Source organism: Neisseria sp. P0020.S005 (genome assembly GCF_051957055.1).
Lineage (GTDB): Bacteria > Pseudomonadota > Gammaproteobacteria > Burkholderiales > Neisseriaceae > Neisseria > Neisseria subflava_A.
Window position 1 is genome coordinate 57672 of record NZ_JBQCWV010000003.1, and the last position, 57671, is coordinate 115342.

The window sequence follows — 57671 nt, forward strand, 5'->3', positions numbered from 1 at the left end:
ACCAACAAATGGCCGGGTGAAACCGACCGCGAATGGGGGCGTGTGATCAAAAAAGACCCTGCCGTTACGGCCAAAATCGATGAGATTTGGGAGCGTTTGGGTTTGTAGATGTCGGATTTATTGGAATTTCTACTGCAAATATTGATGGAAATGATTTGGTCTATGTTTGAGGGTACGGTAGAAATATTGAGGCTCGATTGGAGAAAAAGAAAACTCTCCAAAAAAGGCTTGATAATGTTGGCGATATGGTTTGCCATCATTGTTGCACTGATTGTGTATATGGTCATTCCTAAGTGAACATTTTATTCTGATAATGTATCTGTTAAAAGGCCGTCTGAAACTTTTTGGGTTTCAGACGGCCTTTGATTTGAAAACCTAGCGCGGTTTGAGCCACTTCCATTGTTCTTGTATGGTTTTTTGAAGGGCTTTTTGTTTTTCTGCAGGTGTGTTCATGCCATTGGTCAAGCGGCTGTAATCAAGGGTAATGGAAGGGTTTTGTACAGTTCCGCCGATTTTGAGGGGAATCGGTTTGTTTTTGGGTTGCAGTACGTTGCTGATAAGCAGGTTTTCGGACAGCTTTTGGGTATTCAAATCGGTATAGCCGCTGCTGACAACGTGCAGGCTGTCGGAAAACAGTTCGGTGTTGATATGATGGCTGATGCCTTTCTCGATTTCGCTATTGAGAATGAAATGATGGAAAGGGGTTTTGAGGTTGCTGTTGTCGATTTTTTCCGAAGAGATGCCGTTTTTCAGAATGCTGTCCATATCAATGCCGTGCCATGCACCGTTGGTGATATCGAGGAGCAGGCTGCCGTTTAGGGCTTGTATCATTTGGGCGCGGTCGTTGCCGGTGGTTTTAATGTCGATAACGGCGTCGCCGCTGCCGCTGAAGCTGTGGAAACCGAACAAGTCTTGCAGCAGCGGCTGAATTTGTATGCCTTTTGCGTTTTGCTGAAGGTGGTAGGAGGCAGGTTGGGTCGCCGCAATACTCAGGCCGCCTTCGGTTTTGCCACCATAAAGCCCGGCTTTGAAACGGTGCAGGGCGATATGTTCTTTATCTGCGGTAAGCAGGGATTCGATGTTTTCTAATTGCAGGCCGGCAGTTTGAATGCTGCCGATTTGGAGGTTGGCCTCAATGTCAGGCAACCATGATTTAGCCAGCAGGGAAGGAAGATTCAGTGATGGCTGGGTTTTCAGGTCTTCCAAGTAAGGGGTCAGATTGAGTTTTTGTAAGGCGATACCGGCGTCAAGGTGCGGGCGCGGTTGGGTATCGCGTTGGTATTTAAAGGCCAAGGCGAGGGCTTGTCTATCAAATGCGCCTTTCAGACGGCCTTCCCATGTATTGAGGCTGAAATTGGCCTGTCCTTCAAGTGTACTGATGAATCGGGGGCGGGGAAGGCGGTTGATGGTGTCTTGCAGGGTGCTGAGGTGCAGTTTGGGCGCATCGATGCCTTTGCCTTTTTGCCAAACCAAAGGGCTAGAAAAGGTAAAGTTGGTTTGGAGGCGGTCGTTTTTATGGCTGCCTTTGAGTTCAAAATTGGCGGCAGTCAAAACGGTTGGATAGAGGTTGGTTTTGTCCAGTTTGAATGAACCGTCCCATTGGTTGTTTTCACTGCCGGCGGTCAATGCGCCGTTGAGTGTGTTGAGGTGCAAATAGCCATTTTTGAATTGCAAGAGGGGCGAACGTGCATTGATATGCAAGTTTTGATAGTCGCTTTCGGCTTGCAGATTGAAGTCGCGGAGTAGGACGGTTTGGTTTTGCCAATTAAGGCTGCCTGCGATTTGGGCATCCAGCTTGTTTTTGAGTAATACGGTTTGCAGGTTTAATTTGAGGGCGGGAACGCTCCAGCCGGCATCATCTTGTACAAGATGGCCGGCGCCTTGCCAACTGATGGGGTTGCCTATGTTTTGCAGTGTGCCGCTGATATCGAATGGACGGCCGTCTGAATCGGCTCTGCGCAGGGAAAATTGCAGATCGTTTAAGGCAACATCCTGCTCTTTATTGTGATAGCGGATGCTGCCGCTATTGATGACGACGCGGTTGAGCTGGAAGCTTTCTTTTGATGCATGGTTTTGTTGCAGGCAGGCAGGCAGGTGGTTTTTGGGACCCAGCGTCAGCGACGGATTGGAAAGAATCCATTTTTCAATAACGGGGGCGTCTGACCATAGGCTGCTCCAGCCAAAGCCCATTTTGGACTCGGCAATGTTCAGCGTCGGCATGTCTGGCTCGGAAGATGAAAGGCTGAGGTCTTTTAAAATAAGCGTAGGGCGCGGCAGCCATTTTCTGCTGATATTGGCATTGTATTTGACTTGGCAGCCATGGGCGGAAAAGTTTTTCTGTATGAATACGTCGATGTTTTCTGTATTGAATATGCGGAACATTAAGGCACTCAATACCGCCGCGAGGCATAAAAGCACGGCAATGCTGAAAACCAGGGTTTTCAGCCAAAATTTTCCTGAGTGCAACATGGAATGAACAGACAATTCAGATTCTCGCTTTGATGGGAGCTTTAAGGAGTGATTGGAAGTTTAAGCCTTGCTGCTTAAGCGTGTGGAAGTATAACACAGAGCGTGGGCCTGTGTTTCAGACGGCATCGGTATGTTAATAAAAAACACCGCCCGAAGGCGGTGTTGATTTAAGCATAAATTATTTACGCAGACCCAGGCGGGTAATCAGTGTACGGTAAGTATCAGGCTGAGTACGACGCAGGTAAGACAACAGACGACGACGTTGGCTAACCATTTTCAACAGGCCGCGACGGCTGTGGTGGTCTTTAGGGTTGGCTTTGAAGTGAGGAGTCAGGTCGTTGATGCGGAAAGTCAACAGAGCGACTTGTACTTCAGAAGAGCCGGTATCGCCTTCTTTGCGTTGGAAATCTTTAACAATTTGTGCTTTTTGTTCTACGGTCAATGCCATGATGGATAACTCCGAAAATAAAAGAACCTTTTCAGGTTCGGACAAGTTTGCCAAGCCGAACGACCTAAGCAAACTCCTAAGTGCCTTTTTATAAGGACGGGCGGATTATGCCACAATTTGTCTTGGTATGCCACATCTTTTCAGACGGCCAAAAAAAGCGGCGATACCTTTCAGTACCGCCAAAGCTGCTTTGGTGATAAAAACTAAACTTTATTTGCTCGCACAGCGGAAGCCCAAGTTATTTAAAACATATTTGGACTGCAGGCTGGTGCGGATGCCGTAGCGTAAGAATGCCGCATAGTTGGACGGATCGCTTGAGCCTACGGATGCGCCGCTACAGAACATTTGTGTGTTGGACGAGCCGGCAGAGAGTTGGCTGCTGTTGAAGTCTTCAGTCCATTCCCAAATCAGGCCGTGCATATCATATACGCCCCAGTAGTTGGGTTTGTTTTTACCGATGTCATGCAGGCCGTTGCGGCCGCCGTCTGCATACCAATCCAAGATGGTGCGGTTATAGCCAGGCTCGGCAGAGCCGTCTTTTTGAGTGGCAGAAGCCAAGCCTGCAAATTCCCACTCGTCAATAGTCGGCAGACGTTTGCCTTTGGAGACGCAGTAAGCATTTGCGGCAAACCACGAAACATTGGTTACCGGATGTTTGAGTTCGCTGGCTTTAGGCGCAAAACTGTTGCTGCCATTTTTTACCCAATGTTTCAGGTAAGCTTTTTCAGCATGTTTGGAATTGATTTTTCCTTTTTGCCATTGCGGATGTGTGTTCACAAATTCGGCAAATTCGGCATTGGTTACCGGATATTTGTCAAGCTGGAAAGGTTTGACTTTAATAAGGGAAGTTTCTTTTTTGAGATAGAGAGGACGGTAGCTGCCTCCTTCGATTTTTACCATTTCGGCAGCAAATGTATTGCCGCAGATTAAGGCACTGCCTAAGAGGAGGAGTCGTATGAGTTTCATGGTACGCCCTTATTATCGATTGAAACAGGAAATTTATTTTTCAGATAGCCTAATCATAACAAGGCCGTCTGAAAAATCAATCTGTCTGATTTGAACAGGAAGATTAATCGTGATGGAAGCCACTGCGGCTCTAAAGAGTAGGGCAGCAGTGGCTTGGCGTATTAAACCGAGAGATTATTTAGCGGCTTCAGAAGCACCAGACGCAGCTGCTGGAGCAGAAGCGGCAGCACCGGCAGGTTGGTAAACGGTGTCGCTCAGTTTTTTGGTCATGATTTCAGGGTTTTCATCACCCTCAACTTTTAATTGACCCAAAGCACCTTTGTTGAACGCACGGAAGATAGAGTGGTCAACCAAAGTGTAGCTGCCTGGAATGTCGACTTTGAATTCAACGATAGCGGCACCACCGGCAGGAACAATTGTGCTTTGTACGTTTTCGTTAATCAGTTTACCACCTTCAACATATACTTTGTCGAAGATTTCGCCGATAACGTGGAAAGAAGATACCAAGTTAGGACCACCGTTACCAACGTACATACGAACAGTTTCACCAGCTTTAGCTTTCAGAGCGTTGTCGCCGGCGATAGAGCCTACGTGACCGTTGAATACAACGTATTCAGGTTGTTCAGCAATCGCTTTATCCATATCGAAAGGTTGCAGGCCTTGAGCACCTTTTTTACCTTTAGTATAGAAGTCACCTTGTACGATGTAGAACTCTTTGTCCACTTTAGGCAGACCTTCTTTAGGTTCAACCAAGATCAAACCGTACATACCGTTGGCGATGTGCATACCTACAGGAGCAACGGCACAGTGGTAGATGTACAAACCAGCTTGCAGTGCTTTGAAGCTGAAGGTAGAAGTGTGGCCTGGGGCAGTAAAGGTAGCTTCTGCACCACCGCCTTGACCGGTAGCAGCGTGGAAGTCAACGTTATGAGGAACGGTAGAAGAAGGATTGTTAGAGAATTCTACTTCTACGGTATCGCCTTCGCGTACACGGATCATTTGGCCCGGAACGTCGCCGTTGAATGTCCAGTAATGGTATTCAACACCGTCTTCCATGGTCATGGTTTTTTCGATGGTTTCCATTTTAACGCGTACTTTAGCCGGATGATCGCGATCAGTTGGAGGTGGAACTTCCGGAGCGTGAGTTACGATAGCATCGATTACAGGCAGTTCTGAAGAAGGAGTCTCTGCAGCAGCTTGTGAGTTGGAAGCGGCAGGAGCTTCAGCAGAAGCGGTAGCAGCTGGAGTTTCAGCAGGTTTAGCAGCTTGCTCGCCGCATGCGGCCAGTGCAAATACAGAAGCGATAAGTGCGGCTAAGGTTTGGCGTTTCATGTTTAAAGTTTCCTTATAGTAAGAAAAGTTAAGAATCCTGATAGGATGGTTCGAAGTTTTGTATGATTATGTAGGCGCTTGTTTGGTCATATTTTGATGTAAATCAAATTGTTCAGGGAATATGAATCTTTTAATCCCTAAATACTCCTTTAGAAGTATAAAAAAATACATCGAAAAGTTTAATTTTGTGTGAAAATGTTAGCGAGAACTTAACACAAAATACGATAAAGGAGGGTCTGTATAGGCAAATGGGAATCAATATCATATAAGTTAATGGTTTTAAAGGAATATTATTGACAAAATATTTCTTTACTTATTAAACCGTGATACAATCTTTAACATTCATATTTGATGAATTAATACCCAACCACTTTTTACCAAAATCAAGGAGTACTTAAAATGGGACAGTACAAGAAGCTTTGGTACTTGCTGTTTGCCGTGCTGGCAGTATGCTTTACCATTCTTGGTTATATGGGTAGCGAAGTCTATAAAAAGGCTCCGCCATACCCTGAACAAGTCGTTTCTGCATCCGGCAAAGTCCTGATGACCAAAGACGATATTTTGGCAGGTCAATCTGCATGGCAAACTACCGGCGGTATGGAAGTTGGCTCTGTATTGGGTCACGGTGCATACCAAGCTCCGGACTGGACTGCCGACTGGCTGCACCGCGAGCTGGTTGCATGGTTGGATCTGACTGCGCAAGAAACTTACGGCAAAAAATTTGACGAAGTTTCTCCTGAGGAACAAGCTGTTCTGAAAACCCGTTTGGCTGACGAATACCGCAACCAAAGCCGTATTAAGGAAGACGGTTCTGTCGTTATCAGCGATACCCGCGTGAAAGCGATCGAAAGTATTCTGCCTTACTACCACGGTGTGTACAGCGACGATCCTAAGTTCCAAACCACTCGCGAACACTTTGCAATGAAAAACAACACATTGCCAAGCCAAGAAGCGCGTGAAAAACTGTTCAATTTCTTCTTCTGGACTTCTTGGTCTGCTTCGGCCAACCGTCCTGACGAGAACTTCACTTACACCAACAACTGGCCGCACGAGCCTTTGATCAACAACGTACCGACTACTGAAAACTACATGTGGTCTTTCACCAGCGTGGTATTGTTGCTGATGGGTATCGGCTTGCTGATGTGGGGTTACTCTTTCTTGACCAAACATGAAGAGGTTGAAGTACCTACTGAGGATCCTATTTCCAAAGTACAACTGACTCCTTCTCAAAAAGCGTTGGGCAAATATGTATTCCTGACTGTTGCGCTGTTTGTCGTACAAGTACTGTTGGGTGGTTTGACCGCTCACTATACTGTCGAAGGTCAAGGCTTCTACGGTATCGATACTGCACTGGGCTTTGAAATGGCCGACTGGTTCCCATATGCATTGACCCGTACTTGGCACATCCAATCCGCTATTTTCTGGATTGCAACCGGCTTCCTGACAGCAGGTCTGTTCTTGGCTCCGATTGTGAACGGCGGTAAAGATCCTAAATTCCAACGTGCCGGTGTGAACTTCCTGTACATCGCCCTGTTCATCGTAGTCGGTGGTTCTTACGCAGGTAACTTCTTTGCTTTGACTCATATCATTCCACCTGAGCTGAACTTCTGGTTCGGTCACCAAGGTTACGAATACTTGGATTTGGGTCGCTTCTGGCAACTTCTGCTGATGGTCGGCTTGCTGTTGTGGCTGTTCCTGATGTTGCGTTGTACTATCTCTGCCTTTAAAGAAAAAGGTACAGACAAAAACCTGTTGGCTATCTTCGTAGCTTCTATGGTTGGTGTGGGTGTGTTCTACGCTCCTGGCCTGTTCTACGGTGAAAAATCTCCAATCGCTGTGATGGAATACTGGCGTTGGTGGGTGGTGCACCTGTGGGTAGAAGGCTTCTTCGAAGTGTTCGCTACTGCTGCCTTCGCATTCATCTTCTACAACATGGGCTTTGTCCGCCGTAGTACTGCTACTGCTTCTACTCTGGCCGCTGCCGCCATCTTCATGTTGGGCGGTATTCCAGGTACATTGCACCACTTGTACTTCTCCGGCTCTACCTCTGCTTCTATGGCAATCGGTGCATGTTTCTCCGCTTTGGAAGTTGTACCTTTGATTCTGCTGGGCCGTGAAGCTTACGAGCACTGGTCTTACCAACACCTGTCCGACTGGGCGAAACGTCTGCGTTGGCCTCTGATGTGCTTCGTAGCAGTTGCCTTCTGGAACATGATTGGTGCCGGCGTATTCGGCTTCCTGATTAACCCACCGATTTCCCTGTTCTACATCCAAGGTCTGAACACTACTGCAGTTCACGCTCACGCGGCTCTGTTCGGTGTATATGGTTTCTTGGCTCTGGGTTTTGTATTGCTGGTTGCACGCTACCTGAAACCTAATGTTCAATTTGATGACAAACTGATGACTTGGGGCTTCTGGCTGCTGAACGGCGGTCTGGTCGGTATGATTGCCATCAGCCTGTTGCCGGTCGGCGTGATCCAAGCTTACGCTTCTATCACTCATGGTCTGTGGTATGCACGTAGCGAAGAATTCCTGCAAATGGAAATCCTGGATACCCTGCGTTGGGTTCGTACCGCTGCTGACTTGATCTTCATCGGTGGTGCTGTCTGCGTTGCTATCCAAGCTACCAAAATCGTATTCAGCCGCGATAAATAATCTTAAGCTAAATTAAATCGAAGGCCGTCTGAAAAGTTTTCAGACGGCCTTTCTGTTATAATTTCAACATTCTTAAATTGACAAGACAAAATATTATGTTCAACCAAGCTGCTCAAGAGCTGACCACTGTTCGCGATTTGTTGCGTTTCGCAGTCAGCCGTTTTAATGATGCCGGACTGTTTTTCGGACACGGAAGTGATAATGCCCATGACGAGGCAGCCTATCTGATTTTGCATACTTTGAACCTGCCTTTGGATATGTTGGAGCCTTATTTGGATGCCAAATTGTTGCAAAGTGAGAAGGAGGAAGTGCTGTCGATTATCGAACGTCGCGCAGTTGAGCATATTCCTGCCGCGTATCTGACGCATCAGGCATGGCAGGGTGAGTTTGATTTTTATGTCGATGAGCGCGTTATTGTGCCTCGTTCTTTCATTTACGAATTACTGGGCGACGGTATCCGTCCTTGGATTGAACATGATGAGTTGGTGCATCGAGCTTTGGATTTGTGTACCGGTAGCGGCTGTTTGGCCATTCAAATGGCGCATCACTATCCCGATGCACAAATCGATGCCGTTGATTTGAGCTTGGATGCGCTGGAAGTGGCCGCCATCAATATCGAAGATTATGGTTTGGAAGACCGTATCAGCTTGGTGCATACCGATTTGTTTGAAGGTTTGGATGAAACCTATGATTTAATTGTTTCCAATCCGCCTTATGTCGATGCGGAATCTGTGGAAGCGTTGCCTGATGAATACCTGTACGAGCCGGAATTGGCTTTGGGCAGTGGTGAAGATGGTTTGGATGCTACACGTCAAATCATTCTGCAAGCGGCGAAGTATCTGAATCCGAAAGGTGTATTGTTGGTTGAAATCGGTCACAACCGTGAGGTATTGGAAGCGGCTTATCCCGAATTACCGTTTACTTGGTTGGAAACCAGCGGTGGCGATGGGTTTGTATTCCTGTTGACCCGCGAGCAATTATTGGGTGAAGAGTAGTTTATTTTGATATAAATAAAACAAAGGCCGTCTGAAAAAGTTTCAGACGGCCTTTGTTTTATAAAATTTTTAATATTTTAAGAAAATACAAATGCCTATGGTATGCCGAATATGAAATCCAAGCAGGCTTTGAAACTATGGCTTATAATATTTGTCATAGTTTCTAATGTCAGTAGATTTTTATTACTGACTTTTTGTAGAACATATACTGCCAAACTCCATATTATGAATAATTATTTAAAATCAGGCCTGTTGGCTACTGCCTTGTTCAGTATGCCCGTTGCCGCCTTTGCCCAGCAACATACCGTTTATTTCAATCAAAACGGTAAACTGACGGCGACCATGCCTTCGGTTGCTTACGTCCGCCAATACAAGATTGAGGCAGGCAAGGCGCAGGTGCAGGATTTTTACTATCCATCGATGAAAAAATATTCTGATCCTTATGAAGTACCTGCCGGTCAGATTAAGGTTTTTGTGCCGGCGTTGGATAATGGTACGTTAACCCTGTGGCATTTCAACGGTCAGAAAAAGATGGTTGGCAGCTATCGTAACGGCAAACCGCATGGCGAATGGGTCAACTGGTATCCAAACGGCAAAAAATCTGCGGTGATGCCCTATCAAAATGGACTGAGTGAGGGTGTGGGTTCCCGCTATTACCGAAATGGTGTGAAAGAAAGCGAAATTCAGTTTAAGCACGATAAAGCCAATGGTCATTGGAAACAATGGTATTCAGACGGCAGCCCGAAAACCGAAATGATGATGAGCAATGACAAACCAACGGAGATCATAAGTTGGGATGAAAATGGCCGCATCGTGTCTGAATTGAGTATTCGCAATGGTAAACGCAGTGGCATTATTTTGGATTGGTATGATGATGGTGCGAAGAAATCTGAGCTAGTTTATAAAGACGACCAGTTGGTGAAAAAAACTTTTTGGGATACGGACGGATACGTCCTCGAATAATTTTGATTATAAAAAACCGCAGGCTGATTAGCTTGCGGTTTTTTTATATTACATGCAGCCTTTGTTTTGGCATAGGGTAAATAACGGAGCGCCGCTTTCGCGGATTTTTTTGCCGCCGTCCAAGTCGGTAAACTCCAAAATGGCAGCCGCTTCGATTACTTCGCCGCCAAGTTTGCGGATCAGCTCGACACCTGCCAGCATTGTGCCGCCGGTTGCCACTAAATCATCTACCAACAAAACGCGTGCGCCCGGCTTGATGGCATCGGTATGGATTTCTACCGTTGCTTCGCCATATTCCAAAGCGTAACTTTGAGAAACCGTATCAAACGGCAGTTTGCCTTTTTTGCGGATGGGGACAAAGCCGACGTTCAGCTGATAGGCCAAAGCTGCGCCAATGATGAAGCCGCGCGCATCCAAGCCCGCAACGATATCAACTTTCTGCCCCATATAGCGGTAAACCAGTAAATCAACCAGTAGGCGGAAATATTCCGCGCTTTGCAAGACGGGAGTAATGTCATGAAACAAAATCCCTTTTTGCGGCCAGTTTTCAATTTTACGGATTTTGTCCGCCAAAGCTTCTACGCCCATTACTTCAGGATGAATCAACATCTCGACATTCCGAAATCAAAAAGTTTTTAACGCGATATTGTAACGGTCATATGCGGACTTGCCAAATTAATCGATACAATAGCCAAATTTTGCAACATGCCGTCTGAAATTCCGAGAAACATTGTGTTGTGTTATAATTTACAGGTACATACCATCGGCTGAACAACCATGCAAAATCATAAAAAAGGCAATATTTACATCATTTCTGCCGCTTCCGGCACAGGTAAAACGACCTTGGTGTCACGCCTGTTGAAAAATCATGACGACATCCGTGTTTCCATTTCTCATACCACGCGCCAGCCACGTGAGGGTGAGACACATGGTGTGCATTACCACTTTGTTCCCAAAGAAGAATTTGAATCACTGATTGAGCAAAGAGCCTTTTTGGAACACGCCAATGTGTTCGGCAACTATTACGGCACCAGCATTGCCGGCGTGAATTCGTTGAGCGAAGAGGGCTATGACGTAATTTTGGAAATTGATGTGCAAGGTGCGGCGCAAGTGCGTAAATCGTTGCCTGAAGCCAGCAGTATTTTTATCCTGCCACCTTCCTTTGAAGTATTGGCGCAACGTTTGATCGGCCGTGGTACAGACAGCGAAGAAGTTATTCAAACACGCCTTTCAAAAGCCCGTCATGAGATTGAGCAATCCGTTTTGTTCGATTACGTTGTCGTGAATGACGATTTGGATCGTGCCGAAGCCGATTTGTTCCACATTATTAAAGCAGGCCGTCTGAAAAAATCCTCTCAACAGGGATTTATTTCAAACCTGTTGGAAAATTCGTAAAAAACAGCGAAAATAACCGTTTATTTGAAACATAGAAAGAAAGCAAGCAAACATGGCCCGTATTACTACTGAAGATTGCACAGGTAAAATCCCTAACCACTTCGACCTTACCCTCGTTGCCGCTCGTCGCGCACGCCAGCTCGAAAACGGCAATACGCCTTTGGTTGATGATATCCGCAACAACAAACCAACCGTAACCGCCCTGCGCGAAATCGCAGCCGGACAAATCGGAACCGAGCTGCTGACCCGCAATAAATAAACCAACCGGCAAACCGATAAAACCGCCGCGCGGACTGTATCGGTGCAATATAACAACCGATACAGTCTGACGGCTTAAAAATAGCCATAAAAGGCCGTCTGAAAATGCCAGCTCCACTGCCTACCGCCCCTTATGATCCGTTGACAGCAGAAGCGCGCGAGCTTCTGTTTCGCACCGCATCCTATCTCAATACCAATGAGCAGGCCGAGCTTGAAAGAGCCGTTGCCTACGCTTTCCACGCCCATGACGGACAAACCCGTAAAAGCGGCGAACCCTACATCACCCATCCCCTTGCCGTTGCCACGCAGCTTGCGATTTGGCACATGGATGTTCAAGGCCTCTGTGCGGGCGTTATGCACGATGTATTGGAAGATACGGGTGTAACCAAAGTCGAAATGGCGGCAGAATTCGGCGATACCATTGCTGAAATGGTAGACGGCCTCTCCAAGCTGGAAAAACTCAAATTTGAAGATCATGCCGAGCATCAGGCGGAAAGTTTCCGCAAGCTTATCCTCGCCATGACTAAAGACGTGCGCGTTATCGTCGTCAAACTTGCAGACCGATTGCACAATATGCGCACCCTTGGCTCTATGCGTCCGGAAAAACGCCGCCGCATCGCCAAAGAAACCCTCGAAATCTATGCTCAAATCGCCAACCGCATTGGCCTTAACAATGCTTATCAAGAGCTTCAAGACTTATCGTTCCAAAACCTCCACCCAAGACGCTACGAAACCCTGAAAAAAGCCATGGACAACAGCCGCAAAAATCGCCGCGATGTTGTCGGCAAAGTGTTGCGTGCATTCGGTCAACGTTTGGTCGGTGTCAATATTGAAGCCAAAATCAAAGGCCGCGAGAAAAACTTGTACAGCATCCATCAAAAAATGCTGGCTAAAAAGCTGCGTTTTGCCGAAGTAATGGATATCTACGGCTTTCGGGTCATTGTAAACAATATTCCTGCCTGTTATGCCGCGTTGGGTGCATTGCATAATTTATACCACCCCAAGCCCGGCCGTTTCAAAGACTATATCGCCATTCCGAAAATTAACGGCTACCAAAGTTTGCACACGACTTTGGTCGGCCCTTATGGTTTGCCGATCGAAGTGCAAATCCGTACGCGTGAAATGGATGCAGTGGCTGAGGGCGGTATTGCCGGTCATTGGATTTATAAATCCGGTGAAAACACTCCGGACCAAGCCGTCCTCCATATGAACCGATGGATGAAAAATATTCTTGACCTGCAGGCCAGCAGCTCAAATGCCATCGAGTTTCTGGAGCATGTCAAAGTCGATTTGTTCCCCAACGAAGTCTATATCGTTACCCCGAAAGGCGATATCCTTACCTTGCCTAAGGGTGCAACGCCGATTGACTTTGCCTATGCCGTGCATACCAACATCGGCCATAAAACCGTTGCCGCGCGTATCAATAACGTCATGATGCCGTTGCGTACCAAGCTGAAAACCGGTGATACGGTCGAAATCATTACTTCCGAACATGCCAAGCCTAATGTGGCATGGTTGAATTTTGCCGTTTCCAGCCGTGCGCGCAGTGCCATCCGCCAATACATTAAAAATCTGAATCGTCACGATGCCGTTGTTTTGGGTGAGAACCTGCTGCAAAAAGCTTTATCCAGCCTGTTGCCTAAAGATATCCTGCTTTCAGACGACCTCAAAGAAAAATACCTTGCCGATTTGAATACCAAACAAACTTCGTTTGAAGAGGTCCTCTACAATGTCGGTATGGGGCATACTTTGCCGGTACACGTTGCCATGCACATTGCCGAGTTGGCAGGCCAACATTTTGGCAGTGCGGTCAAACTCAGCCCGATCAAAGTCAACGATCAGGAAACCGGCCGGATTCATTTTGCCGAATGTTGCCATCCGATTCCAGGCGATGCGATCTGCGCCTTATTAGTTAAAGACAAGGGTATGATTATCCACCGTGATACCTGCCAAACTTTGGTTAAAGCCGATCCGGAAGAGCAACTTGATGCGGGCTGGGACAGTTTGCGCAATCAAACGTACCGCACCATCCTTAACGTCAAATCCGAAGATGCGCATGGTTTGTTGGCTTCAATGGCGCAAGCAATTTCCAATTCCGGTGCGGATATCGAATCTGTTGATACGCCGACCAAAGCGCAAGCAGGAACGGAAGGTTTTGTAGAATTTAAATTCACGATTAAAGTCAAAGATTTGGATCAGGTTAATCAGATTATTCATGCAATGCATGCCAATCCGAATATCCGCAAAGTAATCCGAGGATAATCTGTGATCAGCATGATAAGAAAAGGCCGTCTGAAAGTGTGTTCAGACGGCCTTTTGAGTATGTACAAACAAACTCTGTTAGTTTGTTTTGAAGAAAAATAATGCTTCAGGTTGGATTTAACTTAACCAAAAACGGAAAACCAAGAAGAAAACCAAGGCCAAAACGCCGGCCCAAACCAGCAACATGAATCCGGCTACTGCCTGACCCAAGCGGTAAACAGGATTTTTGCGTTCGTCTTCGAGTAGGGGATTAGGTGTATCGTGCGGTTTGTCGGACATGATGAAGCTCTGATTGAATTATTGAATAAAAGCGTAAGGGTACGCCGATAGAAGCAAAGATTCAAGTGGGAATGATTATTGATAGAAGTCTTCGTCTTCATTCCACGCGGTTTTTAAGGCCGTCTGAATGGTGTCGGCACCAAAGCCGCGATAGGCAAGGAAACGCGCTTGTTTTTGTTTTTCTTTAAAATCTTGGGCTTCTTGCTTGAATTTTTTACGCAAGACCGAAATGGCGGTTTGCAACTCGTCCTCCCTGTCGGGTAGGAACTCCCGACAGTCGTCTGCATCGATACCTTGTTGCGCCAAGGCTTGCTTGAGGCGGAGCGTGCCGTAACGGTTGCTCTTACTGTGAATATAGGCTTCTGCGTAACGTTGGTCGGATTGCCAATTCCGTTCGGCAAATTCGTCCAAAACCTTTTCCAATTCTTCTTCGCTTTCAGCGTGCGGAGCCAGTTTGCGTTTCAAGCCGACACGGCTGACTTCCTGACGAGAAAGAATATCCAAGGCGCGGGCGCGTAAGGTTTTGGGAGGTTTCATGGGGATATGGAAGAGGAGGGAGTTTAACTACATTGAATTACATTTCAGACGGCCTGATTAGGTGAAAGCACCGAAAAGGCCGTCTGAAAATAAAGCCGAACTATTCTTCGTCTTTGTTCTTTTGTGGTTGTAGATTTTCGTAGATTTCAGGCAGGGCTCGAATCAACAAATCAGGTTTGGTCGCTTTGTCTTGAGAGAGTAAGGTCATGTCGCCGTAGCCGAATGTTACGCCGACACTGAAGCAACCGGCCGCTTTGGCGGCAATAATGTCATTTTTAGAATCGCCCACCATCAGCATATTGGCAACGTCGATGCCCAAAACTTCGGCCGCATGTTGAAGCGGCAATGGGCTGGGTTTTTTCTCAGTCAGGCTGTCGCCGCCGAGAACCAGGCTGAAATAGTCGTCGAGATTAAGTTGTTTCAGTAACTCAGCAGCCAGAATTTCATTTTTATTGGTAATGACAACCAATGGAATACCCAAGGACTTGAGCAGGCCGAGACCGGCTTCGGTTTCAGGGTAGGGGCGGGTAAAGTCGCTCAAATGCTCGCGATAATATTTCATAAAGAACACAAAGCCTTTTTCCCAGATTTCAGGATCGGCTTCTTTTTCACGATCATGGGTAATGACGCGATGAACCAACTTGCTGATGCCGTCGCCGACATAACTTTCAACCGTTTGGGTGGGCAAAACAGGTAAACCCAAGTGCGCACACATGGCTTGGGCTGCTGCGGCCAAATCGGGAACGGAATCACATAAGGTACCGTCCAAATCAAAGGCAACGGCTTGAACGTGTTCTAAAGCAGCAGTAGTCATTGAGTAGCTTTCTGTCATATTATTTAAGCGCTTATTTTAACATTGTTTGCCTGATTTGCCGATGTTTTGCTGATTCTTTAAAGGGATATTTGTTTAAATTGTTAACAATTTTTGCTGGTGTAAGGCTGTTAGCCTATTTGGAATATGGAAGGGATTTTGTCAACAAAAAGGGTAGTTTGGTAGGCATTAAAAAACAAAGGGTTTGTGTGTTTTTTTGAATGGTTTGATGAGCATTTATACTAGGCCGTCTGAAAATTTTTTGGTCGGCATGCCGATATTTTCAGACGGCCTCAAACTAAATTCATATATAAATGAATGGATTTGCTTTTTATCGACTACATGCTATTACATTTTTTCCTGTTTTTGTATATAGTAACAAGTATGGCTCTCGTCTAATCATGTGTATGAAAAGGAAAAATACATGTCCGCATCTGCTGTTAAAGAAACACTGAATCCGTTTGAAATTGCACAAAAACAAGTGAAAATTGCCTGCGATCGCCTGAATGCCGACCCAGCAGTATTTGAAATCTTGAAAAAGCCGCAACGTGTTTTGGAAGTCAACTTCCCTGTCAAACTCGACAACGGTACAGTAGAAAATTTCACCGGCTACCGTTCACAACACAATAATGCCGTCGGCCCTTACAAAGGCGGCGTGCGCTTCCATCCCAATGTAAATCTGGACGAAGTCAAAGCACTGTCTATTTGGATGACCATCAAATGCTGCGTGGCCGGTATTCCTTACGGCGGCGGTAAAGGCGGTATTACTTTGGATCCGCGTAACTATTCCGAAGCGGAATTGGAACGCATTGCTCGCGCTTATTCCGAAGCCATTTCTCCGCTGATCGGCGAGAAAATCGATATTCCTGCCCCTGATGTGAACACCAACGGCAAAATCATGTCTTGGATGGTTGATGCCTATGAAAACGTGGTGAAACATTCCGCACCGGGCGTATTTACCGGCAAACCGGTTGAGTTTGGCGGCTCCTTGGCGCGTACTGAGGCCACCGGTTACGGCGTAAACTTCGCCGCCGTCCAAGCTTTGGAAAAACTGGGCAAAGACGTGAAGGGTGCTACTTACGCCATTCAAGGTTTCGGTAATGTGGGCTACCACACCGGTTACTATGCACACAAAGCCGGTGCGAAAATCGTTGCCGTATCTACTGTTGACGTTGCCATTTACAACGAAAACGGCTTGGATATGGAAGCAATCATCAAAGAATTCCAAACCAAAGGTTTCATCACCAATGAAGCAGGCTACGGCAAAGAAATCAGCAATGCCGAACTTTTGGCTCTGGATGTGGACGTCCTCGCTCCTTGCGCACTGGAAAACCAACTGACTTCTGAAAATGCCGGTAAAGTCCGCGCGAAAATCGTGGTTGAAGGTGCAAACGGTCCGACTACTCCTGAAGCCGACGTTATCCTGCGTCAAAACGGCGTATTGGTTGTTCCTGATATTTTGGCAAACTGCGGCGGCGTGGTTGTATCCTATTTTGAATGGGTACAAAACCTGCAAGGCTACTACTGGGAGTTTGACGAAGTTCAAGAGAAAGAAACCGTTGTCCTGCGCCGTGCGTTCCGCGATATTTGGAACTTGGCTCAAGAATACGATGTTGACCTGCGTACCGCTTCTTACATGATGAGTATCCGTCGTGTTGAAAAGGCAATGAAACTGCGCGGCTGGTATTAATCGTTTGACCGATAGTTAAGAGTAGGCCGTCTGAAACTTGTTTTCAGACGGCCTTAATGTTTTTGATAAGAGCCTTTACAAATTTTAATCCACCTTGATTCCATTTCAATCAAACTCAGCTATAATCCCCTTTTTTGACCTTTCCGGAAAAGACATAATCATGAACAAAACTTTCAAATTCAGCGCATTGGCTTTGTCTGCTTTGTTGGCACTGACTGCTTGCAACCAAAAAGACACTGCCGCCAAAGATGCTCCTGCTGCTTCTGCAGCTTCAAATGCGACTGCAGATGCTTCCGCCATCGGTTCTACTGCCCAACAAGCCAGCTACGCAATGGGTGTGGACATCGGCCGTTCATTGAAACAAATGAAAGACCAAGGCACAGAAATCGATTTGAAAGTCTTCACCGAAGCCATGGAAGCCATGTTTGAAGGCAAAGAAGTTAAAATGACTGAAGCCCAAGCTCAGGAAGTGATGATGAAGTTCCTGCAAGAGCAACAAGAAAAAGCTACTGCCAAACGTGCTGAAGATGCCAAAGTAAACTTGGAAAAAGGCGAAGCGTTCTTGAAAGAAAACGCGACTAAAGAAGGCGTGAAAACCAGTGCTTCCGGTCTGCAATACAAAATCACCAAAGAAGGCGAAGGTAAAAAACCGACTAAAGACGACATGGTTACCGTTGAATACGAAGGCCGTCTGATTGATGGTACCGTATTTGACAGCAGCAAAGCCAACGGCGGCCCAGTAAGCTTCCCTGTAAGCCAAGTGATTCCAGGTTGGACTGAAGGTATCCAACTCTTGAAAGAAGGCGGCGAAGCAACATTCTACATCCCTGCCAAATTGGCTTACCGCGAAGTGGGTGCCGGTGATAAAATCGGCCCGAACGCTACTTTGGTATTTGACGTGAAACTGGTTAAAGTCGGCGCGCCTGATGCTGCTGCGCAACAACCTGTACAAGTTGACGTACAAAAAGTTCAATAATCCGAATCAAGGCTTACGCCCTTAAACAACGGATAAAAGGCCGTCTGAAAAAATTCCGTTTCAGACGGCCTTTGTTCCAAACAAACAAGGAATTATGATGAAAAATATCGTCATCCTTATTTCCGGACGCGGCAGCAATATGCAGGCGATTGTGAATGCCGATATTCCCAATGCCAACATTGCAGCCGTATTGAGTAACAACGAGACCGCAGCCGGATTAGAATGGGCGGCAGAGCGCGGTATTGCCACCGACAGTTTGAACCATAAAAACTTCGATTCGCGTCTGGCATTTGATCAGGCCATGATGGAGAAAATCGATGCCTATCAGCCAGATTTGGTTGTATTGGCGGGCTTTATGCGCATTTTGACTCCGGAATTTTGCGCGCATTATGAAAACCGCCTGATCAATATCCATCCGTCTATTCTGCCTTCTTTCACCGGTCTGCACACCCACGAACGCGCATTGGAAGCAGGTTGCCGAGTAGCTGGCTGCACCATCCATTTCGTAACGCCCGAGCTGGATTGCGGCCCGATTATTTCACAAGGCATTGTTCCTATTTTGGACGGTGATACTGCTGACGACGTTGCCGCACGCGTGCTGACGGTTGAACACCAGCTTTTCCCGCAAGCCGTTGCCGACTTTGTTGCAGGCCATCTGAAAATCGAAGGCAACCGCGTTTTGAATGCACAACGTAATGCCGCCGGTCAAAGCATGTTGGCTTAATTAAAACACTATACACACAAGGAAAACATCATGAATCCGATTAAAACAACCTTATTGACACTTTCCCTACTTACAGCCTCCATCGGTGCACAAGCCGCTGAATTGCCGCAATCTGCCGTTTTGCAATACTCAGGCAGCTACGGTATTCCTGCGACCATGACCTTCACACGCAGCGGCAACCAATACAAAATCGTCTCTACCATCAAAGTACCGCTTTACAATATCCGCTTTGAATCAGGCGGCAGCATCAACGGCACGACCCTGCATCCGTCTTACTACAAAGATGTACGCGGCGGTAAATTGTATGCCGAGGCCAAATTCTCCGGCGGCAACATCACTTACGGCAAAGCAGGTGATTTGAAAACCGAAAAATCCGGCCCGGCTATGGACTTGTTCACTTTGGCATGGCAACTGGCCGCCAATGACGTGCGCCTGCCGTCAGATTTGAAAATTACCAACGGTAAAAAACTTTATACCGTTGGCAGCATGAACAAAATCGGCAGCGAAAGCTATAAGCTGAACGGCGGTACAACGCCTGTGAGTAAATATCGCGTCCGTCGCGGCGACGATACCGTGACTTACTCGTTTGCTTCCGATATCGACAATATCCCTGCGCAAATCAGTTATACCGATGACGGCAAAACCTACAACTTGAAACTGACTTCCGTCAAAATTAACGGTAAAGTAGTGAAACCGTAATCTTTATTTGCTCAAACAAGAAGGCCGTCTGAAAAGTTTTCAGACGGCCTTTTATTTTTACAGCAACACAATATCGTATTGTTCCTGCGTGTAGGCGGTTTCGACTGCCAGCGAAATCGGTTTGCCGATAAAGTCTATCAACATCGCCAGCGATTGTGATTCTTCGTCTAGGAACAAGTCGATGACATTCGGAGCGGCCAAAATGCGGAAGGCTTGGACATCGTAGCGGCGCGCTTCGCGGACGATTTCGCGTTGGATTTCGTAGCACACGGTTTGCGGCGTTTTCAGACGGCCCCGGCCTTGGCAGGAAGGGCAGGGTTCGCAGAGGATTTGGCTTAAGTTTTCACGCGAGCGTTTACGGGTCAGTTCGACAAGGCCCAGACTGGTAAAGCCGTTGAGGGTGACGCGGGTGCGGTCGAAACTGAGGGCTTTGGCAAGCTCTTGCAGGACGGCTTCGCGGTGGACTTCCTGCGCCATATCGATGAAGTCGATGATGATGATGCCGCCGAGATTGCGCAGGCGAAGTTCGCGGGCGATGGTGTGGCAGGCTTCGAGGTTGGTGCGAAAGATGGTTTCATCAAAATTGCGCGCGCCGACAAAGCCGCCGGTGTTGACATCGATGGTGGTCATGGCTTCGGTGGACTCGATGATGAGGTAGCTGCCGAAGTTGAGGTTGACGCGCGGTTGGAGGGCGCGGGCGATTTCCTGCTCGATGTTGTGGGTTTCAAATAGAGGGCGTTCGCCTTTGAACAGCTCGATTCTGCCCAATGCACCTTGAACGTATTGTTCGGCAAACTGGGTCATGCGGCGGTGGTTTTCAGTCGAGTCGACCAGGATTTTGTGCGTATCGAGGCTGAACATATCGCGCAAAACGCGCAGGCTCAAAGGTAAATCTTGATACAGCAGGGTTTCGGGCGGCTGAATTTTCGCTTGTTTTTGAATGTGTTCCCACACTTTGGTCAGATAGTTGATGTCTGATTGCAGTTGGTCATCGGAGGCGTTTTCAGCGTTGGTGCGAATGATGTAGCCGTGGCAGGCGTTTTCGGGCAGCAGGTTGTTGAGGCGCTCCCTCAGGCTGTTGCGTTCGGCATCGTCTTCAATGCGTTGGGAAATGCCGATGTGGTCTTCTTGCGGAAGATGGACGAGGAAACGGCCGGCCAGTGAGATTTGGGTGGAAAGGCGCGCGCCTTTGGTGTTGATGGGGTCTTTAATGACCTGAACCAAGACAGACTGGCCTTCAAAGAGCATGTGTTCGATGCGTTGGGTTTCGTCCGGATTGCGGCGTTGTTCGAGGACGTCGACGATATGCAGAAACGCGGCGCGCTCCAAGCCGATATCGATGAACGCGCTTTGCATGCCGGGAAGGACGCGTTTGACGACGCCTAAATAAATATTGCCGACCAAGCTATGGCCGCTGTTGCGCTCGATGTGCAGCTCGCAGATATTGTTCTCTTCCAAAACAGCCACACGCGTTTCTTGCGGAGTGATGTTGACGAGGACGGTTTCGAACGGACGCACGGCGTCCTTGGGGATGGGAATTCCTGAAAGCATGGGGATACCTGATTTTGAATAGAAAAACTTTTGCGATGTGTTCTTCTCCAAAAAACAAATGGCAAAAGTCATTCTGCGAAAGCGCTTATCATACTTTAATTATGGTTTTTCCGCATCTGCACAAATGTTTATGGCCAAGAGGCCGTCTGAATGTTTTTTACAACCGTACGGCGGGAACACTTGTAAAATAGCACCTATGCCCATATAGTCATGAACATTGGTATTTTGGAAGAAATCATGCAAACCGTTACTGTTTATACCGGTCCGTATTGTCCGTACTGCACCATGGCGAAAAGGCTGTTGCAGGCGGTGGGTGTGAAAGAAATCAACGAAATCCGCATCGACGGCAATCCGGAAGTTTTTGCCGAAATGCAGCAGCTTTCCGGCCAGCGCAGCGTGCCGCAGATTTTTATCGGCGACACCCATGTCGGTGGCTTTACCGATTTGTACCGCTTGCAGCAGGAAGGCAAGTTGGACGAATTACTGAATCCTTAACCCTTAACTTAGGAAAATAAAATGAGCGAAGAATTGCAACCCGTATTCAGCGTTGAGCGTCTGTATGTAAAAGACTTGTCTTTGGAAGTGCCTCACGCACCACAAATCTTCTTGGAACAAGGCGAGCCTGAAGTGGATATGCGCGTTTCTACCGGCAACACTAAACTGGAAGACGGCTTCTACAGCGTTGACGTTACCGTGACCGTAACTGCCAAACTGAACGAAGAGCGCACCATGTTCTTGAACGAAGTTACCCAAAGCGGCATCTTCCGTCTGGAAAACATTCCTGAAGAAGACGTACAACTGCTGTTGGGCGTTGCTTGTCCAAACATCCTGTTCCCTTACGCACGCGAAGCCATTTCCAACAGCGTAACCCGCGCTGGCTTCCCACCTGTACTGCTTGCTCCGATCAACTTCGAAGCAATCTACCAAGAGCAACAGGGAGCTAACGCTTAATCGCGTTATACCTAAATTAAGGCCGTCTGAAACATTGTGTTCAGACGGCCTTTTTTTATTTGAAAATTAGGACATAAGAAAAATCTATAATAAAAAGTTCATATATTAATGTAATAAGTATATAATGATATTGTTTATCATTACGATAATATTTTTAATTTTTATAGGTTTATATACCATTTAAAATCAATGAATTAGAATTTTATCCAGTAAGTAGATTCTATTAATTAAGGAAATAGTTGTGAAACCTGATTTTCAAATGAAAACAATTTGTTTGTTATTGGTGCTGCCTTGCCAAACTGTTTTTGCAGATACAGGACATCAAGAAGTGGAACATGTAGACATGGATACGGTCAAGGTCAGTGGCAAACGGCAGGCACAAAGTAATACCGAGCGCAGTCAGTCTTATACAATCGGAACGATGGCAACGGCGACTGGCTTGCGTATTTCAGGCAAGGATACACCGCAGTCGGTGAGCGTAATGACGCGTCGGCAGCTAGATGATAAAGCAATATATTCTTTAGAAGATGCAATGAAAAATACTACGGGAATCAACGTGGTTCGCGATTCGGGCCTACAAACTCGTTTTTTGTCTCGTGGTTTCTATGTTGATCAGATTGGTGAAGATGGTATTACCACTAATGTGTCTGGACGTTCGGGCTATACGGCAAAAATCGATGTCTCACCCAGTACAGACCTTGCTGTTTATGATCACATTGAGGTTGTTAGAGGTGCAACCGGTCTTACTCAGTCCAATTCCGAACCGGGTGGAACCATTAATTTAATCCGTAAGCGGCCAACAGCTCTGTTTAAGCATACAGGTGAAATCAGCACTGACCATAGGGGCAGCAAGCGTTTGGCTTTGGATGTATCTGGAAGCTTGAATAATGAACATACGGTACGCGGTAGGCTGGTTGGTGTTCATGAGGACCACCGCTCTTTTAAAGAGGGTGTATGGAACAAGAAAGACATGCTTTATGGCGTGATTGATACGGATTTGAGTGATAACAGTATGCTGACTTTGGGTGGTACTTATCAGAAAAATAAAGATATTCCCGATTTTGCCGGCGTGATTTTACCTTGTGAGGATCAAAAAACTGCGGCCTTTAGCTCCAGTCCTGCCTGTAACAATCCTTTGAAATTGCAACGTAATACTTATTTGGGTGAAACCTCATGGTCACGCCTGAATGCTGATAAATACAATATTTTTTCCGGTTTCAAACATGTCTTTGACAATGGATGGCAACTCAATGCCGAAATTTCTTATACGCATAATGATTCAGATGCCAAAGTCGGACAATTTTTTCTGAAAAACGAACACGCGGCAGGTATTTCAGCATCTGCGGCAACGGGTTTCCTAACTGAAAAGGGAGAGGTTATCCCTTTTGAGCCTAAAGACAAGGCGTTGGCAAAATTAAAAGAATATCGTGATGGCGTCACTAAAACATATGAAGAGAAAAAAGCAGATTACGTTGCCCATCATTTCGATGCATCTGCTTTTGAACAATATCGCTCTCAAAGGGCGGCAGCACGTCGGGCAGGTTTTGATCAATGTATGCAGGACATTGGTTTGGATTTCCTGTGCAACGACTGGCAGGATCCGGGTGTAGAAGTAGATAAAAAAGAGTTTGTTGATAAGGAGCTTGCAAAGCAAGGCATTATTAACAATGCAGCAGGCCTGTTTCCCAACCGTCTATACGACTCAGCATACAATCTTCGCCACACATACAACCGCCGTTACAACTTCATGCCGTTGCACTATACCAAACACGATGTGCAATGGGGCTTTAAGCTGGATCTGACAGGTAACTACCGCCTGCTTGGACGTGAACATGATTTCTTTGTCGGCTATGCGTATAACAATGAAAAAATCCGTTCTGCTTATACAGAAATATATCAAAACCGTTATTTTGTCCGTCCTCAAGGTTATGCAGGTGCAGGCAGTTGTGGCATTCATCCCGATGGTCCGGAGCGTAATCCTTTAGAAAAAGGCATTGTCGAACCAGATTGGCATATTTATAACGAAAAAGGTAATAACAAAATCTATGTGCCGGAATGCAGTGGCGCGCATGTGACCAAATATACTCCCCGTTTGGATGCGGAGGGCAAGCCTGTCTGGACAGTCAACGACAATGGTGAGCGCGTAATGGTGCAAGATCCTGTTTACGAATTGGATGCAAATGGAAACAAAATACAGGAGCGGGATGAAGAGGGAAATTTGAAATGGGCAAACCAATATCTGAAAACGCCGCTGTGGAAAACTGTTCAGGTTGCAGATGATCATGTTCCGGCGTTATACAATTATTCGAAATATCTTAACACGAATAAAACACATTCTTTGACTTTCAGTACCCGCTTTAATGCAACCAACCGTCTGCATCTCTTGGGTGGTATGCACTATACGCGCTATGAAACCACACAAGCCAAAGAAATGCCTGTACGCTACGGCCAGCCTGCTACGGCATTTCAAACTGAGAGTAGTAACAAAATCGACAAAGAACACTACACCTCAAAAATGCAAAGTCATCGGTTTACGCCATATGCAGGCATTACCTACGACCTGACACCGCAACAAAGCTTGTATGCCAGCTATACTAAGATTTTTAAACAACAGGATAACGTTGATGTAACCAGCAAATCCGTTCTTCCACCACTCATCGGGACTAACTATGAAATAGGTTGGAAAGGGTCGTTCTTGCAAGGCCGTCTGAATGCTTCGCTTGCCTTATTTGTTTTACAGCAGAAAAACCGAACCGTTGTCGATTTCGGATTTGTTCCCGATACTAGTCGTAACGGAGGTTCATTCCAAACCATCGCTAAACCTGTGGGTAAGGTTAAGAGCAGCGGCGCAGAACTTGAATTGGCTGGCGAATTGTCGGAAAACTGGCGTATTTTTGTTGGCTACACATATAACAAAAGTAAGTATAAAAATGCTGCAGAAGTCAATGCGGAGCGGTTGGAGAAAAACACGACTGCCGATCCGTATAACTTCAGTAACTTCACGCCGGTACATATGTTCCGCCTCGGTACAAGCTACCGCTTGCCTCAAACTAAATTGACCTTGGGTGGCGGAATATCCGCGCAAAGTCGCACAAGTAGCCTTTACAATATTCGTCAAGGAGGCTACGGACTTATAGATGGCTTTGTTCAATATGACTTTCACAAACACGGCAGAATCAGCCTGATAGGAACGAACCTGGCTGACAGGACGTATTTTGAAAATAACTACAACCGTACGCGAGGTCAAAACAATTTCTATGGCGAACCGCGGACAGTTAAACTGAAATTGGATTGGCATTTCTAGAGAGAATGGATAATGATTGGGTATGTAAACATTATTGGCTAAATTCATAAAAGTATGGGTTGAATATCCTTCTTTTTTGAAAGCTGTTTCCTAACAATGGCTGAAGTTGATTCGATAGCCGGCGTATTTTCAAATATTAATTCGTTTCAAGTATTCAGCTTTGAAGGCCGTCTGAAACATTGCGTTCAGACGGCCTTTTTGTTTTCGGATAAAATACAGCAAACTTTCAATCAGCTGCCTTTTAAGATGACACCCGAAACCCAAAAACAGCTCAAAATCACCGATGTTTCCGCCAAGAAACTCGACAAACTCAACCTCCATACCGCATGGGATTTGGTGTTGCACCTGCCGTTGCGTTATGAGGACGAGACGCACATTATGCCGATTAAGGATGCACCGATCGGGGTGCCGTGTCAGGTCGAGGGCGAAGTCATTCATCAGGAAGTGACATTTAAACCGCGCAAGCAGCTGATTGTCCAAATCGCCGATGGTTCCGGCAGCGTTCTTTTTCTGCGCTTCATCCACTTTTATGCCAGCAACCAGAAACAGATGGCGGTCGGCAAACGCATCCGCGCCGTGGGCGAAATCAAACACGGGTTTCATGGCGACGAGATGATTCACCCTAAAATCCGTGATGCCGAGAGCAGTGGTTTGGCGGAAAGCCTTACGCCGATTTATCCGACCGTAAACGGTTTAAATCAACCCACTTTGCGCCGTATTATTCAGACGGCGTTGGATGTTACGCCGCTGCACGACACGCTGTCCGATGCCTTATTGGGTCGTCTGAAACTGCCACACCTCGCCGAAAGCCTGCGCCTTTTGCATTCGCCGCCGCCGAGCTTCACCATCCACCAGCTTTCCGACGGCGCGCTTCCTGCATGGCAGCGGCTCAAATTCGACGAACTTTTGGCGCAACAGCTTTCCATGCGCTTGGCGCGGCAGAAGCGCGTCAGCGGCACGGCGGCGGCATTGGGCGGCGACGGCACGTTGACCCAAGCCCTGCGCCACGCTTTGCCGTTTGCCCTGACCGATGCACAAGAAAAAGTCGTATCCGAAATTTGCCGCGATATGGCGCAAACCCACCCCATGCACCGCCTGTTACAAGGCGATGTCGGTAGCGGCAAAACCATTGTGGCTGCTTTGTCTGCTTTGACAGCTATCGAATCTGGTGCGCAGGTGGCTGTAATGGCGCCGACCGAAATCCTTGCCGAACAGCACTTCATCAAGTTCAAACAATGGCTTGAGCCGTTAGGGCTTGAAGTTGTTTGGCTCTCCGGCAGCCAGCGCAAAAAAGCCAAAGATGAGGCCAAAGCCAAACTGGCCGACGGCACAGTCAAAATCGCCGTCGGCACGCACGCCCTGTTTTCAGACGACGTCGAGTTCCAAAATCTGGGCTTGGTGATTGTGGACGAACAACACCGGTTCGGCGTTGCCCAACGTCTCGCCCTCAAAAACAAAGGGCGCGACGTCCACCAGTTGATGATGTCCGCCACCCCCATCCCGCGCACGCTCGCCATGAGTTTCTTCGCCGACTTGGACGTATCCGTCATCGACGAATTACCGCCCGGGCGCACCCCGATTAAAACCCGCCTCGTCAACAACGTCCGCCGCGCCGAAGTCGAAGGCTTCGTCCTCAACATCTGTCGCAAAGGGCAGCAGGCATACTGGGTCTGTCCTCTGATTGAAGAAAGCGAAACCCTGCAACTGCAAACCGCCACCGAAACCCTCGAGCAGCTTCAGGCGGCCTTACCCGAACTAAGCATCGGCTTGGTACACGGGCGCATGAAAGCCACCGAAAAAGCCGAAGTCATGGCGGAATTTGCCGCAGGCCGTCTGAACGTCTTGGTCGCCACCACCGTCATCGAAGTCGGCGTAGATGTGCCCAACGCCGCCCTGATGGTGATCGAACACGCCGAGCGCATGGGCTTGGCGCAGCTTCACCAATTACGCGGGCGGGTAGGGCGTGGCGCGGCAGAAAGCGTGTGCGTCCTCCTGTTTGCCGAACCTTTGAGCGAACTTGCCAAAGCGCGGTTGAAAGTCATCTACGAACACACCGACGGCTTTGAAATCGCCCGACAAGACCTCAACATCCGTGGCCCCGGCGAATTTCTCGGCGCGCGGCAAAGCGGTGTTCCCATGCTGCGCTTTGCCAACCTTGAAGAAGACTTACACCTCTTGGAACAAGCGCGCGAAATCGCCCCTTTGCTGATTGAACAAAACCCTGAAATCGTCGAAGCGCATTTGGCAAGATGGCTTTCCAGTAGGGAAGGTTATTTGGGCGTATAAAATTTGTTTGAAAAGAAAAAGGCCGTCTGAAATCTTTCAGACGGCCTTTTGATTTGGCTGGATAGGGGTTTAGAAACCTTGCGCCAACATGGCATCGGCAACTTTGACGAAACCGGCAATGTTCGCACCATTGACGTAGTTCACTTTGTCGCCGACTTTGCCGTATTTCAGGCAGGATTCGTGGATGTTGTGCATGATGTCAAACAGGCGGCTGTCCACTTCTTCGCGTGTCCAAGACAGACGGATGGCGTTTTGACTCATTTCCAAACCTGAAGTCGCTACGCCGCCGGCGTTGGAGGCTTTGCCCGGAGCGTAGAGGATGCCGGCTTTGACGAATTGTTCGACTGCGCCCAAAGTTGACGGCATGTTCGCACCTTCGGCAACCACATAGCAACCGTTTGCCAGCAGGATTTTGGCAGCGTCTGCATCCAATTCATTTTGGGTGGCGCAAGGCAGGGCGACTTCGGCTGCGATATTCCACGGTTTTTGGTTTTCAAAGTATTGCAGGCCTTGTTCTTTGGCGTAAGTGGCGACGCGTTCGCGGCGTACTTCTTTCAGCTCGATCAAAGCGGCCAGTTGCGCTTCGGTCATACCGCTGTCAGGGAAGAGGACAAAGCCGTTGGAGTCGGAAACGGTCAATACTTTTGCACCCAGTTGGATGGCTTTTTCGGCAGCGTATTGCGCCACGTTGCCGGAGCCGGAAATTAACACGCGTTTGCCTTCGATGCTGTCGTTGCGGGTTTCCAACATGGCTTGGGCAAAATACACGCAGCCGTAGCCGGTGGCTTCAGGGCGAATCAGGCTGCCGCCCCATTCGAGACCTTTGCCGGTCAGGACGGAAGCAAATTCGTTGCGGATTTTTTTGTATTGGCCGAACAGATAGCCGATTTCGCGGCCGCCTACGCCGATGTCGCCGGCAGGAACGTCGGTGTCGGCGCCGATGTGGCGGTAGAGTTCGGTCATAAAGGCTTGGCAGAAACGCATTACTTCGGCATCTGATTTGCCTTTAGGATCAAAGTCGGAACCGCCCTTGCCGCCGCCCATAGGCAGGGTGGTCAACGCATTTTTGAACACTTGTTCAAAGGCGAGGAATTTCAACACGCCCAAATCGACGGTCGGGTGGAAACGTAAACCGCCTTTGTAAGGGCCGATGGCGGAACTCATTTGAATGCGGTAGCCGCGGTTGACTTGAACTTGGCCTTTGTCGTCCATCCAAGTGACGCGGAACATAATCACGCGCTCCGGTTCAACAATACGCTCAAGCAGGCTTTGTTGGGTGTATTTCGGGTTTTTCGCCAAAAACGGGTCGAGGCTCATGAACACTTCTTCAACAGCTTGGTGGAAGGGTTCTTGGTTGGGGTTGCGTTGTTTAAGATTGGTAAACAGGGTGTTCAGGTCAGTCATTTTTCAACTCCTATTGAGTGAGATGTTTCAATATTTATGTTTTGAAATATAGCTGTAAAAATTTTACTTGCCAAGGAAAATTTTGCCTAGATTGTTGACATTATTTTTTTACCAATTTGTAAAAATGGAATTATATTTCAAATTTAATTAAAAATATTTAAATATATTTTCTTAAATATATTTTCTTAAAAATAAAATGCTTAGTAATTAAACTAGAAAATGTTGAAAATTTTTTTGTAAAAATTTAATTAAGCTCAAAAATTTGTGTAAATTAGCGCTAAATTGTCAACATTGTTAATGAGTGTACTACGCGAATATGGGGAAGATTGCCCCATTGAAGACAGAGAGGCAGGCCGTCTGAAAATTCGGTACAATACGCATCAAACTCCCACAACACATACATTAAGGAAACCCATGAAAGCCTATCACGACCTTATGCGCCATGTTCTCGACAATGGTATCGACAAATCCGACCGTACCGGCACCGGCACGCGTTCTGTATTCGGCTACCAAATGCGTTTTGATTTGAGTGAAGGCTTTCCGCTATTGACCACCAAAAAACTGCATCTGCGCTCGATTATTCATGAGCTGCTTTGGTTTCTTAAAGGCGATACCAACATCAAATACCTGAAAGACAACAACGTTTCCATTTGGGACGAATGGGCGGACGAAAACGGCGATTTAGGCCCGGTTTACGGCTACCAATGGCGCAGCTGGCCCGCGCCCGACGGCCGCCATATCGACCAAATTGCCAATGTGGTGGAACAAATCAAAAAAAATCCCGACTCGCGCCGTCTGATTGTATCGGCATGGAATCCGGCTTTGGTCGATGAAATGGCTTTGCCGCCTTGCCACGCTCTGTTTCAGTTTTACGTTGCCAACGGCAAACTGTCTTGCCAGCTTTACCAACGCAGCGCCGATATTTTCCTTGGCGTACCGTTCAACATCGCCAGCTACGCATTGTTGACCATGATGATGGCACAAGTGTGCGGCCTGGAAGCCGGTGAGTTTATCCATACGTTTGGCGATGCGCATTTGTATAGCAACCATATCGAGCAGGCCCAACTGCAATTAAGCCGCGATTTCCGAAAACTGCCGACCATGAAAATCAACCCTGAAGTCAAAGACTTGTTTGCCTTCAAATTTGAAGACTTTGAATTGGAAGGCTACGATCCGCATCCGCACATCAAAGCAGCCGTATCGGTGTAATTCAAGTTAAAAAACAAAAGGCCGTCTGAAAATTCAGACGGCCTTTTGTTTAGGCAGGTTTATTGACGTTTCGCGCCATAGCCACCGATTAAGTGTTCGGTTGCATCTTTGTTTTTCAAGCCGTAAGTGCCGCCAATTTCTGCAGCATTGGGGCCGTAGAATTTGCCGTTCAGGTTGCCGCTTAATTTGTCATCAGCCGTGCTGACTTTACCGGAGAAGAGGTTGCCGTCTTTCCAGCTTGCCGTACCTTTGAAATCGTAGTTTTTATCTGCTTGGGATACGCGCTTACCATTTTCCAAAGTATGGAAGTGTGAGTTTGACGTTTCAAAACGGACACCTTTGAGGCCGAAATCAACGATAGCCATGACATTGGAAGTCAACTGACGATTGTTCTTGTCGGTAACCACATAGGCAGTGGAAATACCTTTGTAGGTGGCTGTACCTTTTGCAGGCAGGGTAGTGAAGACAGTCTCATCACCCAAGCTTTGGTAGCCTTGGTATACATGTCCTTTAGGGTCGGTGTAATGCGCGAAGGTTTGATATGTCCAGCCGGCTGCGGAAGGATCATGCAACACAATTTTGGTGCCGTCATCAAAGTTGATGACATAGACACCGTCGAATTGTTTGTCGAATACCAAGCCATCTTGGTCTGGACGGAAATAGGCTAGATTATTGCTAACATTCTCATTAATTTCTGCTAGTTTAGCTCGATTTTCAAGATTTTTAGCGTGTGAAGTCTTTAATTCTTCAATCTTTGTTTTGATCTCCGTTACTTTTTTATTGTTAACTGGACCTGCTTCTGGATTTTCTTCTTTTTCAAGCTTTTCTTCTTCAGCCTTTAATTTTTTATAATCTTCAGCAATTTTGTCATCCAAAGTTGATTTGCCGTATGCGAATTCGGTATTTTTCTCTTTGCCCGTTTGTTCGCTGACATCAGTTTGAGTATTGCCTTTTGAATATACTTTGGCAATAACAGAAGCGTAGCTTGTCCATGTAGGTTGGGTTGCGTTGCCATCAGTGGTCTTGTTAAATAACACAACGCCGTCCATTTTGACTTCATCATTGCTGTTAAAGTCAATAGAACTAATCAGGCCATTTTGGTTGCGGTCTTGATTGTCCGTTTGGAACATTTTGTCGGTGGCATCTCTGCGGATTTGTACGTTAGGGTTGGATTGCTGTGCACCTTTGGAGGAGATGAAATGTGTGTGCAAAGGCTGGGTTACGTTGGCCGGATCGATTGGAGCTTCATCGGTCAGTTCGGCAAGGTTGTCGGCGCTGTTGGTGAGCGTAGTAGACGGCGCTTTCGGAGTGTTGGCATTGCTGTTGTTGGCAGGATTGCCATTATTGCCAGCAGAGTTGCCGTTATTATTGGTAGGAGTCGCGCCGGTGCTTAAAGCAGATGATCCTCCGCCTCCGCCCCCACCGCATGCGGACAAGATGGCTGCGCTGATGGCTGTAAAAACGATGGTTTTAAGTTTGGTTTGGATGTTTGACATGAGATTCCCTGTATAGTTATTCGCTTGATAAAAAGGTCGGAGAGATCGTTTATCTGATTTTTAAACCTTTAATACCTGATAATAACCATAAATCATAAAAAAATAAACAGTTTGTTTGCATTTCTGTACAAAAATTAATCAAAGGGAAGGTGGTTGTGTGGATATTTTCTTAGTTAATTGTTTTATATGAATTTATTTTGAATATTTTAGTGAGTTCTATAGCTAGTCTGTTTCTTTTTAACAAACTTTTCAGACGGCCTTTTGAAGATAAAAAAGCAGTCGGACTTTCTGGATGCTTTTCTCTCAACGGATAAGCGTATTTCCGTTAAAATACGCCTTCTTTTCCGATTCGAAACATTGCCATGCGCCTGACCCATATCAAACTCTCCGGCTTCAAATCTTTTACCGACCCGACCACGATTCATGTGCCGGGACAGCTTGTTGCGGTTATCGGGCCGAACGGCTGCGGCAAGTCGAATGTGATTGACGCGGTGCGCTGGGTGTTGGGCGAGGCTTCGGCGAAGCAGCTTCGCGGCGAGAGTATGCAGGACGTGATTTTTAACGGTGCGGCAACGCGCCGTCCTGCGCCGAGGGCTTCGGTGGAGCTGGTGTTTGACAACAGCAACCACAGTTTGCAAGGCGCGTGGGGGCAGTATGCCGAGGTGAGCATCAAGCGGCAGCTGACGCGTCAGGGCGAATCGACTTATTTCATCAACAATCAGACTGTGCGCCGCCGAGACATTACCGATTTGTTTTTAGGTACGGGCGTAGGTGCGCGCGGTTATGCCGTTATCGAGCAGGGGATGATTTCGCGCATCATCGAAGCGCGGCCGGAGGAGTTGCGCGCCTATATAGAAGAGGCGGCGGGCGTGTCCAAATATAAGGAACGCCGCAAGGAGACGGAAGGCCGTCTGAAAGACACGCGCGAGCATTTGCAGCGTTTGGGCGATTTGCAGACCGAATTGGCGCGTCAGGTGGAAAAGCTGGAGAAACAGGCGGAAACCGCCGAACGCTACAAATCCTTGACCGCGCAGTTGAACCGCCAGCAGGATTTGCTCGATTACGCCCAATGGCAGCAATCGCTTGCCGCCGCCGACAAGGCGACCGCGCAACATCAGTCTTTGCAGGCGCAGCAGGACGAAACCGCCGCGCAGGTTCAGGCGTTAAACGACGAAGTACACGCCTTGCAGACTGCCGAACAGTCGCAGCAACAGGCGGTACATGAACTGAGCAACAAACGCGGCGTGTTGCGCGAGCAGATTGCCCGTTTGGAAGAACAAATCCGCCATCAGCAAAACCTGCATCAACGCATCGAACGCGACAAGCAGGCGGCGCAGGCGCAGATGCAGCGCATCCATCAGGAGCAGCAGAAAATCCGCGTGCAGCTTGAAGAAAACGAGTTGCAGGCGGAGGAAAAGCAAACCGAATTGGCGGAATGGGCGATGCAGGTTGCCGAACACGAAGAGCGTCTGCCCGAATTGGAAGAAGCCCAAGCCACGCTCAACGCCGCCTTTCAAACCCAGCAGGACGAGGCAAACCGCATCCGCCGCGAACTGGCGTTGAAGCAGCAGCAGCTTGCCCATGCCGAACAAACCGTTGCCAAGCACGAAGAGCGCAAAGGTCGTCTGAAACAGGAAAACCAAGCCTTGAACCTGCCCGACGAAGCCGAAACCGCCGCCGCGCAGGAGGCTGCCGCCTTGTTGCAAAGCCAGCAAGAGCATTACGAAGAACAAATCATCGCCGCCGAAGATGCCTTACACGCCGCCCGCGAGGCGTTTCAGACGGCCTCAAACCGCTTCCAAAGCCTGAAGCAGCAACACATCACTTTGCAGGCGCAGCAGCAGGCGTTGTCGCAAATCCTGTCGCAACAGCAGGAAGCCGCCGACTTCTGGCAGGCAACCGACCACGCCGCCGCGCCGCAGCTGTGGCAACACATCACTGCCCCCGCCGAGTGGCAGCACGCCTTGTCCGTCATCCTTGCCGAACGCCTGCACGCCCGCGCCGTGCCGCACGGCTTCGTTCCGCCCGCGCCGTTGCCGCAGGGGCAGGCGGCATGGCTTTCAGACGACCTCTCCGGCGGCATCAAAAAATCCCTGCCCGTACAGGCATTGTTGAACCAAATCCAAGCGCAGCCGCCGTTTCAGACGGCGTTGCACCACTGGCTTGACGGCGTATTGTGCGCGCCCGATTTGAGCTACGCCCTCGCGCATCAAAGCGATTTGGGCGCACACCACATCTGGCTCACGCCCGAAGGCCATCAGGTTGATAAAGTCAGCGTCCTGCTCTATGCCAAACCCGCACAGGAAAGTCTGATTGCCCAAAAAGCGCGTCTCGACGGCATCGCGTCCGAACTGGAAAACCTCGCCCCCAAACTTTCCGTCGCCGAAGCCGCGTTCAAACAGGCGGAGGCTGCCGTGCGCTCGTCCGAAGTGCAGCACAAAAACCTGATGCAGCAGCAACAGCAGCACACGCGCCAATACAGCCAAGCGCAGCAACGCGCTGCCGAACTTCTGGCGCGCACCAACCAAGGGCAAATCCGCCGCGAACACATCGAGCGCGAACTGGCGCAGTTGGCGGAAGAGCAGACCGTGTTGCAACACACGTCCGACGGGCTTTCAGACGACATCGCTACTTTGCAGGAAGCCGCCGCCGAACTCGAACACCAACAGCAAACCACCGCGCACAGCCGCCAAGAGCAGCAAGGCCGTCTGAAACAGGCGCAGCTTGCCCTGTTGGAAGCCAACCGCCAATACGGGCTTGCCGAAGTCGCCGTCCACAAGCTCAACCAGCAAAAACAAAACTACCAACAGCAAATCGCCCGACTCGAACAGCAAACCCTAGACTGGCAGGAACGCCAGCAAGAGCTTGCCCTCGCCTATGAAACCGAGTTCCAAAACGACGAGCAGCACATCAAGCTCGACGAGCTGACCGAAGCCGTACACACGCTGGACGAAGAATACATCGCCGTGCAGGACAAACTCGCGCAGATTCAGGAGCAGGGCAGGGAGCAATACGCCCGCGTACAAAGCCTGCAAACCAAGCTGCCGCAGCTTCAGGCAGCCACCCAAACCGCCCTGTTGCAGCAGCAGGAAGCCCTGATCAACGCCAAACGCTACCATCAAAACCTGACCGAACGCGCCGCCGATTTGGACGCGCTCGAAGCGTTGGCGAAAGAATCGCCGAAAGTATTGAACAGCAGCATCGGCAGCCTCACCCAGCAAATCGAAGCCCTCGGCGCCGTCAACCTCGCCGCCCTGCAAGAACTCGAAGAAGCGCGCGAACGCGACGGCTACTACCGCAGCCAAAGCGAAGACGTGCAGGCCGCCATCACCCTTTTGGAAGAAGCCATCGCCCAAATCGACGACAAAACCAAAGAGCGTTTCAAAGAAACCTTCGATGCCGTCAACGGCAAAGTCCAAACCTTCTTCCCGACCCTGTTCGGCGGTGGCGAAGCCACCCTCAAAATGATAGGCGACGACCTCCTGACTGCCGGCGTGTCCATCATGGCGCGCCCGCCCGGCAAGAAAAACAGTACCATCCACCTCCTTTCCGGCGGCGAAAAAGCCCTCACCGCCATGAGCCTCGTGTTCGCCCTGTTCAGCCTCAACCCCGCCCCTTTCTGCCTTCTGGACGAAGTCGATGCCCCGCTGGACGACGCCAACACCTCGCGTTTCTGCAACTTGGTCAAAGAAATGTCGGCGCAAACCCAGTTCCTCTACATCTCCCACAACCGCCTGACCATGGAAATGGCAGAGCAGCTCGTCGGCGTAACCATGCAGGAAAAAGGCGTCTCGCGCGTCGTCGCCGTGGACATCAAACAGGCGTTGGAAATGGCGGAGCCGAATTGAGGTAAGAACAAAGGCCGTCTGAAAGAATGAGGAAGAAATCTATAATTTCATCTTCCCATTTTTTCAGACGGCCTTTTTGTATTGGATACAGCGTTATTGTTTTGACGTATCATCTTTGGCTCGTTGAGGCTGCCCCGAGCGTTGGTTGCTGCGGTTGACGGCATCACGCCATGCTTTGCGTTCGGCTTCGATTTTGGCGGCTACTTCGTGAACCATGGTTTCTTGTTTTTTGACGACCGGCTCTTCCGGTGTGTTGTCGGAAAAGTGGAGGCCGCACCACAAGGCGGCGAAAATGCTGCAGACGAAGATAACGGCAATCAGGCCGACGATGGCCTGTTTGCCGGCGAGGGGTTTTTCGGGGGGAGGGACGAGGACATCGAAGCAGTCGGCGCAATCGAGGGCGAAGCAGACGTTTTCGGCTTCTTTGCGACCGCGTCGGCCTTCTGTGATGTTGAAGGAGATGTGTTGCCCTTCGGCTGGAAGGCGGGTAAGGGTGGTAAAGGCGGCAAGCGCAAGAAAGATTTCTTGGCCTGTGTCTTCTATGGTAGCGGCTCCGAAGCCGCGCTTGCTGTTCCAGCGAGTAATCGTTCCGTAATAGCGCATAATGTATGTGGGGATATTATTATAGGTAACAGTTTTTCCTTGGACTGATTTTAAATCAAAAAGTTTAGTTATTGTCTTAATTTTACACTAGATTTGTCTTGTTGGAAGCGGCCAGGCCGTCTGAAATCCTTCAGACGGCCTGTATGGTTTACGCTTACTTATTAAGCACTTTTTGGAAGGTGTCGATCAGGTGTTGCGCAATGGCACGGCTGCCGAATTGTTGCAGGCAATCTTGGCGCAAACGGACGGGATCGTATTGTGCGTGGTTTTCGTAGAGGGTGAGCAATGCTTTGGTCAGCTCCGGTATGTTTTCGATTGGCACCAGCAGGCCGTTGTCGGAAGTAACAATGGACTCGGGGCCGCCGCAGCGTGTGGCGATGACGGGCAAACCTTGCGACAGTGCTTCGATATAGACGACGCCGAAGGTTTCGGTACGGCTGGCGAGGACGAATGCGTTGCTGTGGCGCATAAGGTCTAGGGTTTGGTCGGTGGTTAATGCGCCGGTAAAGGTAACGGCGTGATTGATGCCCAAGTCGCTTGCCAGTTGTTTCAGACGGCCTTCTTCTGCGCCGCCGCCGCCGATTTTGAGTTTGAGCTGCGGATAGGTTTTGAGTGCTTCGGCAAAAGCAGGCAGGAGCAGGTCGTGGCCTTTGAGGTGGCGCAGGTGGGAGACGCTGCAGAAGGTGAAGTCTTGATTGTTTTTTTCGGGGAACTCGAAATCCTGTTCAAAATTGCCGCCCAGCATATTGGGCAGGTATTGCCAGTCTGTACCGGCGTAGGTTTTTTCGAGAATGCGGCAGAAATCACGGCTGACGGCAAACCGGGCCGCGCTGTGGCGCACGGCTTCGTGCATGGACGGCCATTGGTTTTTGCGGACAAGGCCGCGTGAAATGGCGCTGCTGTGTTCGGTAATCACATAGGGAATGCCGTATTTTTTGAAGATAGCGCAGGCCAAAATGGCGGCGTAGTTGACGCAATGGGCGTGAATTACGTCGGGTTTGCCGTTGTCTGTGATATAGGCTTCAAAAGCTTTCATGCCTGCATTGACCCAGCGGATGCGGTCGATGTCGACAACCGGGCAGCGCGGGAAGAAATACATGCTGTCGTAGGCGTAAGTGTTGAGTCCGCCTTGCTGATGGCGGCGCAGGCCGTAGAAGCGCGAGAAGATGGTTTTCGGCTGACTTCTCAAGTAGCGGAACATGGGTACGACCATGCCGATTTTCATGCCTTCACGTTGCAGGGCTTGGGCTTGGAGACGGAAAAAGATTCCGTCCACGTCAGTTTCGGAAGAAGGATACCAAGAGGGGATAACGACAATATGCATGATGTGTTTTTTATGGAAGTAGATAACGGCGAGGCCGTCTGAAAAGAAAAGATATCTTTCAGACGGCCTTTTGTATATTTAGTTCAATCAGTTGCCGGCAACCGTCATTTTAGAAACCAAGATGGAGCCGATTTGGTTGGACGAGCGGCGTAATGCGTCGTCAGCCACGCCGGTGATGTCGCGGTACATATCCTGCAAACGTCCGGCAATGGTGATTTCCTGAACCGGATAGGCAATAACGCCGTTTTCCACCCAAAAACCGGCCGCGCCGCGCGAGTAGTCGCCGGTAATGCCGTTGACGCCTTGTCCCATCAATTCGGTAACCAGCAAACCTGTCCCCATTTCTTTCAACAGGTCGGCCTGCATGGCGTGGGTGTGGTTCAGATACAGATTGTGCGCGCCACCGGCGTTGCCCGTTGTCTGCATGCCGAGCTTTTTCGCGCTGTAACTGCTGAGGAAATAGCCCTCGACGACGCCGTCTTTCACCACAAAACGAGGCTGCGTGGCGACGCCTTCGGCATCGAAATAAGTGCTGCGGAACGAGCGCAGGATATGCGGTTCTTCACGCAGACTCAGAAATTCGGGCAGCACTTGTTTGCCGATGCTGTCAATCAGGAAGCTGCTTTGACGGTAGAGCGCGCCGCCGCTGAGTGCGCCGATAAGGTGGCCGATTAAACCGACGGCGACAGTGGTGTCAAACAGTACGGGATAGCTGCCGGTCGGAACGCTGCGGCTGTTCAGACGGCGTAAAGTCCGTTCGGCTGCGGTTTCGCCGATGAGTTCGGGCGCGTCCATGTCTTCGTGACGGCAGGAAGAATCATACCAATAGTCGCGCTGCATGCCGTGTTCGTCGCTGGCGACCACGCTGCAAGAAATGCTGTGGTGCGTGCTTTGCTGGTGTGCGGCAAAGCCGTGGGTGTTGCCGTAGACGTATTGGTAATGGCCGGTATGAACCGATGCGCCTTCGGAATTTTCAATGCGTTTGTCCGTTGACAGAGCGGCCTGTTCGCATTGCTTGGCCAAATCGATGGCGGATTCGGTACTCAAATCCCATTCGTGGTAGCGGTCGAGGTCGCCGATATAGGTTGCCATCAAGGCAGCGTCGGCAAGGCCGGCGCAATCGTCTTCGGCGGTATAGCGTGCAATATCGATGGCGGCTTTGACCGTATCTTGCAGGGCGCGTTCGGAGAAGTCGGCAGTGCTGGCTCGGCCTTTGCGTTGGCCGACATAGACCGTAATGTCTAAAGATTTGTCTTGTTGGAACTCGATTTGTTCGATTTCGCCCAAGCGTACGCTGACGCTTTGACCGAGCGACTCGCTGAAATCGGCTTCGGCCGAGGTGGCGCCGGATTGTTTGGCCAAATCCAGCGTGTGTCCGCACAAGCGCAACAGCTCGTCCGGTGTGTGGTTAAACAGCATAAAAAGGTTTCCTGACAGGGTTTTGCGGCATTTTAACCGTTTCAGACGGCCTCTGCAAAAATCGCACGGAAAGGCCGTCTGAAAACTGATAAAATAGGCAGATTCAGAAAATCAGGGAAACACAATGTTTGAACAAGAAGACGAATGGGTCAGCAAAACCCAAATGAAAAAGCAAATGAACGATTTGCAGGCTTTGGGTATGGAATTGACCAAGCTCTCCAGCGATACGCTGAAAAAAATCGGCTTGGACGAAGAGCTGTTCGAGGCCATTGCCACCTATAAAAAAATCACTTCCAACAGCGCGCTCAAACGCCAAGCCCAATTTATCGGCCGCCTGATGCGTGATACCGACCCTGTGCCCATCGAAGCCTATTTGGCCAAACTGCGCGGTGACAATACGGCACACAATGCCTTTTTGCAACGCGTCGAGCAGGCGCGTACCCGACTGTTGGCAGACGATGGCGCGATTACCCAATTTATGGCCGATTTTCCGCAAGCCGACGCCGGCAAATTACGCACCTTGATCCGCAACACTAAAAAAGAGCAGGAACAAAACAAACCGCCGAAAAACTTCCGCGCGCTGTTCCAAGAAATTAAAGCAGTGATGGAGGCCGGTCAATCCGACGCTTCAGAAGAAGGGCAGGATTGGGAGGAATAAACCCTTAAGGCCGTCTGAAAACGGATTGCGGTTTTCAGACGGCCTGTATCGTAATGCCGAAGGAGGATGACCATGAAATTTCGCCACTTTGTACCTGCCTTGTTAATCAGTGCACTAACCCTGAATGGTTGTACTGTCTTTCTTTGGGGAGAGAACAACCCGTTCCATAAAACCACAACCGAAAAAACCGTTGCCAAAGACAATATTCAAGCATTTGGCGTGGTTGCCAAAGACAATACGCAATTGAAAACAGGCAGCTTGGTTATGATGGGCAAAAAGTATTGGTTTGTTGTTAACCCTAGAGATTCGGCCAAGTTGAAGGCGGTCTTGGATGTTAAATTGGACAAACAGTTTCAAATGGTTCAGCAAAATCCAAGATATGCGTATAAGGCTTTGCCAGTCGAATTGAAATCCCCTGAAGCGCAAACTTTCCGCTCAAAATTCTGCCTGCGTTACGATACTCAAAAAGCCGCCGAGATTGCCAAGTTGAAACAGTTGGCATTCAAGCCGGTCGAACTTGATGACAAAACTGTCTATACGCGGTGTATTTCTACCGAAGGTCATTATTATGCGACGCCGAAAAATGTTGCCGAAGACCGCCGTTTTGACACTGCCGTCCCGGTTAGAATTTATTATACGGAAACCAAAAAAAGCACCGACGTTCAGAAGTTGACGGAGAATATCCTGCAAACACCATTCACATTGGCTTTGGATGCAGTCGGCGCAGTGATAGCAGTCCCCTATGTCGTAGTCAGTGAAATTATCGATGCTTCACGCAAATAATACCCAAGGCCGTCTGAAAACGGATTGCAGGTTTCAGACGGCCTCCTCCTTAAAATAAACGCTTCAAAAATATTAATCTTCTTTCTTTAAACCCACACACCATGTCCGTCAAAATCCAAACACGTTCCATTAATCCGACTGTTTTCAACGACTTGCTCACTGCCGGTACCGATCCTTTGATTGCGCGGCTGTGTGCTGCGCGTGAAGTGCAAAGTCCGGCCGAGTTGGACGACAAGCTTGCTGCGCTTTTGCCGTATCAAACGCTGACAAACTGCGAAGCCGCCGCCGGCCGTCTGGCGGATGCGATTGAGCGTCAGGAAAAAATCTTGATTGTCGCCGACTACGATGCCGACGGTGCGACGGCGTGTTCCGTCGGTATGAGCGGTTTGGCGGCGATGGGGGCGAAAGTGGATTTCCTTGTGCCCAACCGCTTTGAGCACGGCTACGGCTTAACGCCCGAGCTGGCTGAAATCGCGGCAGAGCAAGGTGTGGATTTGTTGGTGACAGTGGATAACGGTATCGCCAGCATTGCAGGCGTGGCGCGCGCGCAGGAATTGGGTTTGGATGTGATTGTGACCGACCATCATCTGCCTGCCGAGACCGTGCCCGACTGCATCATCGTCAATCCAAACCAAAAAGGCTGCGGTTTCCAAAGCAAAAGCTTGGCGGGCGTGGGCGTAATTTTTTATGTATTGATGGCTTTGCGTGCCGAATTGCGCCGCCGCAATTATTTTTCAGACGGCCTGAAAGAGCCGAATCTGGGCGACCTTTTGGATTTGGTCGCACTCGGTACCGTCGCCGACGTCGTCACTCTAGACCACAACAACCGTATCCTCGTGTCGCAAGGGTTGAAACGGATGCGTTTGGGCAAAATGCGCCCTGGTATCCGCGCCTTGTTTGAAGTGGCGCGGCGCGATTGGCGCAAGGCTCAGCCGTTTGATATGGGCTTTGCGTTGGGGCCGCGCATTAATGCCGCCGGACGGCTGGATGATATGTCGGTCGGCATTGCCTGTCTATTGGCGCGAGATGATGCCGAGGCGCAGGAACTGGCGGCGCAGTTAAACAACCTCAATATCGAGCGCCGTGAAATCGAGCAGTCTATGCTGCAAGACGCGCTGAATGCTTTTCCTGAAACCCTGCCTTCAGGTCAGACGACGTTGGTGGCTTATCGCGATGACTTCCATCAAGGCGTGGTCGGCATCGTTGCCAGCCGCCTCAAAGACCGTTTTTATCGTCCGACCATCGTGTTTGCGCCTGCCGACAACGGCGAAGTGCGCGGTTCGGGACGTTCCATTCCCAATCTGCACCTGCGCGATGCTTTGGACTTGGTGTCCAAACTCCATCCCGATTTGATTTTGAAATTCGGCGGACACGCGATGGCGGCGGGTTTGAGCATACTTGAACACAATATTCCCGCGTTTCAGACGGCCTTTGAAGAAGCCGTGCGCGAGATGGTGTGCGAAGATGATTTGTCGCAAACCTTCATCACCGACGGCAGTCTGCCTGCACGCGACATTACGCTGGAACAGGCGCAAAACCTTGCTAAACACGTTTGGGGACAGGGCTTCGCGCCGCCGAGTTTTACCGATGAATTTCATGTTGTCCGCCAGCAGTCTTTGGGTGCGGAAGGCAAACATAAAAAAGTCTGGCTGCAAAAAGACGGCTACGAATTTGAAGCCATGTTTTGGCGTTGCAGCGAAGACATTCCCGAATACATCCGCACGGTGTACCGCCCCGTTGCCAACGAATGGCGGAACAATCTCGAATTGCAGCTTTATATCGACTACTGGGAAGCCGCGTAAACAAAGGCCGTCTGAAAAATGAAGAAACAAAAACCGTGGCTCGGCTTTTCATTGGCGCTGCTTGCCACCATGACTTGGGGTTCGCTGCCGGTCATCGCCCAACAGGCATTAAAAGCCGTCGATGCGCCCACGCTGGTGTGGATACGCTTTTTAGTGGCTTCGCTGGTGTTGTTTGCGTTGTTGGGATTGACCGATAAGCTGCCGAGGCCGTCTGAATTTTCCAAGCAAACCTTATTTTTATTGTTGTTGGGCATTATCGGCATTTCCGCCAACTTCGTTCTCGTTGCCATGGGTTTGCACTATATTTCGCCGACAACCACGCAGGTGTTGTGGCAGCTTTCTCCCTTTACCATGATTTTGGTCGGCGTAGGCGTGTTTAAAGAAGCCTTTACGCACTGGCAAAAAATCGGCTTGATGCTTTTGCTGACGGGTTTGGTCATGTTTTTCAACGACAAATTCGGCGAACTTTTCAGCTTGGGCAGCTACGCGGTCGGCGTGATGATGGCGGCTTCGGGCAGCATGATCTGGGTGTGCTACGGCGTGGCGCAAAAACTCTTGTCCAAACATTTTAATTCGCAACAAATCCTGTTGATGATTTATTTTTGCAGCAGCTTTGTTTTCCTGCCGTTTGCCGAACCATTGCAAATTGCCCATATCGGCAATCCGTTTTTATGGGGCTGTTTTATCTATTGCTGCTTAAACACGCTGATCGGCTACGGTTCATTCGGCGAAGCGCTCAACCATTGGGACGCTTCAAAAGTCAGTATTGTTACCACGCTGATACCCGTATTTACCATGATATTTTCCACCATAGGCCATCATCTCGCCCCCGATTATTTTGCTGCTTCGGATATGAATCTCGTCAGCTATGTGGGTGCCATGGTGGTTGTGACCGGGGCATTGCTGGCTGTGGCTGGAGAGAAAGTGATGGGGCTTTTTTTGAGAAAGATATAAAGCATTTATTGCGAAACAGAATAAAGCAAGGCCGTCTGAAACAGGTTCAGACGGCCTTTATATTTTCTAAATCAGATTAATGTGAAACGGCAAATCAATAGAAGCCTTCGCGTTCTTCACGGGTGCTGATGTAGATATTTTTCACTTGGGTGTAGGCGGCGAGCATCATTTTGTGGGTTTCGCGGCCGATACCTGAAGTTTTGTAGCCGCCAAACGGCGCGCCGGCAGGCAGGCGGTTGTAGCAGTTTACCCAAACGCGGCCGGTTTCCAATGCGTTGGAAACGCGCAGGCAGCGGTTGATGTCGGTACTCCACACTGCGCCGCCCAAGCCGTATTCGCTGTCGTTGGCCATTTTGATGACTTCTTCTTCGGTTTTGAATTTAATCACGGTGGCAACCGGGCCGAAGATTTCTTCTTGGGAAACACGGGCTTCGTTGCTGGCTTCAATCAAAGTCGGCTCGACAAATTCTCCTTTACCCAACTCGCCTTCGATTTTTTTACCGCCGGTAATGATGCGGCAGCCTTCTTGTTCGCCAATTTTGACGTATTTCAAAATGGTCTCGAGTTGACCGGCATTGACTTGCGAACCCATTTGGGTGTCGTCTTCCCAAGGCAGGCCGACTTTGATTTTTTTGAATTCTTCAGCCAAAGCATTGACGAATTTGTCGTAAATGCCTTCTTGTACAAAAATGCGCGAACCAGCGCAGCACACTTGGCCTTGGTTGAACAAAATACCTTTTTGCGCGCCTTCGAGGGCTTTGTCGAAAGGCATATCGTCGAAGAAGATGTTGGCAGATTTGCCGCCCAATTCCAAAGTGGACGGAATCAGCAATTCGGCGGCGGCGATGCCGACGCGGCGGCCGACTTCGGTTGAACCGGTAAAGGCCAGTTTGTTGAAGCCTTTGTGGTGCAGCATGTATTCGCCGGATTTGGAACCGCGGCCGGTAATCACGTTCAACACGCCTTTAGGCAGTAAGTGGTTGATTTTTTGAGCGAAGGACAACAGGCTCAATGAAGTGCTGGAAGAAGGGTGGATGACGATGGTACAACCAGCGGCCAATGCCGGAGCGATTTTCCATGCGGCCATCAAGAATGGGAAGTTCCAAGGAATGATTTGGCCGACAACGCCGATCGGTTCGCGCAAAACGATGGACAGATCTTCGGCGTCAAGTTGGGTCGCAGTGCCTTCTTCGCCGCGGATCACGCTGGCGAAATAGCGGAAATGGTCGGAAGCCAATGGTACGTCGGCGGCGCGGGTTTCGCGGATCGGTTTGCCGTTGTCCAAGGTTTCTTGCAGGGCGAACAATTCTGCGTTTTCGTCAATCACGTCGGCGATTTTGTTCAAAATGGCCGCGCGTTCGGCAGTCGTGGTTTTGCGCCATGTTTTGAACGCTTCTTGGGCAGCGGCCACGGCAGCATCGACATCGGCGTCGGTTGCGTCTGTGAACTTGGCCAATTCATCGCCATTGGCAGGGTTGTAAGAGGATAAAAGTTTGCCTTCGCTACCTTTCGTCCATTCGCCGTTGATTAAAAGACCATATTCTTTATCAAACACATTTAAATCTTTTGCCATAATAATGCTGTCTCCTTAATGAATGGGAAGGCGTATTTCTGCGCCATAAAAACAGCTTATGCTTTTTTCTTTTTAAGTTCAAGTACTAAAAATAATAATGTTCTCAAAATTTACATTTGCAATGTTATTTCATGTAGCAGGCCGTCTGAAAAATAAAGGATTTGATTGAAATGAAAGTGTATTTGTTAATATATTTAAAGATTCAGATGGTCTGAATAGGATTTGTTATGGTATAACATTATAACTCATTGTTTTGAAAAAGATTATGGGTTGACGGTTTCAAACATGGGGAGTATTCTCATTTATAGCTAAACAGTTTTTCAACACCCTAGGAGACTCTCTCATGAAAATGCATGCTGTGGTAGTAAATAAAGATGTAGCAGGTGATGTAGAAGTTGTTGAACGCGAACTGCGTCCGCTGGAATACGGCGAGGCGTTAGTGGAAGTTGAGTGTTGCGGCGTGTGCCACACCGACTTGCACGTTGCGGCAGGCGATTACGGCGACAAACCGGGTCGCGTGTTGGGACACGAAGGCATCGGTTTGGTTAAAGAAGTTGCTGACGGTGTGAAAAATCTGAAAGTTGGCGACCGTGTTAGCATCGCATGGTTGTTCCAAAGCTGCGGTTCTTGCGAATACTGCAATACCGGCCGCGAAACCTTGTGCCGCTCTGTATTGAACGCAGGCTATACTGCCGACGGCGGTATGGCGACCCACTGTATCGTGAGTGCCGATTATGCGGTCAAAGTCCCTGAAGGCTTGGATCCTGCGCAAGCTTCGAGCATTACTTGTGCCGGTGTGACCACTTATAAAGCGATTAAAGTTTCCGGCGTTCGTCCGGGCCAATGGATTGCGATTTACGGCGCTGGCGGTTTGGGCAACTTGGCGGTTCAATACGCGAAAAAAGTGTTTGGCGCGCACGTTGTTGCCATTGACGTTAACGACGACAAGCTGGCTTTTGCCAAAGAAACCGGTGCGGATTTGGTGATCAATGCCGCCAAAGAAGATGCGGCTCAAGTCATCCAAGAGAAAACCGGTGGCGCACACGCAGCCGTTGTGACAGCCGTATCTGCAGCAGCCTTCAATTCAGGTGTTAACTGTGTCCGCGCCGGTGGCCGTGTCGTTGCAGTCGGCTTGCCACCTGAGTCTATGGATTTGTCTATCCCACGTTTGGTATTGGATGGCATCGAAGTGGTCGGCTCTCTGGTCGGTACCCGCAAAGATTTGGAAGAAGCATTCCAATTCGGCGCAGAAGGCTTGGTTGTGCCTAAAGTCGAGTTGCGTGCTTTGGATGAAGCGCCTGCCATCTTCCAAGAAATGCGCGAAGGTAAAATTACCGGCCGTATGGTGATTGATATGAATAAAGAGTGCAGCTGCATTCATCACTAATCAAATGATTCAGTGACAAAAAGGCCGTCTGAAACTTTTCAGACGGCCTTTTTTATTGGACTGGATAACTTACAGCGTAAAGCCGCTTTCAAATGCGCGGATTTCTCCGCTGACAGGATCGGTAAACTCTATTCTTTTGGCCAGAAGTTTTAAAGGCTTTTCATAGTCTTCATCACCGGCTGCCAATGGGGTAGGGTAAAGCGCATCGTTCATCAACGGCATGTTCAAACTCATCATATGCACGCGGAGCTGGTGTTTCTTTCCGGTATGCGGCGTGAGGCGGTAGAGGCTGAATGCGCCGCGGTTTTCGATAAGTTCGATGGTCGTGTGGGCGTTGGGTTCGCCTTCCGTTTCACGCGTGAGAAAGAATTTTTCGCCGCGTTCCATTCGGGATGAAATATGCAGCGGATAGTCTAAATCCGTCCGCGTCGGCGCCACCGCTTCATAGGTTTTTCGGACGGTTTTTTCTTGGAACATGGTCTGATAATCGCGACGCGTGGCAGGGTTGAGCGAAAGCAGCATAACGCCTGCCGTATCTTTGTCCAAACGATGAATCGGCGTAATGTCTTCAACATTCAAATGCTGCAATTCAGGCCGCAAACGCAGGCGCGTGAGCAGGGTTTCCCGCAAAAACCTGCCGCTGGGGATGACGGGCAGAAAATGCGGTTTGTCCACCACAATCAAATGTTCATCAATATGCAAAATCTTTTCTTCAAACGGAATACGCGGCTCGCTCTCACGGCTGGTTTCACGGTAATAAAACATCGTTTTGCCGGGTTCGAACAAAGTATTTTCATCAAATGGCACGCCATCCGCGCCCACCACAAAACCGCTGTTCAGCCGCCGCCGCCAGTTTTCTTCGCCAACAAAGGGAAAATGAGCGCATAAAAAATGCAGCAGCGGCAAGCCGTAAAACTGCTTTTTATGCGGCAAAACCAAGTAGCTGGGTTTGACACCGTCTAGAAGGGGTAGGGGATTGGTACGTTTTTTCATGTGGCGGATTGTACTTGGTTTTTAGGATTTTTTCAGACGATGTTTTTCATTGGGGGCGGACACGATTTTCTGTTGCCGCCATCATTTCAGAGCAGAAAGGAATTCATCTTTGATGACTGGTGACCTGTTTCAGATTAATGGACGGTTTAGCAGTTAAGGTCGTCTGAAAACGTGGATTGAAACTCAAAGCTTTCGTCTTCAGACGAACTCTTGCAGAAAATACCTTAATAGAAGAAAGCAATAATTTTTCAAGTTATCATTAAAAATATAATTTAGAAAACTACACTAAATTTCATTAATATCCGTTAAATTCAATTTAACTTGGTAAAACAATAATATGAAAAATATCCTTATTGCATTTGTTAGTTTTATTCCATTTTGCGTCCGTGCAGATCTGCCTCTGAATATCGAAGACATTATGACCGATAAGGGCAAAATCAAACTCGATGCTTCCGTTACCTACATCAACAGCGAAAGCAGCCGTTCCGAACTTGCCGCGCCAATTTACATTCAGACAGGTTCTGCTTCCTTTATTCCCGTCCCGACCGAAATTCAGGAAAACGGCAGTAACAGCGATATGCTCGTCGGCACTCTCGGCCTACGCTACGGCTTGACCGGAAACACCGAAGTTTACGGCAGCGGCAGCTACTTGTGGCGCGAAGACCGCAGATTCGACAGCGAAAGCAGCAAAACCCACGACAAACATCTATCCGATGTATCCCTCGGTATCAGCCATACCTTCCTCAAAGATGATAAAAATCCCGCTCTTATCGGCTTTCTCGAAGGCACGCTTTACGAAAAATCACGTGGCAAAGCCTCGTCAGGCAAATCATGGCTGATTGGCGCAACCACCTACAGAGCCATCGACCCTGTCGTCCTCTCATTGACCGCCGCCTACCGCATCAATGGCAGTAAAATTCTTTCAGACGACGTCAAATACAAAGCAGGCAACTACTGGATGCTGAATCCCAATATCTCCTTCGCCGCCAACGACAGGATCAGCCTCACAGGCGGTATCCAATGGCTGGGCAAGCAGCCCGACCGTCTGGACGGCAAAAAAGAATCCGCAAGGAATACATCTACCTACGCCCATCTCGGCGCAGGCTTCGGCTTCTCCAAAGCCACGTCTTTAAACGCATCCGCACGCTTCAATATTTCAGGACAGAGCAGCTCCGAATTGAAATTGGGCGTACAGCATACGTTTTAAGCAGGGCTTTGATTTTCCAACCTTGTAAAAAAAGGGACTTTTATGAAAAAACAAATTACCGCAGCCATGATGATTCTAACGATGATTGCCACTCCCGTAATGGCAAACAGCATGGATAATCCGGCATTTGAAAACCAAGTGTTCCACACGCAGGCAGATACGCCTATGCAGTTGGCGGAGCTTTCTCAGAAGGAGATGAAGGAGACTGAGGGTTCTGCATTATGGTTTGCTCCTGTGTTGGCAGGCGGTATCAGATTTGCACTGACAGGATTTACTCGACACGGTTTAAATCAGGCTATTTCTCGTGGTGGAGTAGGAGTTTCAAATAAAGTAATTATGAATACTATGCGTAACCCTACAAAAATTACAACCCAATCAGGAGGAAGAACCCGTTTTACAGGACCTGATGGTGGTGTTGTTTTGAATAGTCAAGGTAAAGTAATTACTACATGGGGCAAACCTCGTTAATCGAAAGGGGGCTTTGCCCCTTTTATAATTTAAGGGTGAATTATGAATATTAAAAATGAAATAGTTGATTTAATTTCTAAAAAAATTGATGGAGAGCAATATAGTTCTTTAGAAAATTTTGCTTTATCTGTACTAAGGGAGAAAATTATAAACAATACTGTTTCTAGTGATGAAAAATTATTGATTATTAATGATTTTTTATCAGGTTTTCTTGAGTTCGATTCTGAGACGGGAGAGCCTGTTGGGGAGACACTTAAAATTGAGCAAATGATTGATTTCTTTTTAGTCTAAATCATACATACAGTGATCAAGCTGGGCGTAGATCCAGCCTTTAAATACGATTGTCAGGTCTTACGCATAAGTTAAATACATTTTTTGTTATTAGGTCTGCAACCATGCATATGCGCTAAATTGACGAGGTTAAAATGTCTTTCGGTTATTTGATTGTAACATCGCAACCCTGCGATACAAAAATTACCGTTAAAATCGGTAGCGCGTGGCATTTTTTCGGTATGGCTTGCCGTATTTCGGTAAACGGAAAACATCATGCTGGAAATAGGGTTGTCTGGTTTGCTAAGAAAGCTGGCATGTAAGAATAATTTTGTAAAAGGTCGTCTGAAAACCTTTTCAGACGACCTTTTACATATATCTTTAGAAGGTATGATGATGTTTAAACGTATTTTTCTGTCAGTGCCTATTGCCGTTTCTTTATCCGATCCTCTGAATGCTGCACCTATGTTTAACGATAATCCTGTTGTTTACGGAAAAATCAAAGTGCAAAGTTGGAAAGCGCAGCGGGATTTCAATATTGTGAAGCAGGATTTGGATTTTTCCTGCGGGGCGGCTTCGGTGGCGACGCTTTTGAACAATTTTTACGGGCAAAAGCTGACGGAGGAAGAAGTGTTGAAAAAGCTGGATAAGGAACAGATGCGCGCGTCGTTTGAGGATATGCAGCGCATCATGCCTGATTTGGGTTTTGAGGCGAAAGGCTATGCCCTGTCTTTCGAGCAACTCGCGCAGTTGAAAATCCCCGTCATCGTGTATTTGAAATACCGCAAGGATGATCATTTCTCGGTATTGCGCGGTATAGACGGCAATACGGTTTTGCTTGCCGACCCGTCGCTGGGTCATGTTTCCATGAGCAAGGCGCAGTTTTTGGATGCTTGGAAAACTCGTGAGGGAAATTTGGCAGGTAAGATTTTGGCTGTCGTGCCGAAAAAAGCGGAGACGATTTCAAATAAATTGTTTTTTACACATCATCCCAAGCGGCAGACGGAATTTGCAGTCAAACAAATCAGGCTACGGCATGTAGAGTGAGTCAAAGGCCGTCTGAAAACTGTTTCAGACGGCCTTTTGATTTGTTCCCAACCTCACAAACCCTTAAAAATCAGCTATAATGCCCAACTATTTGATTTTCGCTTATCCCATATTGAAATGGCACAAAAAATTCAATCTGTAAAAGGTATGAACGACCTTTTACCTATCGAACAAAAAGATTTCAAACTGACGGCTGCGTTTTGGCAGGCGTTTGAAGATACGGTTGGCCGTTGGACACGCGCTTACGGCTATCAGCAAATCCGTACGCCGATTGTCGAGCAAACCGGTTTGTTTGTCCGCTCCATCGGCGAGGAAACCGATGTGGTCGGCAAGGAAATGTACACCTTCTCCGATTCAAACGATTCTTTGAGTTTGAGCTTGCGTCCTGAAGGTACGGCTTCTTGTTTGCGTGCGGTGGTCGAACACAACCTTCTGTACAACAGCCCGCAAAAGCTGTGGTATATGGGGCCGATGTTCCGCCGCGAACGTCCGCAAAAAGGCCGTTATCGTCAGTTCCATCAGGTCGGTATCGAGGCTTTGGGTTTTGAAGGGCCGGATATTGATGCGGAAATCATCGCGATGTCTGCCGACTTGTGGGAAAAATTGGGTATTCGCGAATACCTGACTTTGGAAATCAACAGCCTGGGCAACCGTGAGGAACGCGCGGCACACCGTGCGGCATTGGTTGAATATTTGACCCGCTATGAAGCGCAACTGGACGAAGACAGCAAACGCCGTCTGAAAACCAATCCTTTGCGTGTTTTGGATACGAAAAACCCTGATTTGCAGGAAATCTGCAACGCGGCGCCGCGTTTGGTGGATTACTTGGGCGAGGCTTCGCAAAACCACTATGCACGCTTCAAGGCGATGTTGGACGGTTTGGGTATCCAATATGTTGAAAATCCGCGCTTGGTCCGTGGTTTGGATTACTACAATCAGACGGTTTTTGAGTGGACGACCGACAAACTCGGCGCGCAGGCGACTGTGTGCGGTGGCGGCCGTTACGATGGTTTGATTGAAGAACTTGGCGGCAAACCTGCGCCGTCTATTGGCTTTGCGATGGGTATTGAGCGCTTGCTGCTTTTGGTGAGCGAATACGGCTCGTTGGAAGTGAACGCTGCGCCTGATGTCTATGCAATGCACCAAGGCGAAGGTGCGGACTTGCAGGTGATGAAATACGCGCAAGCCTTGCGCGCACAAGGTTTCAATGTAATGCAGCATTCCGGCTATCAAAGCCTGAAGGCGCAAATGAAAAAAGCAGACAACAGTGGCGCACGCTTTGCCCTGATTGTGGCTCAGGATGAGCTGGCAAACGGTACGGTTACCCTGAAAGATATGCAGGGCAAACACGAACAACAAACCGTTGCCGCCGCTGATTTGACAGACACTTTACAACAATGGAAGAACGCATAAATGGCAGCCCATTTGGAAGAACAACAAGAGTTAGACAACTTTAAATATTTTTGGAAACGCACTGGCCGTTGGATCTTTGCCTTGCTGATCGTGGCGGCTTTGGGGTATTTGGGTTACACCATTTACCAAGGCCAAAAAGCTTCAAAAGATCAGGAAGCTGCCGCCGTGTTGGCGCAAATGGTGGAAAAGGCGCAGCAAAAAACCGACCCTAAAGCCATCAACGCCGATTTGGCCGAATTGCAAAAAAATTATCCTGATTCTATTTCGACAGCCCAAGCTACTTTGATGGTAGCGGCAACCGAGTTTGATGCCGGCCGTTATGATGTGGCGGAAGGTCATTTGAATTGGGTGCTGAAAAACCAAAACGCACCGCTGGTTCAAGCTTTGGCAGCTCAGCGTTTGGGCGTTGTCCTGTTGCAGCAGAAAAAATACGATGCTGCCATCAATGCCCTGAATACTCAGGTTGAGGCTGATTTCGAGCCTTTGATGCTGGAAACCAAAGGTGATGTTTACGTTGCCCAAAATAAAACCAAAGAAGCCGTACAAAGTTACGAAGCTGCTTTGAACAAAATGCCGCAAACCGCAGTAGGCCGCGAATTGCTGCAAATGAAAATCGACAGCTTGAAATAAGTTTGTTTGAAATCAAGGCCGTCTGAAGTTGCAATGACTTTTCAGACGGCCTACACTTATCCTTATCAACCGTGTTTTTAAAACACCTGCTTGTGTTCCGCTCCCGTTTTTAGGCGGCACTTGACACAGAAAGACTCAATCATGAAACCAACCATCGCGCTTGTCGGCCGCCCCAATGTCGGCAAATCTACTTTATTCAACCGTTTGACGCGCACCAAAGACGCGCTTGTGCATGACCTGCCCGGCCTGACGCGTGACCGCCATTACGGTCATGGCAAAGTCGGCAGCAAACCTTATTTGGTCATCGATACAGGCGGTTTTGAGCCGGTTGTCGATAGCGGTATTTTGCACGAAATGGCAAAACAAACCTTGCAGGCTGTCGATGAAGCCGATGCAGTTGTGTTTTTGGTGGACGGCCGCACAGGTTTGACGCCGCAAGATAAAATCATTGCCGACCGTTTGCGCCAAAGTCCGCGTCCCGTTTATTTGGCTGTGAATAAAGGCGAAGGCGGCAATAGGGCCGTGCTCGCCGCCGAGTTCTACGAACTTGCTTTGGGCGACCCTTATGTTATTTCAGGTGCGCATGGCGATGGCGTGTATTATCTGATTGAAGATATTTTGGAAACCTTCCCTGAGCCTGAAAAGGAAGAGGAAGAAGCGAAACATCCTGTTTTTGCTGTAATCGGCCGTCCAAATGTCGGTAAATCGACCTTGGTAAACGCCATCCTCGGCGAAGAACGCGTGATTGCTTTCGATATGGCAGGCACGACGCGCGACAGTATCCATATCGATTTTGAACGTGAAGGCAAGCCGTTTACCATCATTGATACCGCAGGTGTGCGCCGTCGCGGCAAAGTGGATGAAGCGGTGGAAAAGTTCTCCGTTATCAAAGCCATGCAGGCGGTTGAAGCGGCAAACGTTGCAGTTTTGGTATTGGATGCGCAACAAGATATCGCCGATCAAGATGCGACGATTGCAGGTTTTGCTTTGGAAGCAGGCCGTGCTTTGGTGGTGGCGGTCAATAAATGGGACGGCATCAGCGAAGAGCGCCGCGAGCAAGTGAAACGCGATATCAACCGCAAACTGTATTTCCTTGATTTTGCTAAGTTCCACTTTATTTCTGCATTGAAAGAGCGCGGTATAGACGGCCTGTTTGAAAGCATTCAGGCTGCCTACAATGCGGCGATGATTAAGATGCCGACACCGAAAATCACGCGTGTATTGCAAAGCGCGATTGAGCGTCAACAGCCGCCGCGTGCTGGTTTGGTGCGCCCGAAAATGCGTTATGCCCACCAAGGCGGCATGAATCCGCCGGTGATTGTGGTACACGGCAATTCGCTGCACGCCATTTCTGATAGCTACACGCGCTATTTGACCCAAACGTTCCGTAAAGCCTTCAATCTGCAAGGTACGCCGCTCAGAATTCAATACAATGTTTCGGAAAACCCGTATGAAAATGCGGAAGATAAACCGAAGAAAAAACCGCTGCGCCGTGTCAGCCTGAGCAACCGTATTGAGAAACGCGAAGGCCGCAAGGAAGAGAAAAACCGCTTCAAGAAGAAAACCAAAGTCAGTGTGAAAAAACAATTCAGCAAATAAGCATAAAGGCCGTCTGAACGATTTCGGACGGCCTTTTTATAATGAAAAACAGCTCATTAGAGCTTCATGGCATATTTTCGATAGGGTTTGCCGAATTTAAAAAAACATCCAATTTGAATTTGGAATTGTTGTGAATATGGAAATGAAACAGTCGGTTTGATGGGAAGTTCCCTTATTGCTGGATTCCTAAACGGTGTGATAGAAAAAAATAGTTGGTAATTTATCCTATTCGGGGCTACAATCCCATCAAACGCTGATTTTGGCGTCTTTACAATCATAATAATGGAGCTCAAGAATATGACAGCTAAAGGACAAATGTTACAAGATCCTTTTTTGAATGCGTTGCGTAAAGAGCACGTTCCGGTTTCGATCTACTTGGTAAACGGCATCAAGCTGCAAGGCCAAGTGGAATCATTCGACCAGTACGTTGTTCTGCTGCGTAATACTTCCGTCACTCAAATGGTTTACAAACACGCTATCTCAACAATCGTTCCTGCACGCGCAGTCAGCCTGCAACACGAAAACAAACAACCTCAAGCCGCTGCCGCAGCTGCTCCGGTTCAAGTTGAGACTGTGCAACAACCTGCCGAATAAATGATGTAACGCATTCCTGTTTTTCAATACCTTACCGCTTTTGCGGTAGGGTATTTTTATTTTCAGACGACCTTTATCATGCTGCTTGAAAACATTCTTCCCTTTGCACATTCCCTGTTACAACAAGCCTTAAAATCAGGCGGCCGCGCTTTGGATGCGACGGCCGGAAACGGGCATGATACTTTGCTGTTGGCGCAGTTGGTTGGCGAAACGGGTAGGGTGTGGGCGTTTGATGTGCAATCTAAAGCACTGGCGCAGACTCAAGGCCGTCTGAAAGAAAACGGCGTAGATGGTCGGGTAGCCCTGATACATGACGGCCATGAAAACCTTTTATCCTATATCGACGAGCCTTTAGATGCCGCAGTATTTAATTTCGGTTGGCTGCCGGGAGGCGATAAAAGCTGTACGACTGAAGCGGCAAGCAGTATCCGTGCGCTGACGGATACTTTGGGTTTGCTGAAAGAAGACGGCCTTGCTGTGGCGGTATTGTATCCGGGACATGAAGCCGGCCGAATAGAGGCTGAGGCGATTGTGCAATGGGCGGAAACTTTGCCGCAGGAAGCCTTTGCCGTGTTACGCTATGGCTTTGTCAACCGCCGCAATGCGCCTCCCTATCTGCTGGCGATTGAAAAGTTGCGTCAGAAATAGATGTTTGCGGTAAAATAGCTGCTTTGTTTTTCAACCCTTAACATAAGAAACTGCCATGCAATATCTGTTTGTAAAATACAGCCATCAGATTTTCGTTGCCATTACCATCCTGTTGTTCAACATCCGTTTTTTCCTGCTCTGGCGTCATCCTGAGAAGCCGTTGGCAGGTATTTGGAAAGCCATGCCGCATTTGAATGACACCATGTTGCTGTTTACCGGCTTGTGGCTGATGAAGATTACCCATTTTTCGCCGTTTAATGCGCCGTGGCTCGGCATGAAAATCCTGCTGTTGCTGGTTTATATTGTGTTGGGCATGATTATGATGCGTTCGCGTCCGCGTTCGCCGAAATTCTATATCGTCTACGTTTTGGCCATGTCGTGTGTTGCCACGATTGTTTTCCTTGCCAAAACCAAAACGCTGCCGTTTTAAAAGAGGCCGTCTGAAATGTATCCGCATTTTGCTGTTATTGCTTTGGGCAGCAATCTTGCCAATCCTACCGAACAGGTTCGCGCAGCTTTGGCCGAATTGGACGCGCATCCGCATATCCGGCTCGAAAAGGCTTCTTCCTTGTATTTGACTGCGCCGGTCGGCTATGACGATCAGCCCGATTTTGTGAACGCCGTTTGTACCGTGAAAACTTCATTGGACGGCGTGGCGCTGTTGGCAGAGTTAAACCGCATCGAGGCCGAATTTGGGCGCGAACGTACCTTCCGTAATGCGCCGCGCACTTTGGACTTGGATATCATCGATTTTGATGGTATCCGCAGCGATGACCCGCATCTGACCTTGCCGCATCCGCGCGCGCATGAGCGCAGTTTCGTTATGTTGCCGTTGGCTGAAATTCTTCCGGATTTCGAGTTGGGCGAGCATGGCCGTGCGGCTGATTTGGCTCAGGCTTTGGGCGGGCAGGGTATTCGCCTGTTGAAAGAATAAGGGCCGTCTGAAAAACGGACTAAAACAAGAAAGGGCGTGTTGGACACGCCTTTTTTGCTATAAAATATTGTTGGGAAACACATTACAAAGAGTTACTATGAATCCTCGTTATATTGTTGTCGAAGGCGCCATCGGTAGCGGAAAAACCGCTTTGAGCCGCCGCTTGGCAGAGCATTTCAGCGCGTTGCTGTTGTCGGAGAATCCGGATCACAATCCGTTTCTCATGAAGTTTTACAGCAATGTTTCCAATAATGGTTTGGCTGCCGAGCTTTTCTTCCTGACGCGCCGTGCTGAAAGCGTAAATATTATTGAAGACCAATGCGTGCAAGGCGGAATGGTTGTGGCTGATTTTTTGCTGGAAAAAGACCGTATTTTTACGCCCATCGTTTTGAATGATGACGAGCAGCAGCTTTTTGCCGATATGAAGCAACGTATTTTGCCGCAATACGCGGAGCCCGATGTGGTGATTTATCTGCAAACCGCTGTCGAAAACAACCGCAAACGCCTGCAAAAACGTCACGAAGGCATCATCAGCTTGTTTCCCGAAGGCTATTTGGGACGGGTGCATGACGAATACAGCCATTTCTTCCATTTGTATCAAAGCGCGCCTTTGCTGACTGTTAATGCCGATGAGTTGGATTTGGCCGGCAATGACGACCACTTCCAGCTTTTGTTGCGTACATTGGAAGATTTTCAAGGTACGCGCAGTTATTTGAATTTAAGCGAAAAATAAACGTAGGCTAGGTTTAGGCCGTCTGAAAGGAATAATTATGTCAAAATATCAATTCACACTCCCATCTTCTTCCGGCAGCGATTTTAATTCCGCCGAACATTTGCCGTTGGTTGTCTATTTTTATCCTAAAGACAGCACGCCCGGCTGTACCACCGAAGGCTTGGATTTCAATGCCAGATTGGAACAATTCAAAGCATTGGGTTATACCGTTGTCGGCATTTCGCGCGACGGCGTCAAATCGCATCAGAATTTCTGCGCCAAACAAGGTTTCCAGTTTGAATTGTTGAGCGACAAAGAAGAAACCGTCTGCAAACTGTTTGACGTGATCAAGTTGAAAAAGCTTTACGGCAAAGAATCCCTCGGCATTGAGCGCAGCACGTTTGTGCTGGACGAAAACGGCGAAATTGCCCATGAATGGCGCAAAGTCAAAGTGGCCGGACACGCGCAGGAAGTTTTGGATACAATTTCTCAAGCCTCTTGATAGGGCTTTGAAAACCTAAAGGCCGTCTGAACGGATGTAAAGTCATGCCGTTCAGACGGCCTTTCAATACAGTTTGATGAATATGGACGATTTAATAGACAAGCTGCTTGAATCCCTTTGGCTGCAAGACAGGCTCAGCCACAATACGCTGCAAAGTTACCGCCGTGATTTGGTCAAAGTCGCAGCGCGTTTGGCCGAGGGCGGGCAGGATTGGTTGAGTGCCGATGAATTTGCCCTGTCTGATGCCGTGTATGCGGAGGGGGAAAAAAACACGTCCCAAGCACGGGCATTGTCGGCTTGCAAGCGTATGTACGGCTGGTTAGAGGAAACGGGACAAAGAGCAGACAATCCCACCCGTTTTCTCAAAGCGCCGAAATCGGAACGCAAACTACCCACGCTGATTACCGAAGCCCAAATCGACGCGCTGCTGGCTGCGCCGGATGTGGACACGCCGCACGGACTGCGCGACAAAGCCTTGCTTGAAGTCATGTATGCAACAGGTTTGCGCGTGACCGAAGCCGTCAAATTGACGCTCAGCGATATCGATTTACATCGCGGCAGTATCCGTACCATAGGCAAGGGCGACAAATTGCGTCTGGTTCCGCTGGGTCAGGAAGCGGCCTATTGGGTGGAACGTTATTGC

52 protein-coding genes (2 of these 52 cut by a window edge) are annotated in these 57671 nt (G+C 48.6%); 36 read left to right on the top strand and 16 right to left on the bottom strand.

Translation table 11 applies throughout. The features are described 5' to 3' along the window. A protein-coding gene (ubiD, locus tag ACTHTU_RS03525; protein WP_440361775.1) for a 4-hydroxy-3-polyprenylbenzoate decarboxylase crosses the window boundary here: on the top strand, window positions 1-108 show its end. Its footprint begins 1371 nt before the window's first position; the window shows 108 of its 1479 coding nt (coding positions 1372-1479); the start codon falls outside the window, past its left edge; it ends in the stop codon at window positions 106-108. Between the two features lie 267 nt (window positions 109-375). On the opposite strand, the gene ACTHTU_RS03530 is transcribed toward ubiD, so the two are convergent. The 4 genes from ACTHTU_RS03530 to nirK form a co-directional block, all read right to left on the bottom strand. Continuing rightward, on the bottom strand, window positions 376-2469 hold the full coding sequence (locus ACTHTU_RS03530; RefSeq protein WP_440361863.1) for an AsmA family protein: 2094 nt from the start codon (window positions 2467-2469) through the stop codon (window positions 376-378). Window positions 2470-2647: 178 nt separating this feature from the next. Further along, window positions 2648-2917 carry a 30S ribosomal protein S15 gene (gene rpsO / locus ACTHTU_RS03535; protein ID WP_003679932.1) on the bottom strand — a complete coding sequence of 90 codons (270 nt, stop codon included), beginning with the start codon at window positions 2915-2917 and terminating at the stop codon, window positions 2648-2650. 210 nt (window positions 2918-3127) lie between these two features. After that, the gene (locus tag ACTHTU_RS03540; RefSeq protein ID WP_070461388.1) at window positions 3128-3883 is read right to left on the bottom strand and encodes a formylglycine-generating enzyme family protein; all 756 of its coding nucleotides are present in this window, start codon (window positions 3881-3883) and stop codon (window positions 3128-3130) included. A gap of 174 nt (window positions 3884-4057) precedes the next feature. After that, a complete protein-coding gene (gene nirK, locus ACTHTU_RS03545; protein ID WP_070584268.1) occupies window positions 4058-5215 on the bottom strand; it encodes a copper-containing nitrite reductase in 1158 nt (385 codons plus the stop codon). Window positions 5216-5614: 399 nt separating this feature from the next. On the opposite strand from nirK, the gene ACTHTU_RS03550 reads away from it, so the two are divergent. The 3 genes from ACTHTU_RS03550 (at window position 5615) to ACTHTU_RS03560 (ending at window position 9828) form a co-directional block, all read left to right on the top strand. Beyond that, entirely contained in the window at window positions 5615-7870 is a 2256-nt protein-coding gene (locus ACTHTU_RS03550) for a nitric-oxide reductase large subunit (protein WP_063067952.1), read from the top strand. Window positions 7871-7965: 95 nt separating this feature from the next. Then, entirely contained in the window at window positions 7966-8865 is a 900-nt protein-coding gene (gene prmB, locus ACTHTU_RS03555; protein WP_440361776.1) for a 50S ribosomal protein L3 N(5)-glutamine methyltransferase, read from the top strand. A gap of 225 nt (window positions 8866-9090) precedes the next feature. Beyond that, on the top strand, window positions 9091-9828 hold the full coding sequence (locus ACTHTU_RS03560; protein WP_440361777.1) for a toxin-antitoxin system YwqK family antitoxin: 738 nt from the start codon (window positions 9091-9093) through the stop codon (window positions 9826-9828). A 48-nt stretch (window positions 9829-9876) separates the two neighbouring features. Here ACTHTU_RS03560 and ACTHTU_RS03565 read toward each other — a convergent pair whose 3' ends face one another. Continuing rightward, window positions 9877-10437, bottom strand: a complete 561-nt coding sequence (locus ACTHTU_RS03565; RefSeq protein ID WP_440361778.1) for an adenine phosphoribosyltransferase — start codon at window positions 10435-10437, stop codon at window positions 9877-9879. A 168-nt stretch (window positions 10438-10605) separates the two neighbouring features. Between ACTHTU_RS03565 and gmk the strand changes: the two genes are divergently transcribed. The 3 genes from gmk to ACTHTU_RS03580 all read left to right on the top strand — a co-directional run bounded on the left by gmk (window position 10606) and on the right by ACTHTU_RS03580 (window position 13743). Further along, window positions 10606-11223, top strand: a complete 618-nt coding sequence (gmk, locus tag ACTHTU_RS03570; protein WP_107723555.1) for a guanylate kinase — start codon at window positions 10606-10608, stop codon at window positions 11221-11223. A 52-nt stretch (window positions 11224-11275) separates the two neighbouring features. Continuing rightward, the gene (gene rpoZ, locus ACTHTU_RS03575; protein ID WP_003682294.1) at window positions 11276-11482 is read left to right on the top strand and encodes a DNA-directed RNA polymerase subunit omega; all 207 of its coding nucleotides are present in this window, start codon (window positions 11276-11278) and stop codon (window positions 11480-11482) included. A gap of 104 nt (window positions 11483-11586) precedes the next feature. Then, complete coding sequence (locus ACTHTU_RS03580; RefSeq protein WP_440361779.1) at window positions 11587-13743, top strand: RelA/SpoT family protein; 2157 nt, start codon at window positions 11587-11589, stop codon at window positions 13741-13743. Between the two features lie 117 nt (window positions 13744-13860). On the opposite strand, the gene ACTHTU_RS03585 is transcribed toward ACTHTU_RS03580, so the two are convergent. The 3 genes from ACTHTU_RS03585 to ACTHTU_RS03595 form a co-directional block, all read right to left on the bottom strand. Next, complete coding sequence (locus ACTHTU_RS03585; RefSeq protein ID WP_039861975.1) at window positions 13861-14022, bottom strand: hypothetical protein; 162 nt, start codon at window positions 14020-14022, stop codon at window positions 13861-13863. A gap of 75 nt (window positions 14023-14097) precedes the next feature. Further along, window positions 14098-14559, bottom strand: coding sequence for a recombination regulator RecX (recX, locus tag ACTHTU_RS03590; RefSeq protein WP_300481999.1), 462 nt, complete (start codon window positions 14557-14559; stop codon window positions 14098-14100). A gap of 100 nt (window positions 14560-14659) precedes the next feature. Further along, a complete protein-coding gene (locus ACTHTU_RS03595) occupies window positions 14660-15373 on the bottom strand; it encodes a phosphoglycolate phosphatase (protein ID WP_440361780.1) in 714 nt (237 codons plus the stop codon). Between the two features lie 421 nt (window positions 15374-15794). Here ACTHTU_RS03595 and ACTHTU_RS03600 point away from each other — a divergent pair, with 421 nt between their 5' ends. From ACTHTU_RS03600 to ACTHTU_RS03615, 4 genes are all read left to right on the top strand, one after another. Beyond that, complete coding sequence (locus tag ACTHTU_RS03600) at window positions 15795-17060, top strand: Glu/Leu/Phe/Val family dehydrogenase (protein WP_070504425.1); 1266 nt, start codon at window positions 15795-15797, stop codon at window positions 17058-17060. Window positions 17061-17220: 160 nt separating this feature from the next. Beyond that, window positions 17221-18036 carry an FKBP-type peptidyl-prolyl cis-trans isomerase gene (locus tag ACTHTU_RS03605; RefSeq protein WP_070607922.1) on the top strand — a complete coding sequence of 272 codons (816 nt, stop codon included), beginning with the start codon at window positions 17221-17223 and terminating at the stop codon, window positions 18034-18036. Window positions 18037-18133: 97 nt separating this feature from the next. Beyond that, a complete protein-coding gene (gene purN / locus ACTHTU_RS03610; protein WP_070765108.1) occupies window positions 18134-18760 on the top strand; it encodes a phosphoribosylglycinamide formyltransferase in 627 nt (208 codons plus the stop codon). Between the two features lie 30 nt (window positions 18761-18790). Further along, entirely contained in the window at window positions 18791-19459 is a 669-nt protein-coding gene (locus ACTHTU_RS03615) for a DUF3108 domain-containing protein (RefSeq protein ID WP_440361781.1), read from the top strand. 57 nt (window positions 19460-19516) lie between these two features. Here ACTHTU_RS03615 and ACTHTU_RS03620 read toward each other — a convergent pair whose 3' ends face one another. Beyond that, entirely contained in the window at window positions 19517-21010 is a 1494-nt protein-coding gene (locus ACTHTU_RS03620; protein WP_440361782.1) for an Rne/Rng family ribonuclease, read from the bottom strand. Between the two features lie 237 nt (window positions 21011-21247). Between ACTHTU_RS03620 and grxC the strand changes: the two genes are divergently transcribed. From grxC to recG, 4 genes are all read left to right on the top strand, one after another. After that, complete coding sequence (grxC, locus tag ACTHTU_RS03625; protein ID WP_003684090.1) at window positions 21248-21505, top strand: glutaredoxin 3; 258 nt, start codon at window positions 21248-21250, stop codon at window positions 21503-21505. A 21-nt stretch (window positions 21506-21526) separates the two neighbouring features. After that, the gene (secB, locus tag ACTHTU_RS03630) at window positions 21527-21961 is read left to right on the top strand and encodes a protein-export chaperone SecB (RefSeq protein ID WP_003682271.1); all 435 of its coding nucleotides are present in this window, start codon (window positions 21527-21529) and stop codon (window positions 21959-21961) included. A 259-nt stretch (window positions 21962-22220) separates the two neighbouring features. Then, on the top strand, window positions 22221-25265 hold the full coding sequence (locus ACTHTU_RS03635) for a TonB-dependent siderophore receptor (RefSeq protein ID WP_440361864.1): 3045 nt from the start codon (window positions 22221-22223) through the stop codon (window positions 25263-25265). Window positions 25266-25511: 246 nt separating this feature from the next. After that, a complete protein-coding gene (gene recG / locus ACTHTU_RS03640) occupies window positions 25512-27551 on the top strand; it encodes an ATP-dependent DNA helicase RecG (RefSeq protein ID WP_440361783.1) in 2040 nt (679 codons plus the stop codon). A 69-nt stretch (window positions 27552-27620) separates the two neighbouring features. Here recG and gdhA read toward each other — a convergent pair whose 3' ends face one another. Beyond that, window positions 27621-28955 carry an NADP-specific glutamate dehydrogenase gene (gene gdhA / locus ACTHTU_RS03645; protein ID WP_315038762.1) on the bottom strand — a complete coding sequence of 445 codons (1335 nt, stop codon included), beginning with the start codon at window positions 28953-28955 and terminating at the stop codon, window positions 27621-27623. 414 nt (window positions 28956-29369) lie between these two features. On the opposite strand from gdhA, the gene ACTHTU_RS03650 reads away from it, so the two are divergent. Further along, entirely contained in the window at window positions 29370-30164 is a 795-nt protein-coding gene (locus ACTHTU_RS03650) for a thymidylate synthase (protein WP_039861983.1), read from the top strand. A 59-nt stretch (window positions 30165-30223) separates the two neighbouring features. Here ACTHTU_RS03650 and ACTHTU_RS03655 read toward each other — a convergent pair whose 3' ends face one another. Next, window positions 30224-31660 carry a transferrin-binding protein-like solute binding protein gene (locus ACTHTU_RS03655; RefSeq protein WP_440361784.1) on the bottom strand — a complete coding sequence of 479 codons (1437 nt, stop codon included), beginning with the start codon at window positions 31658-31660 and terminating at the stop codon, window positions 30224-30226. A 362-nt stretch (window positions 31661-32022) separates the two neighbouring features. Here ACTHTU_RS03655 and smc point away from each other — a divergent pair, with 362 nt between their 5' ends. Continuing rightward, window positions 32023-35508, top strand: a complete 3486-nt coding sequence (smc, locus tag ACTHTU_RS03660) for a chromosome segregation protein SMC (protein ID WP_440361785.1) — start codon at window positions 32023-32025, stop codon at window positions 35506-35508. Window positions 35509-35601: 93 nt separating this feature from the next. Here the strand turns inward: smc and ACTHTU_RS03665 are convergent, their stop codons facing one another. The 3 genes from ACTHTU_RS03665 to pmbA all read right to left on the bottom strand — a co-directional run bounded on the left by ACTHTU_RS03665 (window position 35602) and on the right by pmbA (window position 38854). Next, window positions 35602-36111, bottom strand: a complete 510-nt coding sequence (locus ACTHTU_RS03665) for a cold-shock protein (protein ID WP_440361786.1) — start codon at window positions 36109-36111, stop codon at window positions 35602-35604. Between the two features lie 154 nt (window positions 36112-36265). Beyond that, window positions 36266-37435, bottom strand: coding sequence for a glycosyltransferase (locus ACTHTU_RS03670; protein ID WP_440361787.1), 1170 nt, complete (start codon window positions 37433-37435; stop codon window positions 36266-36268). 87 nt (window positions 37436-37522) lie between these two features. Further along, window positions 37523-38854 (bottom strand): metalloprotease PmbA, encoded by a 1332-nt coding sequence (pmbA, locus tag ACTHTU_RS03675; protein WP_440361788.1) that lies wholly within the window; start codon window positions 38852-38854, stop codon window positions 37523-37525. 124 nt (window positions 38855-38978) lie between these two features. Here pmbA and yjgA point away from each other — a divergent pair, with 124 nt between their 5' ends. From yjgA to ACTHTU_RS03695, 4 genes are all read left to right on the top strand, one after another. Then, window positions 38979-39512 (top strand): ribosome biogenesis factor YjgA, encoded by a 534-nt coding sequence (gene yjgA, locus ACTHTU_RS03680; protein ID WP_440361789.1) that lies wholly within the window; start codon window positions 38979-38981, stop codon window positions 39510-39512. Between the two features lie 72 nt (window positions 39513-39584). After that, the gene (locus ACTHTU_RS03685; protein WP_199901826.1) at window positions 39585-40295 is read left to right on the top strand and encodes a hypothetical protein; all 711 of its coding nucleotides are present in this window, start codon (window positions 39585-39587) and stop codon (window positions 40293-40295) included. A 101-nt stretch (window positions 40296-40396) separates the two neighbouring features. Continuing rightward, window positions 40397-42097: a single-stranded-DNA-specific exonuclease RecJ gene (gene recJ, locus ACTHTU_RS03690; RefSeq protein ID WP_440361790.1), complete on the top strand. Its 1701-nt coding sequence runs from the start codon at window positions 40397-40399 to the stop codon at window positions 42095-42097. A gap of 18 nt (window positions 42098-42115) precedes the next feature. Then, a complete protein-coding gene (locus ACTHTU_RS03695) occupies window positions 42116-43051 on the top strand; it encodes a DMT family transporter (RefSeq protein WP_440361791.1) in 936 nt (311 codons plus the stop codon). A gap of 94 nt (window positions 43052-43145) precedes the next feature. On the opposite strand, the gene ACTHTU_RS03700 is transcribed toward ACTHTU_RS03695, so the two are convergent. Further along, a complete protein-coding gene (locus ACTHTU_RS03700; RefSeq protein ID WP_003745888.1) occupies window positions 43146-44624 on the bottom strand; it encodes an aldehyde dehydrogenase family protein in 1479 nt (492 codons plus the stop codon). A 343-nt stretch (window positions 44625-44967) separates the two neighbouring features. On the opposite strand from ACTHTU_RS03700, the gene adhP reads away from it, so the two are divergent. After that, complete coding sequence (gene adhP / locus ACTHTU_RS03705; RefSeq protein WP_199900394.1) at window positions 44968-46011, top strand: alcohol dehydrogenase AdhP; 1044 nt, start codon at window positions 44968-44970, stop codon at window positions 46009-46011. Between the two features lie 69 nt (window positions 46012-46080). Here adhP and ACTHTU_RS03710 read toward each other — a convergent pair whose 3' ends face one another. Continuing rightward, entirely contained in the window at window positions 46081-47004 is a 924-nt protein-coding gene (locus ACTHTU_RS03710) for an RluA family pseudouridine synthase (RefSeq protein ID WP_440361792.1), read from the bottom strand. A gap of 337 nt (window positions 47005-47341) precedes the next feature. On the opposite strand from ACTHTU_RS03710, the gene ACTHTU_RS03715 reads away from it, so the two are divergent. The 14 genes from ACTHTU_RS03715 to xerD form a co-directional block, all read left to right on the top strand. Next, entirely contained in the window at window positions 47342-48211 is an 870-nt protein-coding gene (locus tag ACTHTU_RS03715; protein ID WP_440361793.1) for a meta-pathway of phenol degradation family protein, read from the top strand. A gap of 42 nt (window positions 48212-48253) precedes the next feature. Then, on the top strand, window positions 48254-48679 hold the full coding sequence (locus tag ACTHTU_RS03720) for a wall-associated protein precursor (RefSeq protein ID WP_440361794.1): 426 nt from the start codon (window positions 48254-48256) through the stop codon (window positions 48677-48679). 42 nt (window positions 48680-48721) lie between these two features. Next, on the top strand, window positions 48722-48970 hold the full coding sequence (locus ACTHTU_RS03725; protein WP_440361795.1) for a hypothetical protein: 249 nt from the start codon (window positions 48722-48724) through the stop codon (window positions 48968-48970). Window positions 48971-49339: 369 nt separating this feature from the next. After that, a complete protein-coding gene (locus ACTHTU_RS03730; RefSeq protein ID WP_440361796.1) occupies window positions 49340-49996 on the top strand; it encodes a C39 family peptidase in 657 nt (218 codons plus the stop codon). A gap of 117 nt (window positions 49997-50113) precedes the next feature. Next, on the top strand, window positions 50114-51409 hold the full coding sequence (gene hisS, locus ACTHTU_RS03735; protein ID WP_440361797.1) for a histidine--tRNA ligase: 1296 nt from the start codon (window positions 50114-50116) through the stop codon (window positions 51407-51409). Continuing rightward, window positions 51410-52039, top strand: coding sequence for a YfgM family protein (locus tag ACTHTU_RS03740; RefSeq protein WP_440361798.1), 630 nt, complete (start codon window positions 51410-51412; stop codon window positions 52037-52039). A gap of 141 nt (window positions 52040-52180) precedes the next feature. Beyond that, window positions 52181-53638, top strand: coding sequence for a ribosome biogenesis GTPase Der (gene der, locus ACTHTU_RS03745; RefSeq protein ID WP_049331367.1), 1458 nt, complete (start codon window positions 52181-52183; stop codon window positions 53636-53638). A 297-nt stretch (window positions 53639-53935) separates the two neighbouring features. Further along, window positions 53936-54232, top strand: coding sequence for an RNA chaperone Hfq (gene hfq / locus ACTHTU_RS03750; protein WP_036493792.1), 297 nt, complete (start codon window positions 53936-53938; stop codon window positions 54230-54232). 78 nt (window positions 54233-54310) lie between these two features. Next, window positions 54311-54880, top strand: coding sequence for a tRNA (mnm(5)s(2)U34)-methyltransferase (locus ACTHTU_RS03755; protein WP_300481293.1), 570 nt, complete (start codon window positions 54311-54313; stop codon window positions 54878-54880). A 55-nt stretch (window positions 54881-54935) separates the two neighbouring features. Further along, the gene (locus ACTHTU_RS03760; protein ID WP_003681989.1) at window positions 54936-55310 is read left to right on the top strand and encodes a SirB2 family protein; all 375 of its coding nucleotides are present in this window, start codon (window positions 54936-54938) and stop codon (window positions 55308-55310) included. Window positions 55311-55325: 15 nt separating this feature from the next. Then, on the top strand, window positions 55326-55814 hold the full coding sequence (gene folK, locus ACTHTU_RS03765) for a 2-amino-4-hydroxy-6-hydroxymethyldihydropteridine diphosphokinase (protein WP_101755357.1): 489 nt from the start codon (window positions 55326-55328) through the stop codon (window positions 55812-55814). Window positions 55815-55911: 97 nt separating this feature from the next. Beyond that, entirely contained in the window at window positions 55912-56547 is a 636-nt protein-coding gene (locus ACTHTU_RS03770; protein ID WP_440361799.1) for a deoxynucleoside kinase, read from the top strand. Window positions 56548-56584: 37 nt separating this feature from the next. Further along, window positions 56585-57028 carry a peroxiredoxin gene (locus ACTHTU_RS03775; protein WP_003683206.1) on the top strand — a complete coding sequence of 148 codons (444 nt, stop codon included), beginning with the start codon at window positions 56585-56587 and terminating at the stop codon, window positions 57026-57028. Window positions 57029-57104: 76 nt separating this feature from the next. Continuing rightward, window positions 57105-57671: the 5' portion of a site-specific tyrosine recombinase XerD gene (gene xerD / locus ACTHTU_RS03780; protein ID WP_440361800.1), read on the top strand. It continues 312 nt past the right edge of the window; the window shows 567 of its 879 coding nt (coding positions 1-567); it begins with the start codon at window positions 57105-57107; its stop codon lies beyond the right edge, outside the window.

What these genes read in the sequence shown, in the direction of transcription:
- ACTHTU_RS03665 (WP_440361786.1), bottom strand. Translation starts at nt 36,111, where the DNA reads ATGCGCTATTACGGAACGATTACTCGCTGGAACAGCAAGCGCGGCTTC.
- recJ (WP_440361790.1), top strand. Translation starts at nt 40,397, where the DNA reads ATGTCCGTCAAAATCCAAACACGTTCCATTAATCCGACTGTTTTCAAC.
- ACTHTU_RS03595 (WP_440361780.1), bottom strand. Translation starts at nt 15,373, where the DNA reads ATGACTACTGCTGCTTTAGAACACGTTCAAGCCGTTGCCTTTGATTTG.
- adhP (WP_199900394.1), top strand. Translation starts at nt 44,968, where the DNA reads ATGAAAATGCATGCTGTGGTAGTAAATAAAGATGTAGCAGGTGATGTA.
- ACTHTU_RS03605 (WP_070607922.1), top strand. Translation starts at nt 17,221, where the DNA reads ATGAACAAAACTTTCAAATTCAGCGCATTGGCTTTGTCTGCTTTGTTG.
- smc (WP_440361785.1), top strand. Translation starts at nt 32,023, where the DNA reads ATGCGCCTGACCCATATCAAACTCTCCGGCTTCAAATCTTTTACCGAC.
- ACTHTU_RS03670 (WP_440361787.1), bottom strand. Translation starts at nt 37,435, where the DNA reads ATGCATATTGTCGTTATCCCCTCTTGGTATCCTTCTTCCGAAACTGAC.
- ACTHTU_RS03700 (WP_003745888.1), bottom strand. Translation starts at nt 44,624, where the DNA reads ATGGCAAAAGATTTAAATGTGTTTGATAAAGAATATGGTCTTTTAATC.
- nirK (WP_070584268.1), bottom strand. Translation starts at nt 5,215, where the DNA reads ATGAAACGCCAAACCTTAGCCGCACTTATCGCTTCTGTATTTGCACTG.
- ACTHTU_RS03600 (WP_070504425.1), top strand. Translation starts at nt 15,795, where the DNA reads ATGTCCGCATCTGCTGTTAAAGAAACACTGAATCCGTTTGAAATTGCA.
- ACTHTU_RS03730 (WP_440361796.1), top strand. Translation starts at nt 49,340, where the DNA reads ATGATGATGTTTAAACGTATTTTTCTGTCAGTGCCTATTGCCGTTTCT.
- der (WP_049331367.1), top strand. Translation starts at nt 52,181, where the DNA reads ATGAAACCAACCATCGCGCTTGTCGGCCGCCCCAATGTCGGCAAATCT.
- ACTHTU_RS03715 (WP_440361793.1), top strand. Translation starts at nt 47,342, where the DNA reads ATGAAAAATATCCTTATTGCATTTGTTAGTTTTATTCCATTTTGCGTC.
- ACTHTU_RS03725 (WP_440361795.1), top strand. Translation starts at nt 48,722, where the DNA reads ATGAATATTAAAAATGAAATAGTTGATTTAATTTCTAAAAAAATTGAT.
- rpoZ (WP_003682294.1), top strand. Translation starts at nt 11,276, where the DNA reads ATGGCCCGTATTACTACTGAAGATTGCACAGGTAAAATCCCTAACCAC.
- ACTHTU_RS03620 (WP_440361782.1), bottom strand. Translation starts at nt 21,010, where the DNA reads ATGCTTTCAGGAATTCCCATCCCCAAGGACGCCGTGCGTCCGTTCGAA.
- ACTHTU_RS03550 (WP_063067952.1), top strand. Translation starts at nt 5,615, where the DNA reads ATGGGACAGTACAAGAAGCTTTGGTACTTGCTGTTTGCCGTGCTGGCA.
- ACTHTU_RS03615 (WP_440361781.1), top strand. Translation starts at nt 18,791, where the DNA reads ATGAATCCGATTAAAACAACCTTATTGACACTTTCCCTACTTACAGCC.
- ACTHTU_RS03695 (WP_440361791.1), top strand. Translation starts at nt 42,116, where the DNA reads ATGAAGAAACAAAAACCGTGGCTCGGCTTTTCATTGGCGCTGCTTGCC.
- rpsO (WP_003679932.1), bottom strand. Translation starts at nt 2,917, where the DNA reads ATGGCATTGACCGTAGAACAAAAAGCACAAATTGTTAAAGATTTCCAA.
- ACTHTU_RS03635 (WP_440361864.1), top strand. Translation starts at nt 22,221, where the DNA reads ATGAAAACAATTTGTTTGTTATTGGTGCTGCCTTGCCAAACTGTTTTT.
- ACTHTU_RS03580 (WP_440361779.1), top strand. Translation starts at nt 11,587, where the DNA reads ATGCCAGCTCCACTGCCTACCGCCCCTTATGATCCGTTGACAGCAGAA.
- ACTHTU_RS03740 (WP_440361798.1), top strand. Translation starts at nt 51,410, where the DNA reads ATGGCAGCCCATTTGGAAGAACAACAAGAGTTAGACAACTTTAAATAT.
- ACTHTU_RS03655 (WP_440361784.1), bottom strand. Translation starts at nt 31,660, where the DNA reads ATGTCAAACATCCAAACCAAACTTAAAACCATCGTTTTTACAGCCATC.
- ACTHTU_RS03585 (WP_039861975.1), bottom strand. Translation starts at nt 14,022, where the DNA reads ATGTCCGACAAACCGCACGATACACCTAATCCCCTACTCGAAGACGAA.
- ACTHTU_RS03775 (WP_003683206.1), top strand. Translation starts at nt 56,585, where the DNA reads ATGTCAAAATATCAATTCACACTCCCATCTTCTTCCGGCAGCGATTTT.
- ACTHTU_RS03710 (WP_440361792.1), bottom strand. Translation starts at nt 47,004, where the DNA reads ATGAAAAAACGTACCAATCCCCTACCCCTTCTAGACGGTGTCAAACCC.
- gdhA (WP_315038762.1), bottom strand. Translation starts at nt 28,955, where the DNA reads ATGACTGACCTGAACACCCTGTTTACCAATCTTAAACAACGCAACCCC.
- grxC (WP_003684090.1), top strand. Translation starts at nt 21,248, where the DNA reads ATGCAAACCGTTACTGTTTATACCGGTCCGTATTGTCCGTACTGCACC.
- ACTHTU_RS03770 (WP_440361799.1), top strand. Translation starts at nt 55,912, where the DNA reads ATGAATCCTCGTTATATTGTTGTCGAAGGCGCCATCGGTAGCGGAAAA.
- ACTHTU_RS03530 (WP_440361863.1), bottom strand. Translation starts at nt 2,469, where the DNA reads ATGTTGCACTCAGGAAAATTTTGGCTGAAAACCCTGGTTTTCAGCATT.
- recX (WP_300481999.1), bottom strand. Translation starts at nt 14,559, where the DNA reads ATGAAACCTCCCAAAACCTTACGCGCCCGCGCCTTGGATATTCTTTCT.
- ACTHTU_RS03565 (WP_440361778.1), bottom strand. Translation starts at nt 10,437, where the DNA reads ATGTTGATTCATCCTGAAGTAATGGGCGTAGAAGCTTTGGCGGACAAA.
- ACTHTU_RS03685 (WP_199901826.1), top strand. Translation starts at nt 39,585, where the DNA reads ATGAAATTTCGCCACTTTGTACCTGCCTTGTTAATCAGTGCACTAACC.
- ACTHTU_RS03755 (WP_300481293.1), top strand. Translation starts at nt 54,311, where the DNA reads ATGCTGCTTGAAAACATTCTTCCCTTTGCACATTCCCTGTTACAACAA.
- ACTHTU_RS03720 (WP_440361794.1), top strand. Translation starts at nt 48,254, where the DNA reads ATGAAAAAACAAATTACCGCAGCCATGATGATTCTAACGATGATTGCC.
- purN (WP_070765108.1), top strand. Translation starts at nt 18,134, where the DNA reads ATGAAAAATATCGTCATCCTTATTTCCGGACGCGGCAGCAATATGCAG.
- hfq (WP_036493792.1), top strand. Translation starts at nt 53,936, where the DNA reads ATGACAGCTAAAGGACAAATGTTACAAGATCCTTTTTTGAATGCGTTG.
- ACTHTU_RS03540 (WP_070461388.1), bottom strand. Translation starts at nt 3,883, where the DNA reads ATGAAACTCATACGACTCCTCCTCTTAGGCAGTGCCTTAATCTGCGGC.
- ACTHTU_RS03760 (WP_003681989.1), top strand. Translation starts at nt 54,936, where the DNA reads ATGCAATATCTGTTTGTAAAATACAGCCATCAGATTTTCGTTGCCATT.
- folK (WP_101755357.1), top strand. Translation starts at nt 55,326, where the DNA reads ATGTATCCGCATTTTGCTGTTATTGCTTTGGGCAGCAATCTTGCCAAT.
- secB (WP_003682271.1), top strand. Translation starts at nt 21,527, where the DNA reads ATGAGCGAAGAATTGCAACCCGTATTCAGCGTTGAGCGTCTGTATGTA.
- ACTHTU_RS03650 (WP_039861983.1), top strand. Translation starts at nt 29,370, where the DNA reads ATGAAAGCCTATCACGACCTTATGCGCCATGTTCTCGACAATGGTATC.
- pmbA (WP_440361788.1), bottom strand. Translation starts at nt 38,854, where the DNA reads ATGCTGTTTAACCACACACCGGACGAGCTGTTGCGCTTGTGCGGACAC.
- gmk (WP_107723555.1), top strand. Translation starts at nt 10,606, where the DNA reads ATGCAAAATCATAAAAAAGGCAATATTTACATCATTTCTGCCGCTTCC.
- yjgA (WP_440361789.1), top strand. Translation starts at nt 38,979, where the DNA reads ATGTTTGAACAAGAAGACGAATGGGTCAGCAAAACCCAAATGAAAAAG.
- prmB (WP_440361776.1), top strand. Translation starts at nt 7,966, where the DNA reads ATGTTCAACCAAGCTGCTCAAGAGCTGACCACTGTTCGCGATTTGTTG.
- recG (WP_440361783.1), top strand. Translation starts at nt 25,512, where the DNA reads ATGACACCCGAAACCCAAAAACAGCTCAAAATCACCGATGTTTCCGCC.
- hisS (WP_440361797.1), top strand. Translation starts at nt 50,114, where the DNA reads ATGGCACAAAAAATTCAATCTGTAAAAGGTATGAACGACCTTTTACCT.
- ACTHTU_RS03560 (WP_440361777.1), top strand. Translation starts at nt 9,091, where the DNA reads ATGAATAATTATTTAAAATCAGGCCTGTTGGCTACTGCCTTGTTCAGT.